Consider the following 57671-nt stretch of genomic DNA (forward strand, 5'->3'; position numbering starts at 1 on the left):
ACAACACAATGTTTTACATCATACGTACACAAATATTCAAGGGCATGACGAAGATATTGATGCTGGTAGAATTATAAGATTTTCAAAACACTCTAAATGGTTTAGATTTCATAAATACCAAAAATACTATGCCTTCTTTTTATACGGTTTATTAACCGCTAATTGGGCCATCACTACTGATTTTACTCAAACTTACAGATACCTTAAAAGAAAATTAGCCTACGGAAAATTACCTCATCCAGCTACACAATGGACTAAACTTATTATTGGAAAAATTGTATACTATTCACTATGGGTGGTACTTCCAATATCTTTAGGTTTCGCTTGGTGGGAAGTTTTAATAGGTTTTATTGTAATGCATTACACAGCAGGAATAATTTTAAGTGTTATATTTCAATTAGCGCATGTTATGCCCAATACTGAAATGCCTTTACCAGATGAAAAAGGAAATATAAAAAATACTTGGGCCATTCACCAATTATTTACAACGTCCAATTTTTCACCTAAAAGCTGGTTAGTTGAGTTTTATACAGGAGGTTTAAACAGGCAAGTAGAACACCATTTATTTTCAAATATTAGTCATATTCACTACAACAAAATAGCTAAAATAGTTAAAGAAACAGCTAAAGAATTTAGCTTACCTTACAATGAGTATAATACATTCTGGCAAGCTGTCGCAGAGCATTATAATCAATTAAAAATGTTAGGACAAAAACCTAGTTTAGCCTAAAATTATAAATACCGATCAAACCATATAAAAATGCAATTATTATCAGATAGAATTTTAAACATGTCTACGTCTGCCACACTAGCTATGGCAGCAAAAGCAAGAGAATTAAGGGCAGAAGGTAAAGACATTATTGGGTTAAGTCTTGGCGAGCCAGATTTTAATACGCCAGATTTTGTAAGAGAAGCTGCAATCCAAGCAGTAAATGATGGCTATAACTCTTACACACCTGTTGATGGTTATGGTGAGTTAAAAGACGCCATAATTACAAAATTTAAACGTGATAATAATTTAACGTACTCACCAAGTCAAATTGTAGTTTCTACTGGAGCTAAACAATGTTTAGCCAATATTGCTGGTGTGATGTTAAATGAAGGAGATGAAGTTATTTTACCTTGTCCATATTGGGTAAGCTATTCAGATATTGTAAAACTATACGACGGTGTTCCTGTGGAGGTTAAAACTTCTATTGATACTGATTTTAAAATGACTGCAGAGCAGCTTGAAGCAGCCATTACACCAAATACCAAAATGATATGGTTTAGTTCTCCATGTAACCCTAGTGGATCTGTTTACAGCAAATCTGAATTAAGAGCTTTAGCTGATGTTTTAGTAAAACACCCTAACATTTATGTTGTTTCTGATGAAATTTATGAGCACATAAATTATGGAGAAGGGCATGCAAGTATGGCTGAATTTGACGATATGTACAATAACACCATAACAGTAAATGGTGTTTCGAAAGCATTCGCAATGACTGGATGGAGAATTGGATATATTGGAGCTCCTGAAAAAATTGCCAGGGCCTGCAACAAAATGCAAGGACAAATGACAAGCGGTGCAAACTGTATAGCGCAACGTGCAGTAATTACTGCTTTAAATGAATCGCCATCCAGAGTACAATACATGATTGATGAGTTTAAGGTGCGTCGCGATTTAATTTTAGATTTAGTAAATGATATTGAAGGATTTAAAGCCAATACACCTGATGGTGCTTTTTATATATTTCCAGATGTTACTTTTTTCTTTGGAAAAACGCTAAAAGGGAAAAAGATAAATAATGCCACAGATTTTTCATTATATCTGCTTGAAGAGGCTTTGGTAGCTACCGTAACCGGTGAGGCGTTTGGAAACCCTAACTGTATTCGTATTTCATATGCTGCTTCACAAGAACAAATTATTGAAGCAATAAAAAGAATTAAAGCAGTTGTAAGTTAATTATATCAACATATAAAATTTTAAAAGTCGCTAAAAATAACTTAGCGGCTTTTTTTATTTATGAATCTTCTGTTTTTTTAGACAATTAATAATCTAAAATTATTTTTAGTTAAAAATCAAAAGAATTACAGTAAGAAATACCGAAAGTTTTATAGTTGTTTCGGCAACACAAGATGTTAAATAACTTCTACTTTTTATTCGTTGTTTAATACCGAAAATTGATTTTGAAGACGAAGATTTTAAACTATCTTTTACAACACTTTTGTACTCTGAATTTAAAAACCCCAAAGGTTCACAAATTAAGTCTTTGTTCTGTTTAGGCAATGGTTCTAAATCGTCAATTTTTAATGCTAATTCCATGATTGATTATTTTTAATGGTTATACAAAGAAGACGTTTATATGACAAAAATGTTACATACAACAAACTTATAACTCATTAAAAATCAAAGATAAAATACGCTAAACACCTATAAATATTAATAAATTTAAAAGAGAAAATATTTTATAAATTATCTATTTCTCCAGAAAAAAGGTGTTAATAAAATAAGCACAGTAAACAATTCTAAACGCCCAATAAGCATTAAAAAACTACACCACCATTTACCAATACTTGGTAAATTTGAATAATTATTTACTGGGCCAAAATCACCTAATGCAGGACCTACATTTCCTAAACTAGAGGCAGCTAGACCAATAGCAGATTTAAACTCTATTCCCATCATAGAAAAGCCTAAAGCTCCAATTATAAAGGATAACATATAAAGGATAAAAAAACCTAAAATATTAAAAACAATATCTCCCGAAATAGCTCTTTTGTTGTAACGAACTGGTAAAATAGCGCTTGGATGTAATGTTCTTTTAAACTCTAAAAAACCATTTTTTATTAAAATTAAATGACGTACTACTTTTACACCACCAGAAGTACTTCCAGCTGAACCTCCTAAAAACATCAAGCCAAAGAAGAATACGACCAAAAAAGGCGTCCACATCGTATAATCTGCTGTTACAAAACCTGTTGTAGTTACAATGGCTAAAACTTGAAATAATGCATGCCTGATAGCGCTTTCACCCTCACCCCAAACCATTGGATGTTCAATTGAAGATACAGAAACATCTGCTCGGAAATAAATAATTAATGCAGCTATAATTGTAAAAACTGCTATAAATTTAAAATAGAGCTTAAATTCTTCATCTTGAATAACTTTTTGAACCTTTCCTTTAAAAGCAAAATAACTCAATACAAAGTTAGTACCTGCAAGAAACATAAATAAAATGATGATATATTGAATCATTGGCTGCCCATTCCAGTAAGCTACGCTTGCATTTTTTGTAGAAAAACCACCTGTTGAAAGCGTACAAAGCGAATGATTAATAGCATCAAAAAAAGACATACCTGCAACGCTTAATAATAAAGTTTCAGCTGCTGTGTAACCAAAATATATGAGCCATAAGCGTTTGGCTGTGTCTGTAATTCTTGGGTGTAATTTATCTGCACTTGGCCCGGGTGCTTCTGCAGCAAATAACTGCATACCTCCTATACCTAAGAGTGGTAATATTGCTATAGCAAGAACAATAATACCCATGCCTCCAATCCAATGTGTCAAACTACGCCAAAACAAAATTCCTTTAGGCATGGATTCAATATCATTTAAAATAGAGGCTCCTGTAGTTGTAAAACCAGACATGGTCTCAAAAAAGGCGTTTGTAAAGCTTGGAATACTGCCGGTAAACACATATGGTAAAGCACCAGATAATGCCATAATTATCCAACCAAATGCAACTACAATATAACCATCGCGTTTGTTAATTTCTTTTTTATGGTTTCTTGTAAAAAGCATAGCTATTAAACCTATGACTAGGGTTGTAATACCTGCCAAAAAAATTTGAAGTGAAACATCATCTTTGTATAAATAACTTACAATTGACGACAACAACATAAAACCACCATTAAAGAGTAATAGCAACCCTAAAAAATGAAAGATTATTTTGTAATTGAGTTTCATTTTTAGTTTTTATCTGAAAAATTTTTCGACGCCTTTTATGGATTGAAGTAAACTGCAAACAACGACCCTATCGCCTTCTTGAATTTTAAAACTTCCCAAAGCAATCATTCCTATACCATTTCTTATCACACCTCCTATAATGGCAGATCTAGGGAAATCAATATCCCTAATAACTTTATTACAAATTACTGATGAAGGTTTAACCTCAAACTCTAAAAGTTCAGCATTCATGTTACTTAGTTTGGTCATGGCAACAACCTCTCCTTTTCTAATGTATCTAAAAATATTGTTGGCTGCTAAAAGCTTTTTATTTATGAGTGTTTCAATACCAACAGAATGAGAAAGCTCAAAATAATCCATGTTTTCAACAAGAGCAATCGATTTTTTTACACCTTTAGATTTTGCAACAAGACAAGACATGATATTGGTTTCAGAATTCTCTCCAACTGCAATAAAAGCATCCATATCGCTAATGTTTTCTTCCTCTAGAATATCTACATTTCTCCCATCACTTTGTATTACCAAAACATTAGGTAAATCGTCTGCAATATCAAAAGCGCGCTCTCTATTCTTTTCTAATAATTTTACATTGAAGCCTTTATCACTCAAATCGCGGGCAGATTTATAACCAATTTGGCTTCCACCTAAAATCATTACATTTTTTATCTCTTTATTAGCTTTCCCAGTGAGTCTACAAAGCTCTTCTGCACCACCTTCTGATGTTATAAAAACGACATTATCGCCTCTTTTAAATTCAGTATCGCCTCTTGGTATTATGGTGTATTGTGTTCCAAAACGTTGAATAGCTATTGGCACAAAGTGTATCTCTGGAAATATTTTAGCAGCCTCTTTTACTGTTTTTCCAACAAAAGATGCAGTACTAGATAGTGTTAAACCAACCATGGTTAATGCACCTTCTTCAAACTCATAAGTATCGTTAAATGATGATTGCTTGAGAGACAATTCTATTTCTGAAGCTGCAAGAGATTCAGGTGAAATTAACTCATCAATACCAAATTTTGTAAATCCAACCTCATCTTTGTGGTTTATAAATTCTGTATTGGTAATTCTTGCAATGGTTTGTTTAGAGCCTAATTGTTTAGCTAAAACGCAAACGGTAATATTTGTTGTTTCACTCGCTGTAACAGCAATAAATAAATCGCTTAACTCTACACGAGCCTCTTTAAGTATAGCAATAGATGTTGCATCACCTTTAATTACTTTAATATCTAAATGCGTATCGGCGTAGGCTAAACTTTCTTTATCAGTATCAATTAATGTAATTTCCTGAGATTCGTAGGAAAGTAGTTTTGCTAAATGAAATCCAACTTCACCAGCTCCAGCAATGATTATTTTCATCTTTTATAAATCATAAAAAGTATTGCAAATATACTATAAATAAATATCTGATATTAAAATTGAATCCATATAATATTTACAATTCTAATTATGTTATGCCTCTTTAAAAGTTTATCTTTGCTCAAAATTTTCAAGATTTGTCAAAAGTAAAGCCCTACAAAAACAGTGACTTAGGAAAAAAAGAACAGGTTACCCAAATGTTTGACACCATTTCAGGTGATTATGACGGTTTAAATCGTGTAATATCTTTTGGAATAGATATTAAATGGCGTAAAAAAGTTGTAAACATGGTAAAGGCAGCTAATCCAGATACAGTTTTAGATATCGCTACCGGAACAGGCGACCTAGCCATTAACCTTGCAGAAACCAACGCAACAAAAATTGTTGGTTTAGATATTAGCAGTGGTATGCTAGAAATAGGGAAAGAAAAAATTAAGAAAAAAGATTTAGATTCTAAAATTGAAATGATTTTAGGAGATAGCGAGAATATGCCCTTTGAAGACAATAGTTTTGACGCTATTACAGTTGCTTTTGGTGTGAGAAATTTTGAAACATTAGGAAACGGATTGAAAGAAATATTTAGAGTTTTAAAACCAAACGGTACTTTTATTATTCTAGAAACATCTGTTCCAAACAAAACACCATATAAACAAGGTTATAATTTTTATACAAAAAATATTTTACCTTTAATAGGAAAAGCCTTTTCTAAAGACAGAAGTGCTTATAAATATTTATGCGAATCTGCATCTGTTTTTCCTTACGGCGAAGCTTTAAACAATATTTTACGTGAAATTGGGTTTATTAATGTTGAAGATTTTCCACAAACTTTTGGTGTGGCAACAATTTATAAATCATCTAAGTAATAATATGAAACAAGTTTTTGCTGCAATAGCATTTTTACTTACAATCCATTCAACTAACGCCCAGTTGTTTAAAAAAGAAAAAGTGACTTATGATGCAAATCAAGGTCGTGGCTCTACCGATAACAACTTACTACGTTGGGGTTATTTTCTTGGATTTAATAGTTATGATTTTAATTTTGATTACAATGAAAACCTAAGGGACATTTACGTAAGAAGAAGTCCAGGGTTTAACGTTGGTTTAATTGGCAATTTACGTGTTAATAGTTTCATAGATTTACGTTTAGAACCTGGATTACTTATAACCACCAGAGAATTATTATATAGCCGCACTTATTTTGATGGTACCGAAAGAGACTCAGATTTAACACGAGAAGTAAAATCTACATACATACATATTCCGTTGCTAGTAAAAATTTCTACAAAGCGAATTAATAATTTTAAACCATTTATTGTAGGTGGTTTTTCTACAGCGCTTAATTTATCAAGTAACGAAACAAATCCTAACGATAATAAAAATGGACAGTTTAGAACCATTAGCAATCCAATTTTTTATGAGATAGGTTTTGGAATTGACTTTTATCTGTACAATTTTAAGTTTACGCCGTCAATTCGTGGTTTATTTGGTATTAATGATGAATTGGTTAGAGATACAGACCCAAATAGCCCTTGGACAAGTAATATTAGTAACATGAAAACTCGCGGGGTTTTTATCAATTTTACGTTTCAGTAAACTTACCGCTTAAACTCACTTAACAATATTGCAGCTGCAGTGGCTACATTTAAACTTTCAGTTTCTTGAATATTTCCAAATCTAGGAATAGAAATTTTTTCAGAAATTAAAGCTTCTACCTCTTTAGAGACACCGTTAGCTTCATTCCCCATAACCAAAATTCCCTCTTCTGGAAGCTGCTTTTTATAAACGTTTTCTCCTTCCATAAAAGCACCAAAAACTGGTAAATTAGTTTTTTCTAAAAAAGGAATTAAATTTAAATAAGTAATATTAACTCTAGTAATAGAGCCCATTGTTGCTTGCACTACCTTAGGATTAAAACAATCAACCGTTTCCTTACTACAAACCAAATCGGGTATTCCAAACCAATCGCAAAGTCTAATAATTGTTCCTAAATTACCGGGGTCTCTAATAGCATCTAAAACCAGAATTAAACCATTATTTTGTATGGATTTAAACTCGGGAATCTCAAAAATTGCTAATGCTTTATTTGGTGTAGCTAAAAAACTAATCCGCTTTAAGTCGGTTTCAGATATTAAAATTTCATCTTTGGCATCAAAATTGAATGATTCCGTCGTATATAACGCATGAAGTTTAAAATGAGATTGCAAAAGTTCTTTTATTGTTTTAATACCTTCAACAATAAATAAACCATCTTGCTGTCTATATTTTTTTTGCTTTAAACGCGTTATTAATTTTATTTGGTTTTTAGATAGCATGCAATCTATAATTTATATTTTCTTTTCAATTTATAAAGAAAATGAAAATAATTGTTAAGCCTAGTTAAGACCACAATTATTTAAATATTTTTTTAAAAGTAAAAAATGTATTTTTGAGGCCATGATAAGGCTTTTACTCTAATTACTTTTTAACTCAATTTAATAAATACCTATAACTCGAATAATTATAATTTCTTTTGCAGCAAACACTCTCAAAAATACTAATATTTATAATATTCACTAGATGTTTTACGTCTTGTGATGCTGTTAAAAGAGTTGCTGAAGACAAGAATCTATTAACTAAAAACACAGTATTAATTAACGAGAAAAAAGACAATACAGAGACTATAAACAGTTTACTCTACCAAGAACCCAATAGAAAAATATTAGGCGTACCACTACGATTACATATTTACAATATGGCACGCCCAAATAGAGATTCGCTTTTTGAAAATTGGCTAAACAAAAAACCAGAACGAAAAGAACGCTTAAAGAATATTTACTCTCAAAAGCAAGTTGACAAGTTTCAACAATCTGTATTAGGTTTTAATAATTGGTTAAAAACTACCGGTGAAGCTCCAGTTATAGTAAGTGAAGAGAAAACTAAAAAAACGGTTAAAAGATTACAAGACTATCATATAAACAACGGTTGGTTTAATGTTAAAACAACTTACAACATTAACAAAAAAGAAAACCAGCGTGCAGAAGTTGAGTACAAAGTTGAAACAGGAAAAGGTTTTATATTAGATTCTATATCTAGTAAAGTTGCCTCACCAACAATAGACACACTATACAAAAATATAAAAGAAAACTCTTTAATAGTATCTGGTGAACAATACGAAACAGCAAATTTTGAAAATGAACGAGATAGAATATCATCTGAACTTCGCAACTCGGGTATTTATCATTTTAATCAAGATTATGTTTCTTTTGAGATAGATACTATTGGAACAGATAAAAAGGTAAATGTTGGTATCCAAATTCAAGATAGAGCTATTCGAACTCCAGATTCTATTAGGCGAGAACCCTTCAAAGTTTACCACATAGATGAAGTAAATATTATCACAGACTATACATTTGAGAATAGAGGAAAACCTTTTCAAGATTCAATTCGTTATAACGGTTATAATCTTTATGCTTATGATAAAATTCGATATCGTCCAAAAGCAATAACAGATGCTATGTTTATTAACCCTGGAACTATTTTTAAAGATATAGATAGAACTAGAACCTATCGTTATATTAATGAATTACGCACGTTTAAGTACCCAAATATTGAGTATGTTGAAAATCCAGACTATACGCTAACAGATACTATTCGTTTAACTCCTCTAAAAAAATTCAGTTTAGGTTTAAGTGCAGATGTATCGCAAAGTAACATTCAAACCGTTGGATTATCTGTAAACCCCAGTTTATTGATTAGAAATATTTTTAAAGGCGCTGAAACTTTCCAAATATCTGGTATTGCAGCTATTGGCTCATCAGATGAAAGGAATGATGGTGATCCTTTTTTTGATATAAACGAAATTGGTATTGATTTAAAACTTACTATTCCAAGGTTGTTTTCTCCATTTTACACAGAAAATATCATCCCCAAATACATGTCGCCATCAACAAGAATTAGTTTATCAACCACAAGTCAAACCAATATTGGTTTAGACAAACAAACGCTTGTTGGTACTTTTAATTATAATTGGTATCCAAATACCAAAACAACTAATAAACTTGATTTATTTAATATTCAATATGTTAGAAATTTAAATGTAGATAATTATTTTGGTGTTTACCAGAACTCTTTCGACTTGTTGAATCAAACAGCTAAAGATGTTAATTTTACTGTTGATGATTTAAATCTTCCAAACCCAGATAACCCTGTTAATGAAGCCGATGAATTTATAGATTATGCTCTAGCAGAAAATACACCACCAGAGATATCAACAGAACAAAGGCAAACTATAAATGGTATAAACGAACGTAAAAACAGATTAACAGAAAACAACTTAATTCTATCTTCTAGCTTTAGTTTTGTTAAAGATCAGCGTACTAATATTTTTGATAATAATTTCTCAATCTTCCGCTTTAAATTAGAATTGGCAGGAAATTTATTAGCAACGGCCTCTAACCTTATTGGCCTTGAAAAGGATGAAGATGGTAGATATGAATTACTTAATGTTGCATTTTCTCAATACGTGAAAACTGAGTTTGATTACGTAAAACACTGGGATTTAGGTAGAAAAAATGTATTCGCCATGAGGAGTTTTCTGGGTATTGCAATCCCTTACGGAAATTCAACCAACATCCCTTTTGCGAAAAGTTTCTTTGCTGGTGGACCAAACGACAATAGAGCTTGGACAGCCTACAGCTTAGGCCCTGGGAGTTCAGAAACTACAAATGAATTTAACGAAGCCAACTTAAAGTTAGCCTTAAGTATAGAACAACGCTTTAATATTTTCGAAAACTTAAACGGTGCCGTTTTTATAGATGCAGGAAATATTTGGAATGTTTTGGATGATGTAGAAGACGACAGAGCAACATTTTCTAGTTTTAACTCTTTAAAAGACATCGCTATTGGTTCTGGAATGGGACTTAGATATGATTTTAGTTTTTTCGTATTTCGTTTTGATGTTGGTTTTAAAACTTATGACCCTTTTTACAGAGATGAAAACCGATGGTTTAATGATTACAACTTCAGAAACGCTGTTTATAATATTGGTATAAACTATCCTTTTTAATTATAAAATACAGTTTAGTATATAATCTAAGCATTTCAATAAGTTATCATTCTTGGTAATCAGTTAACATAATAATTATTGAAAAACTATAACGTTTTAGTGTCCCTTTACCATTTTCAAATTTAAAAATACCCTTAAATTATTTAAAAATTGATTACTTTTGATACTTACTAATTACTAATCATATTTAATTCAATAAAATGGGACACAATATAAAACCAGGAGTGGCTACAGGTGAGGAAGTACAAGCTATTTTCAACCATGCAAAAGCTAATAATTATGCTCTTCCTGCTGTAAATGTTATCGGTTCAGACACTATAAATGGAGTTTTAGAAACTGCAAGAGATTTAAACGCTCCTGTAATTATTCAATTTTCCAATGGAGGTGCTCAATTTAATGCTGGTAAAGGTTTAAGTAATGATGGTCAAAAAGCAGCAATCGCAGGTGCTATTGCAGGTGCAAAACATGTACATACATTATCAGAAGCTTATGGTGTTCCTGTAATTTTACATACAGACCACTGTGCAAAAAAACTGTTGCCTTGGATTGATGGTTTATTAGATGCAAGTGAAGTGCATTATAAAGAAACAGGAAAATCATTGTTCAGTTCTCATATGATTGATCTTTCTGAAGAACCAATTGAAGAAAATATTGAAATCTGTAAACAATACTTAGAAAGAATGTCTAAAATGGGCATGACTCTAGAAATTGAACTTGGTATTACAGGTGGTGAGGAAGATGGTGTTGATAATACAGATGTTGATGATTCTAAACTATACACACAACCGGAAGAAGTTGCTTATGCTTATGAAGAATTAAGTAAGGTAAGTCCACAATTTACAATTGCTGCGGCATTTGGTAACGTTCATGGTGTTTACAAGCCAGGAAACGTAAAATTAACTCCAAAAATTTTGAAGAATTCTCAAGAGTTTATTACAGAGAAATATGGTGTAGAACATAATCATATTGACTTTGTATTCCACGGAGGATCAGGCTCAACTGTCGAAGAAATTCGTGAAGGTATTAGCTATGGAGTTATTAAAATGAATATTGATACCGATTTACAATATGCTTTCATGAGTGGTATTAGAGATTATATGGGTGCTAAATCTGAATATTTAAAATCTCAAATTGGAAACCCTGATGGTGAAGATTCTCCAAACAAAAAATACTACGACCCAAGAGTTTGGTTACGTGAAGGAGAAAAAACTTTTGTAACACGTTTAAAAAAGGCTTTTGAAGATTTAAATAATGTAAATACTTTATAAGTTATTTAATACAAAATATAATAACTCAAAAAAGACTCTGTTAAAAACAGAGTCTTTTTTTATAACTATATAACTAAATTACAATCAGTTAGAATTTTAAAAACAACAAAATTGATATCATATTGCCTCTAGTTTAAAAAAAGAGTTAATTTTGCTTTTAGGCTTTTGTTATGCTTTTTTTGTTTTTAAGCTAAAAAAGCTTTTCAAATACGCAAATTCTTAACGCTAACAACTATTTTCATTTAAAATTGTTCGCAAAAATCTTAAATTAGTATGTCTTGGTTTAAAAGAAAAACAAAAGGTATAACTACCACCACTGAAGAGAAAAAAGACACCCCAAGAGGTCTTTGGTACAAGTCACCAACCGGAAAAATTGTTGATGCTGAAGAACTAGAAAAGAACTTTTATGTAAGTCCAGAAGACGGTTATCATGTTCGAATAGGAAGTAATGAATACTTCGAAATACTTTTTGATGACAATCAATTTGAAGAATTAGATGCCAATTTAGAATCTAAAGACCCTTTAAAATTTGAGGACACAAAAAAATATCCAGAACGTTTAAAAGCTGCTCAAAATAAAACGAAGCTAAAAGATGCCGTACGTTGTGCTGTTGGAAAATCTAAAGGCAACGACCTCGTTATAGCTTGTATGGATTTTGCTTTTATTGGTGGATCTATGGGAAGTGTTGTTGGTGAAAAAATAGCAAGAGCTGCAGATTATTCATTAAAAAACAATATTCCTTTCATGATTATTTCAAAATCTGGAGGTGCTCGTATGATGGAAGCAGCGTTATCATTAATGCAATTGGCTAAAACCTCTGTTAAATTAGCACAATTAGCTGATGAGGGCATACCTTATATTTCATTATGTACAGATCCAACAACTGGAGGGACTACTGCTTCATTTGCCATGTTAGGAGATATAAATATCGCCGAACCGGGTGCTTTGATTGGTTTTGCTGGCCCTAGAATAGTTAGAGATACTACTGGAAAAGAATTACCAGAAGGTTTTCAAACTTCAGAATTCCTTTTAGAACATGGGTTTTTAGATTTTATAACTCACAGAAAAGAATTAAAGAACAAAGTAAATCAATACATTGATTTGATTTTAAATCAACCTTTGAGAGCTTAAACTTCAAAAGAATAATTCTGATCTGTATTTATTTATTTAAGACAATCTTTCAAATCATTAAAAATTACTATATTTGCCGCTCGAAAGAAAGGCTTTCGTATACATAAAAATCATTTACAATAATATTAGCATGTATTTAACAAAAGAAGCAAAAGAAAAACTTTTTGCAAAACACGGTAAAGACGCAAAGAACACAGGTTCTGCTGAAGGACAAATCGCCTTATTTACTGAAAGAATTAATCACTTAACTGAACACTTAAAAAACAATCGTAAAGATTATAATACAGAGCGTTCTCTAGTGAAATTAGTAGGAAAGCGTCGTGCTTTACTAGATTACTTAACTAAGAAAGATATCTTAAGATATCGTGCTATAGTAAAAGAATTAGGATTAAGAAAATAATAAAAAGAGGCTTTCCGGCCTCTTTTTTGTTTTAATATAACTCTTGCGTAAGAGTTTAAACTACGTATTAGAAGAAGCTAGTTATAGTTTTTCATTGGTCAAGACATTTATTGTCGTACACAACAACTACACACAACAACACAACGACCATTGTTTAACATGATTCGAGCATCACTTTGCTTGAATTACAAGAAAAAATTTATGATTCCACAAGTTTTTAAAGAGGTTATTGACCTCGGTGACGGTAGAGAGATTTCTATTGAAACTGGAAAATTAGCAAAACAGGCGCATGGTTCTGTTGTTGTTCAATCAGGAAAATGTATGCTTTTGTGTACAGTTGTTTCCAACTACAAACAAGCAGATGTAGACTTTTTACCATTAACGGTAGATTATAGAGAAAAATTTGCTGCAGCTGGCAGATACCCAGGTGGTTTCTTTAAAAGAGAAGCTAGACCAAGTGATGGAGAAGTATTAACGATGCGTCTAGTAGACCGAGTTTTACGTCCGTTATTTCCAAAAGATTATCATTCTGAAACTCAGGTAATGATTCAGTTAATGTCTCATGATGATGATGTTATGCCAGATGCTATGGCAGGTTTAGCTGCTTCTGCTGCTATTCAATTATCTGATTTTCCATTTGAGTGCCCTATCTCTGAAGCAAGAGTTGGTCGTGTAAATGGTGAGTTTGTAATAAACCCAACTAGAGCGCAATTAGAAGAGTCTGATATCGATATGATGATTGGTGCTTCTGCTGATTCTGTTATGATGGTTGAAGGTGAAATGGATGAGATTTCTGAAGAAGAAATGACTGAAGCAATTAAGTTTGCACACGAAGCTATTAAAGTACAGTGTGCTGCTCAAGTAAAATTAGCTGAAGCTTTCGGTAAAAAAGAAGTACGTGAGTATGAGCCAGAAAGAGAAGATGCTGATTTAGCTAAAAAGATTCATGATATGGCATACGATAAAGTGTATGCTGTAGCACAGGCAGGTTCTGCAAAACATGAACGTAGTGCTGCTTTTGGTGAAATTAAAGAAGAAATTAAAGCGTCTTTCTCTGAAGAAGAGCAAGAAGATTTTGGTGGATTAATTTCAAAATACTACTCTAAAGCTGAGAAAGCGGCTGTTAGAGATTTAACTTTAAATGAAGGTTTACGTTTAGATGGACGTAAAACTGATGAAATTAGACCAATTTGGTGTGAGGTTGATTATTTACCATCAACACATGGTTCTTCAATCTTTACACGTGGGGAAACTCAAGCTTTAGCTACGGTTACTTTAGGTACAAGTAGAGAAGCCAACCAAATAGATATGCCATCTTACGAAGGTGAAGAACGTTTCTATTTACACTATAACTTCCCTCCTTTTTCAACAGGTGAAGCTAGACCTATTCGTGGAACATCTCGTCGTGAGGTAGGACACGGTAATTTAGCACAACGTGCCTTAAAAGGCATGGTTCCAGAAGATTGCCCATATACAGTACGTGTAGTTTCTGAAATTTTAGAATCTAACGGTTCGTCATCTATGGCAACAGTTTGTGCTGGTACTATGGCAATGATGGATGCTGGAGTTCAATTAAAGAAACCCGTTTCTGGTATTGCAATGGGACTAATTACAGATACTGAATCGGGTAAGTATGCTGTATTATCTGATATTCTAGGTGATGAAGATCACTTAGGAGACATGGATTTTAAAGTAACTGGTACTGCTGATGGTATTACCGCTTGCCAAATGGATATTAAGGTAAAAGGATTATCATACGAGATTCTTGTTAATGCTTTAAAACAAGCCCGTGATGGTCGTTTGCATATCTTAGGTAAAATTACTGAAACTATTGAAACACCTAATAGCGAGGTTAAAGATCATGCACCAACAATGGTATCAAGACGTATTCCTAACGAATTTATTGGCGCCTTAATTGGTCCTGGTGGAAAAGTAATTCAGGAGATGCAAAAAGAAACAGAAACTACAATTGTTATTAACGAAGACCCTGTTACTGAAGAAGGTATCGTTGAAATTTTAGGAGTTGGTAGCAAAGGTATTGATGCTGTTATGGCAAAAATAGATTCTTTATTATTTAAACCCGAAGTTGGTAGCGTTTACGAAGTTAAAGTGATTAAAATGCTTGATTTTGGTGCTGTTGTAGAATATGTTGATGCTCCAGGAAATGAGGTATTATTGCACGTTAGTGAATTAGCTTGGGAACGTACAGAAAATGTATCTGATGTTGTAAACATGGGTGATGTATTTGATGTGAAGTACTTTGGTATTGATTCTAGAACGCGTAAAGAGAAAGTATCTCGTAAAGCTATTTTACCAAAACCAGAAGGTTATGTAGCAAGACCACCAAGAGAAAATAATGATCGTGGTGGACGCGGACGTGATAACAGAGGTAGAGATAATCGCGGACGAGACAATCGTCGTGATGATAGAAAACCTAGAGGAGATAAGAAAGAAGATTAAACTCTTTTTTTACTTACAAAAAGCCTATCAATTATAATAATTGATAGGCTTTTTCTTTTACTGGTTATGTCTTTTTTAATAATTAAGGTATGAGACAAATTAACATTCCAAATAAATTATATTAAGGTTTTTATACTCATACTCCACTTTTCAATTTTACATTAAAATCGAAAAACTATTGTCTTAAAATATTAAATTCTCCTTCTTTAACTGAGTGTTGCCCTGTACCCTCTAATTCCCCAGTAAACTCAAACACCCCAACAACTCTTTCTTCATCTAGCTCTGTAATTGTTACATACCCATCAACAGCTGGAAAGGTAATTGCTGGTCCATCACCATTTTGGTCAAAAATATCAAAAGGATCTCCAAACGTCACAGAAGCATGTGATTCGTTATTGCTAAGATCATAAGTTCCAGTAACTGGAGGAAACAAAATTAAAAGACTTATTTCTATATCACCGTTATAAGTATATATCGAGATTTGATTATTAAACTCGTTATAAGCAGCTCCTGAAACTACGGGAAAAACCCTTAAAACTCCATCAATTTCAGCTTGCAAATCTCCAAAATTATTTTCTATTGAATTAGAAGCTTCGTCATCACTACAATTGGTGAAACCAAAAATAGCCATAACTATAACAATAAATAAAACTCGTGTTTTCATAATTATATCTTTTAAAATTGACTAAATATTATCTTTTACCTAGCTATTAACTTTAAATTGTTCAAACCAAAAAATAGAATCTTTAATTCCATTTTCAATGGGTTTAAAAACAATATCTAATTCTGTAACAGCTTTATTATTTGAATAGAAATTATTTATTGATATGGTTTTCATATTTTCTAATGAAAAATTAGTTTTAACCCCTAAACCCTTCAAAACACTGCCCATATACCCTATTAAAAGTAATATTTTTTTTGGTAGCTTAATAATTAAGAATTTATTTCTTGTTAATTTTCTTAGTAATTTAAAGAAGTCTAAAAAACTAATATTTTGATTTGCTAACAAATAAGATTCTCCATTTCTCCCCTTCTTGATAGCACTAATTATTCCTTTAGAAACATCAGTTGCACAAACAAAATTCTTACCTCCTGGCGGGCAAAAAACAATTTTGTTTTTTAATCCCATAAGTACAATTTTGCCTGAACTAGGTTTTGTATCAAAGGCTCCAATAATAAAGCTAGGGTTTACAATTGTAACTTCAATCTCATTTAGTTTTGTTAAAAGAAAATCATGAGCTTCTTTTTTACTTTTTATATAAAAAGATTTATTAAAAGGGTATTCTAGTATGCTGGTTTCATTTCCCAAAACACCTAAATCTGTTTGAGCAAATTCGCTAGCTGTACTAACATATATAATTTTTTTAACTCTATTTTTTATTGCTGCGTTAACAATATTCTTAACACACTCCACATTAACTTCATAATAGTCTTCATACTTTAAAAGGTTTTGGTCTGTTATAGCTGCAGCATGAATTACACAATCGCAATTAGTAGTAACTTTATCTAAATCTTCTAAACTTCTTATATCGCCTTCGATAAGCTTTAAGTTTGGATTTTCACCTCCAATAAATTTATCTTTATTTCTTAAAAAGCCTTTTACCACATAGTCTTCTTTCAATAAACTTACAATCGTATTTATTCCCAACAAACTACTTGCTCCTGTAACTACAATATTTTTCATTATTTTATTTATTTGTGCTAATCAACAAATTAAACTGCATTATTAGTAAGTCTGTTTTTTATCCCAGCAGGTAAAATAGAATCTAAAAACATAAATATTTTATTGATTTTCCCAGGAATAATAACTTCTTTACCTTTATTAAAATTATTTAAAGTTATTTTGGCTGCTTGCTCGGGATCTAGAATTGATTGTTTTGAAATACCTTTTAACCTCCTGTTTTGCAAACATAATTTTGTTGTTGTATTCATCCCGCCAGGACAAACAATGGATACTGATATACCATGTTGTTTTAATTCTTTTCTTAAGCTTTTAGAAAACGATAATAAATAAGCCTTTGTGCCACCATAAACTTGTTTTTTGGGTAAATGAAAAAAACTAGCCATACTGCTTACATTAAGGATTCCCGAAGGTGAATTTTCCTTAAAATCGTTCATAAATAATTTAGTTAGCAGTGTTGGCGTTACCACGTTCACGTTTATTTGAGATAGAAAATAATCCTTATTCATATCTTCAAATAATCCGTTACTAAGCATACCTGCATTATTAATTAAGTACTTAATTGATGCTCCTTTACTTTTTATCTCATTGTACAGTTTTATACAATTGGCCTCTGTACTTAAATCCATTTCGAAAAACATGACTTGGATGTTATAATGAGATATTAAAAAATCACTTAACTCTTCTAACCCTGAATTAGGGAGTGCTACTAAGACTAAATTCATAGATTTTTTAGCACACTCCAGAGTTAAAGATCTTCCAAAGCCTTGGCTTGCACCAGTTATTAATGTATACGCTTCCATGTTTAAGATTTTAAGTGTTTAATTGTTACTTCTAAACCTAGATTTAAAGGTGTAATTTGATATCCTAAATCTTTTTCGGCTTTTTGAGATGTTGCCAATCTATTTACAAATAGTGAGTCTAAAATCTTTGCAGTAATTCCAGATGGTAATCCTATTAACTTTTTAGTGCTATTGATGAATGAAAGACCTAATCTTAAAAAACTATAATTAATTTTCACAATCTTTATTTTGCTTTTGGTAATTCTTTTTATGGTTTTAAAAAGAGTTTCATAGGTAACGTTTTCTCCACCTACAATGTATTTCCCTATGCTATTTTCATTTTTCATAGCTAACACATGAGCATTTACAACATCTTCAATAAAAACATAATTAGTATTTATATGTAATTTAGATGGCACCATTAAAAAATCGTTTTTTGCTATTTTAGAAATAAGCGTATTTACACCACTTGAAAACGTTTTTAAACCTGGACCATAAACTCTTGAAACATTTAAAACTGTGCAGGGTAAACCCTTCTTTATATACTCGAACACCAATTCTTCTGAAATACTTTTAGTTAACTCATAGTCATTAGAATAGGACACCAACCTAGGTTGAGATTCAGCAATTGAAGTACTTTCAAATGATGGTCCATAAACAGCAAGAGTACTTGTGTATATTACTTTTTTAATATTATGAAATAGAGAAGCTTTCAAAATATTTTCTGTACCCAAAACATTTGTATTGTAAAAATTGTCTAGTTTTTTACATTTTAAATTGGTGTAAGCAGCCGTATGAAACACATAATCGCAGTCTTTAATTGCGGTTTCCACAGAATAATAATCACATATATTACCCTTAATGGTTTTAATATTATGATGATTTGGTACTTTTTCTGAATTTAAATCTCTTACAAGCGCAATAACTTTATAGTTTTCGTTTGCTAATTTTATTGCAAGTTGATGACCAACATAACCTGTTGCTCCTGTTAAAAATACTTTCATGACGTTATTTTGTTTTTTAAGGTTAAATAATAAAACACTGAAATTTCATAAACAGCCGATAAAGCCATATGAATTAAAAATGCATACCAAACACTGTTTGTGAAATAAGTGAAAAGACATAAAATGATTCCGAATGGGATGGCTCCCAAAATTTCTTTTTTAGAATCAAAAATGTGAATAAGTACATATAAAATAGTACTGTAAAATATAGCTAATGGTAAACTAGAAAAATCAAGAAACATAAATAATAAAACACCTCTGAAGAAGAACTCATAACACAATAAAAATGTAAATCTTATTATAAAATATGCCCAGGCATATGAAAAACTATAATGATTTATTTGAATACTATGAATACTTTTTTCCTTTTGAACGCCGAAATAAGAGACAAAAGCTGTTAGAAAAAATACTAACAAGAATAAAATTAAAAGATATAATCTTGGAACCTGAATAGTACATACAAGATACTTTAACTCTGGAATAGAGATGTAAGATAGAATTCCAAAAAGCACTATACCTAAGAGGTGTTTTAAATTTATAAGTCTTAAACCATTTGCCGATATTAGTGCTGTTTGCAAATTAGTGACTCCTAATTTTTTATAAACTAAACTCACTATAAAATATGTAGCAAAACTAACTCCAATAAACATCCATATAATTAATGATGTATTCATAATATTGTTGGAATTAAAGTGACACTAAACAGAGTACTTACAGCTTCAATTTTAATACATTTCCCGTCCTTATAATGGAAAACGTTATACTTCCCATTAGAGAAATCTACTTTGTATTTACTATTACCTAAAGACTTTATAAGAACTGTTTTCATAAGGTTATCACAAAAAATAGATGTTACTCCAATAGGCTCTTTAAAGTATAAGGTAATAAGGTTTTGCTTGACTAAATCAAGCTCTAAGTTTTGCAAGGTTTTGCTAGAATGGAGTTGATATTTACCATCTTTTAATACAATTTCGTGGTTAGTTTTTGGCTTTTTATTAAGTGTTCTAAAAACCGAAGAATAAACTAATTTTCCATTTCTGTATATAGATTTTTCTTTACCAGTTATATTAAATTTAAATAGAAATTTGGCTTTAATCTCACTCTCTAAAGTATATACTACAGAGTCCGCTAAAGCACTTTTATCTATTTTGATAACTCCAATAACTTTGTTATTTTTTAATATATTGTAGGTAAGTGCTTTTCGTTCTTCAATATTTGTGAAAGCAAAAAAAGATGTTATTGCGACTAAAAATAAAATTGATTTTAATTTAGCCGACAGTCTTTTTATTGCATTACTATTTTTTGAAGAATTAGATTTTCTTTTAAATTGTTTAATTAAGTATAAAATGAGTGCTGGTATCATGACTAATAGTTTTAGATTATTTTATCTAATCGTAAAATTATTAGTAGAAAAAGGTTCAGTTATCCTAGATACTCGCGATTGCTTAAAATAGGATATCCAACGATAATCTCGGACTAAAAAGGGTTGAAATAAATTAAAATTGATCTCTAAAACTGCTTGGTGTTTCTGAAGTAAACTTTTTAAAAGCAGAATAAAAGGTAGATTTTGAATTGAAGCCACACTCTAAGCCAATAGCTACAATTGTATAAGCACTAAAATCGTCATTTGATAAGAATTTTTTAGCCTGCTCTACACGCAATGCGTTTACAAAATCTGAAAAATTATAATCACTGTAAGTATTAATTAATTTGGAAAAATGACTCTTACTAATTCCCAATTCATTAGTAATAGTTTCCATACTAAGTAATGGATTTAAGTAAAGCTTATTTTCTATAATGTGATTCCTAATTTCATCAAATTCTTTTTGATGTTTTTTATTAAGAATATTTTCATTTTGGTTTATAGATTTACTTTCAGAATTAGAAGATATTAATACTTTATTGTCATCAATCGTGCTTCTTAATAAAATACGATCTTGAACAACATTATACTTATAAAATCCATGATAACAAATCCAATAAAGCAAAATAGAAGTACCTAATCGCAATGGAATATAAGCCATTTCATTTCCCGTAAAACTTTCTACTATTACTGCAAATAACCAAAAAAGTATAATTATAATTCCAAACCTAATAAACCATTTAATCCAATTTAAATCATCAAAATCTAGAATATATTCAATTAAACTGTGTTTAATAAAAATAATTATGCACGTATTAACAAACAAAAAAACACAATAACAAAGGTTACATACTTCTTCAATCTTAGTATATCTTTCTATTAAAGTATCATCTAGATTAGGCACTTCATAATAAACATAAGAAATGAGGCATAGTCTTATTATAATCTCTATAATAAAAATGAATAGAGTTAACTTAATAAAATCGTTTACTCTATCTTCTATTTTTAGAAAATGGGTTACGAAGGCATAAAACATTGGAAAAATTAAAACATACCAAGGTATTTCTAACTGCTGAATTAAGAATAAATCTGAAATGAAGCCATTATCTATTAGCCACCTTTGTAAATTGTTTAAGGAAATAAATAAAACAACTAAATTTAAAAAGATAATTGCTTTTCCAAACTTCTTTTTTACAAAAATGGTTACCAAATTAAAACCAAAGCCTTGAAGAACACCGGCTATTAATAAAAAGTTGATAATTTTTACCATTATTATTAGGGTTGGTTATCTAATAAAATGCTACAAATTGATAAAGGGAAAATGCTTGCTATTGAAAACGAATTTATGAAAAAAGTCTGAACTACCGGTTACTAATTTAAACAATTAGCTTATTATTAGATAATTACAAAATTTAATTATCGTGTATTAAGAATATAAAAAGATAGTATACTAAGAAGTATTAAATATTAAGAACTACACACTAATAATTTATATAATGCTTTATTCTTTTTATGTTTTTAAATACTGATCTCTTATGACTTTTTTTAATCACTACATAATAAATGTATTTATCAAGTAAATTAAACGAGAGTAAATTAGATGTTTCAAGATTGGATTTCATAATGCTTTGCTTTATTAGTTTGACTTGTTTTCAATATCTCATAGAAGTATTATTGTTTTTATAGAATTTATATTTAATAAAATTTTCTTCATTTTGCCTTTAAATTCTACTAGTCCAAAAAACCTTCCTGAATCGATGCCAATATTTTCAAGTTTTAAAACTTCATTATTGTATGTAATTAATTCCACCTTTTTCAATCTAGCTATGGCCTCTTTTAACTTGCTAGATTTCAATTTATAATCTTGTATTTTAGAAATACTAGGAAGAGACCAAAAAAGGATTATTTCAAACTTATTTTTTTCTTTAGAAGGTTTCATTATTTAATAATAACTAATTGATTACGATACAAACTTAACTTGTAATAATTGATATTGATTAGACGAAAATGTTGAGATTTCAATTTATTTTTATTAATTTTCACAAAATCCCCACCTTTCCTACGCATAATTTTTCAAAAAATGCAAACGATATTTATTAAATACTTAAAGGAAAAAGCGAAGGATAACACATCTTTTATTGATGAAATAGCTGATGTTTTAGATATTGGCTATGATGCTGCATATAGGCGGATTAATTTAAAAACCAACCTCACTTTAGAAGAGACAGTAAAACTAGCTAAGCATTTTAAAATATCACTTAATAAATTATTTGAAGTAGGTAGTGAAAGCACTATAGTTACTGAGCTTTCTCCTAGACCTGATGATGAAAAAGGATTAGAAGATTGGTTAAATTCTTCATATCAAAACTTGTACCCTTTAACAAAAATAAAAAATGCATCTATAATATATGCTGCTAAGGACATACCCGTATTCCATACACTTAAAGACACTATTCTTTCACGTTATAAAATGTATGTATGGTTAAAAGATAACAACGTAGAAATGACGAAAAACAAAACAACTTTTGAAGATTTTATTAAGACAGTACCAGAGTCATTACTACAAAGTGCTTTTAAAACAGCTGAGTTATATGAAAATATAAATATTTCAGAAATTTGGACTAATACAACCATAAATGGAACTTTGCAGCAAGTAATCTATTATTTTGAATCAGGCTTTGTCACCAAAGAATCTGCATTAAAAATTTGCGATGATATTGAAGGTGTAATAAAACATATTGAAGAACAAGCTATAATAGAAAGTCATGCTGATTCTAAAAACAAAGCTTTTTATAAACTCTATCTCAATGAAATACACTCTATGAGTAATACCATAATGGTGGTTACTCCGTTTCAAAAAGTGTTTTTTACACCATTTACAGTATTATCATATTTCAAAATAGAACATCAAGCTACTTGCGATTTGATGTACGAATATTATCAAAAATTTATGAATAATTCTAAATTACTAGCTAATACGGGAGAAAAAGACAGAACCCTATTTTTTAATAGAATGCATCATAAAATCAATAAGCTTCGAGATAAAATAAACGCAAACAACCCTTTTAGTTTTGAATAAATAAACATTAAGATATGTTGTAAGACATTAACCTTACCAACAAATTGTTAATCAAAATTTAAATGTGACTTTACTATGGTAATAGTGTCTTAATTATACAAACAAAAAATAATTAATTTTTTTGTAACATTTATTGTTAATTGAACGTATAACTATTGAACAACCTATTTATTCATAATTAAATTCAGGAAACATTAGATGAGACAACTTAAAATTACGAAGCAGGTAACTAATAGAGAAACCGCTTCGTTAGATAAATATCTACAGGAAATTGGTAAGGTTGATTTAATTACAGCCGATGAAGAAGTTGAATTAGCACAACGCATTAAAGCTGGCGATCAAATAGCTTTAGAAAAATTGACAAAAGCTAATTTACGTTTCGTTGTATCTGTTGCTAAACAATACCAAAACCAAGGACTTACGTTACCAGATTTAATTAACGAAGGAAACTTAGGCTTAATTAAAGCTGCTCAACGTTTTGATGAAACACGGGGTTTTAAATTTATATCGTATGCCGTTTGGTGGATTCGTCAATCCATTCTACAAGCATTAGCTGAACAATCACGTATTGTGCGTTTACCGCTAAATAAAATTGGTTCTATTAATAAAATCAATAAAACGTTTGCTTTTTTAGAGCAAAGTCATGAGCGTCCGCCTTCTGCTGAGGAAATTGCAAAAGAATTGGATATGACAATTAACGACGTAAAAGAGTCAATGAAAAACTCTGGACGTCACGTAAGTATGGATGCCCCTTTAGTTGAGGGTGAAGATTCTAACTTATACGATGTATTAAATTCTGGTGAGTCGCCAAATCCTGATAAAGAATTATTACACGAATCTTTACGTACTGAGATTGAACGTGCATTAGAAACATTAACACCTCGTGAAGCAGATGTTATTCGTTTGTATTTTGGTTTAGGAAACCAACATCCAATGACTTTAGAAGAAATTGGTGAAACTTTCGATTTAACTCGTGAGCGTGTTAGACAAATAAAAGAAAAAGCTATTCGTAGATTAAAACATACGTCTAGAAGTAAAATATTAAAAACTTATTTAGGATAGTAAATTTTTTACGACTAAATTACCACAACAAACAGTTACACATAACTGTTCGTTTTTTGATTGATGAAAGAACCCGCGGCTGATTACCGCGGGTTTATTTTTTTACATACTTTTGTAAAAACATTTTAACTGTTAATAATGAGTTCTAAATTAATTGCGCCATCAATGCTTGCTTCAGATTTTGGCAACCTTCAACGAGATACAGAAATGGTTAATAATAGTGATGCTGATTGGTTTCACATTGACGTTATGGACGGACATTTTGTGCCGAATATCTCTTATGGCATGCCAGTAATTCAAGCCATTAAAAAACACGCAACCAAACCTTTGGATGTACATTTAATGATTGAAAAACCAGAACGCTACATTGAAGAATTTGCAAAAGTTGGAGCAGATATTATTACGGTTCATTATGAATCTACAGTGCATTTACATAGAACTCTAAGACAAATAAAAGATGCTGGATGTAAGGCAGGTGTTGTGCTTAACTTAACCACACCAGTATCTGTTTTAGAAGATATTCTACCTGAGTGCTTTATGGTGTTATTGATGTCTATAAACCCTGGATTTGGTGGTCAAAAGTTTGAAGACATGACTTATAATCGGGTAAAAAAGCTCAGAAAAATGATAACCAGTCAAGGCTTAGATACTCATATAGAGATTGATGGCGGTGTTACAAATAAAAATATAAAACAATTAGTTGATGCTGGTGCAGATGTTTTTGTAGCTGGAAGCCATGTGTTTAAAAGTAGTAACCAACTTGAAACCATTAAAGAATTAAAGACTATCGCTAATTCTTAAAATTGATCAACAAAATAGTTTAGTAAATCTGTTGTAGTAATTATGCCTTTTAAAATACCATTATCAACTACTGGCAATGCATGAAAATCACTTTCTGCTAGTCTTCTAGTGGCCTCTTTTATAGTTGTTTCACTAGATATAGTTACTACATTTTTCACCATAACTTGTTCGATAGTAAACATATTATAAACTACTGCGTCTACATCACTTTCATCTTCAGTTACATCTGCGTAGCTAATTTTGAGTAAATCCGAATAACTTAACATTCCAATAACCGCTTTACCACTTACTACTGGAATATGTTTTATTTTATGTTTATTAAATAATGTTTCTGCGTATTGCAAATCATCTGATTTTTTTAATCCAATTATATTTTTTGTCATTATAGCTGACACTGGTGTTCGCTGTTTCATAATGCATAATTTAAAGATAGAAAACCTTAATTATTTGGCAATGAACTAGTGTTTTCTAAATAATTAAAATTAGAATTGTTTTAGTAAGTAATTAATGAGATCGGTTGTAGTAACTATGCCTACTAACCTATTATCAACAACCACCGGTAATGCATGAAATTCTTTTGTTGCCAGAATTTCAGCTATTTCCTTTATAGAATTCGATGGCGATACCGTTACTATACTTTTATTCATTACTTGCTTAATTGTAAACATGTTATAAACTAAAGTGCCAGCATCATCCTCAATAACAGAATCTGTATAATCAGCAAAACTTAATCTGAGTAAATCTGTATAACTAAGCATACCAACAATGGTATCACCAGAAACTACAGGAATATGCCTAATGCGATGTCTTTTAAAAAGTTGTTCTGCTTTTTCTAGAGAATCTTTCTTTTTTAATGTGATGACATTCTCTGTCATTATCATCGAAATTGGTGCTTTTCGTATCATGATATTCGGTTTTTAGTTTAGTGTTCTCTAAAATTATTAAACTAAACTCAAAAAAATCATGATAAAAGTCATACGAAGCGATTAATACCCAGCTATATTAAAATTAAGCATTTGTTTTACTTTAGCATAAACCTCCGGGAATTTAGATTTAAAGACTGTTGGAGTCTCAATAAAATTTTCAATTATAACTGCTAAAAACTCAAATTGATTAGTATATGCATAATTTCTAAAATATTCCGAATCTATAATTGTTTCCCTTAAACTCTCATTAGAGTGCAGTAGTGTGGTTAATTCTTTAAAAGAATCACTAAAAATTGTTGAACTAACATCACGTTCTTTCATACTGTTTAAATGTATTGCATGTGTTAGTTCATGAATACCTAAATTAAGATTATCGTTATGAATGGCATAACCTGCTTTAAAATCTTCCCAAGAAATCACCATAGCTTTAAGCTTGGGATTAAACTCACCTTTATGATAAGCCTCATTCATATTTGAATAAAATTTTTTAGGATAAATAACTATTTTTGAGATGAGACTAATGTAAAAATCTCTAAAACCGAATGTTAACATAATTGCAGTAGCAGATATTAACACCTTCATTTCGTCTGTTATTACCAAGCCATCTCTTCCAATAAAATCTTTGTCCTGCATAAAAGACGAAACTCGATGTTCAAAATAAATCTTCTCCTTTTTATTCAGCTTTTTAAAGAAAGAAAATTGAGAATGTAATATGTGTTTTTGTGTTTTATTTAATTTTCGTAAACGCAAATAAAAATGATTGTACATGGGTTTCCTGTACCTTAATACATAACCCATTTCAACTAACCGAAAAGCATAGTAGAATATAAGAAAGCCTAATGCAGTAAATAAGACACCTAAAATTATTTGGCTAGCTAGAACAGGTTTTTCTAAAAGAAAAAATATTGACATCTTTAAATAACGCTTCTTTTAAGTTTTAATTATTTTAAACCAAATTTAAAAAAAGCAATAAACCATTACAATAAAAGAGGGTTTAACTAAATATATTGTTAGACATTATTAAAAATTTATCGTTATTAATTCAAAAATATAGTAGGTATAACCGTATTTACGTGCATATCCGTTCGTTAGCAACAATAAGAAAAAATCGTTTTACATATAATAACACTCAAGATTTTAATGAGTTACCATAACAACTAACACAAAACTGAAAGTAATACTATTGAATCCACTCAAATGAAAAAGATTGACTACAAATTCGCATAGTATTATATAACTAAAACGGCTAATCACTGAGCATAAGCTATTGCAATTGGCGACACAATAACAATCGACCGTATAATGGCAGATGTCTTTATTTAATTAAGTTCCAGAAGGAAACCTTACGACAAAAGACTTTGATTAGGCAATCAGCTGAAGCATCAAATATAAAAAAGTTGAAGTATACAATGTACCAATAAGGCTTTTTGAGAATACTGCTGTAACTCAAGGAAACAAAACTCTGGATAAACTATCTGATTCTAAGAGTACTAAAAGCATTTGGACTGACACCAAGGTTTATAAAAACGAAGAATATCAAATTGTAACGGCTCTAGACTTAAAATATCAAAAAAAACTTTTGCCAAAAATGGTTATAATTCGTTGTTAGAAATTAACTTCTATTAAAATTGTATTTTTCAACGGCTGATTTAGTGTTTGAAAATGTTTTAATTTTCTGCACGTAACCAAATCATAGCGGAGAACGTTGTGACTAATTTAAACATATTCTTATTATAAACTTTTATAAAAACATCATATGAACCTAATTTTATTGTTTCTTTAATAGTTAATAGTTTGTTATTTCTTTTTATGATTTTTATAGAATTATTTCAACTTGAACCTTGGACAGATTCTAGATTTGTGACTATGGCAGTAGGTTATATTTGAATAAGTCTAAGCCATGGCACACGAAACCAAGCATATCTGCGTTTATTATGGATTAGGCTTAATTATTACATAGCAGGCATCGCCATTTATTGTGAAGAAACGAACTAAAATTGATAAAATGAAAACTATTCTTTTAAAATTACCTGAATATTACTTCATTGTTTTGGCAATTTTAGGTGGATATTCACCACCATTAAACATAAACCCAATTTTTATCGGAATAGCGGCGATATTAATTCTTCAAATAATTTTTAAAAATAAAATTTCAGGACTAATATTCGGAATTCTTTTCTTTCTAATCAATCTTTATTTTCTTGGAGCAATATTTTCAGAATTTAGTGAATTCATCGAATTTAATTATAAAGCAAAACAGTTAATTTTTGTTGGTTTAGGAATTTGGATTATGAATTTGTTTTTTGTGTCTATTATGATTTATAAATATTTAAATAGATTCTCTGGAGGAAACTTGGAATTCAAGAGGGAATGAACTTTTATATTTCTTAAACGAAATTAGATAACAGAATCTGAAAAAAAGAATTTATCATTATTACTCTTGAAAACAACAAAATAGAAACAGCTTACATAGCTAATTACGGGTGAATTCCTAATTAGGATTCATTGCAATTTACTATCTTTCGGTTAAAGCGGAAAATCATAGCTGATTTTCAATAACGAACCATACAAAATAGGTATTAAACGTGTCTCTGAAAAACGAAACAATATTAATATAATTCTTTGTAAATACGCATCAGTATTAACAATGATATCATCAGTAATTTTTGATTTTAAATAGTGAGATGTTTCTAAAACAATCACCTAATTAAACTAAAGTGCCCCTTGTAAACCCTGGTGCTTTCAGTATCATCAACTAAACTTACCACATACCAATAATCATCTGCAGCCACTAGTTGCCCATTAAAGGTCCCGTTCCAACCTTCAGTAGAAGGGCTTAATTGTTTTATAAGCTTTCCATACCTATCATAAATATAAACCGTTGTGTTTTGTTGATATCTATTACTTAAACCCTTAATATTCCATGTATCATTAGCGCCATCTCCATTTGGAGTAAAAAACTTTGGGATCCCCATAACAAACACTTGAAGACTAACCGTACCACAACCATTTTTATCACGAACATATAATATATGTTCTCCTGCAGTAACATTACTAAATACTGTATTATCTTGATAGAGCCCAAACTCGTTATCCAAAGCAAATTCGTAATCTCCTACACCTATATTGACCATGCTTATAGTGATACTATTATTGTTTGACAAATCAACTACGTTTACATCTTCAATAGTAATATTAGAAATTCCTGAAGTTCTTAATTCAATAAAAACTTGTTCAGATTGACAATTTTCTTCTGAGGTTGCCACAGCACTATAAATCCCTTCTGAAGTAACATCAACGGTATTTGAATTTCCTATTATATTTCCGTTTGGGTCACTCCATTCATAACTTAAGTTATTAAGACTAGCATTTGAAGCTGAAAGAGTTACAGGAGCTCCATTTAAACAAAAAATATTGCTTTGCTCTATTTCAAATTCTGGCCTTGGATGAACCGTTAAAACTAAATGGGGGCCTATACCAAAGCAGTTACCATTATCATTGCTTTCTACCCTAACATACAAAGTTTCCGAAAAAGGAGTTTGGTTTTGATAGTTTGATGTATTAGTAATTTCATTCTCTTCTAATTGGGCATCTGTTTCAGTGTAATAATAATGAACACTAAGATTTTGACCAGTAGGAAATTGATTTATAAAGTTTGCCGAAACAGTTGTTAAATCAAACTCTGTTATTCCATCAATAGTGGTGTCTGCATCACATAATTCTAATTCAGAAATATACCCTGATGGAAATGATGTTGTTGAGGTTTCCAAATTAATAGTCACTAAGTCATAACATTCAGTATCAATAAACTCAACCCTCGCGTATATGGTATTTGCTATTTGATTATTAAAAAATGATGCCTCGATAGTATCTCGTCTTAATTCAGCATCTGCTAGTCTAAGATAAAAAGTAATATTAAGTTCATCTAAATCCTCATCAGTAATAATTGGTGTAATTTCATTTAAATTAAAATCAGTAAATCCATCAAGATTTCCGTCTTCGTCGCAGTTTTTGAATGTTATCAATGGTTCTACATTTGGAACTTGATTTACTATTATTGGAAACTCAAAGCGCTCTCCTTCCAAACAACCATTATCAGAAACTAAGGCGAAGTAACTTCTAGTAGTCTGAATTACTGGTGTTGCGAAAGTGTTTCCAACAAATACTGGGGTAGTGTCATTTAAGTTTTCAAACCATAATATTTCACCTGATGACGGTATTGCTTCTAAACTAACACTTTGTGAACCACAAATTGTTGTGGTATCGACTGGGCTTAAAATACTCGGAAAACTAATTTTAGTACTCGCAGAAATATTTACCGCTGGATCTCCTGGCATGCCCCCATATTCAACAATATAACCCTGAGGATAAAAATCGCTATTAGGATCTGGGTCACCCGCCAAAGGTAAATCGTTCCAAGAACCAGGATTACCAATATTAGGTGATGTGACATGAGCATAATTCTCTTCACCACTAACGCTACTACAACAATCATTGGGTTCATTTGTGTTCCAGTTTGCAAAGTTTGGCGTAGTACCATTTATACCTCCATTCCAAAAAACGATACCTGCTTCAGGGCCTGTTACCCATTGCCATACACCTTCCGTTGCTACATCATTTGCTCCAATCCAGCCTGTACCAGCAGCTTGTTCTCCAGTTATTTGCGCTTCTTCTGCGGAAGTAATTGTAGCTAGATACCCTTGTAAACCAAAATATGTTCTAGAGGCAGCGGCAGCTCTTGCTTCAGACCAAGTGATACCTATTTCTGGTATGTACTCGTAAAAATGACCTGTAGCGGGTAAAAAATTCGCATCGCCTATGGTGAAAGAGAAAATCTTATCCGCTTGTTCAGTGTTTACAGTTGCACTGTAAACCACATCTCTAACGGCTGCAATTACATCGACGTATAACATACTAGCGCTAGTAGTAGCACTAAAAAAAGAAAGTTTGCCTTGAACGGAATCCCAACTACTTGTAATATTAGGGTGGTTTCCTGTTAACATTAGAACATCTTCATCCAAAGTATAACCTTCGGAAATTTGAATAAAAAATGCTTCAATTCCTGTATCATCAGGGTCTGTAATATCAAAATCTGTGGCTATTCGTATCGGGTTTCCAAAACAATAACTCTGGTCTCCGCTTGCAGTAATTTCTGGAGGCACATTAGTTTGAGTACAGTTTTGCGTACTTAGGTCTATTATTTTGGTTTCAATACAGCCATCTGAAAAATAGGTGATACCATTATAAATACCTGTATTTTGAGAGGACACGTTATTGATAAACGGATTTTGATCGGTACTGGTAAACCCATTGGGCCCAGACCAACTATAACTTTGCCCTTCCACTGTACTTAACTGTACCATTTCGCCCTCACAAACCAAAAGCTCATTAAATGTAGGAGCGGTATTAACGGGGGTATCTATAGCTCCAATATCTATGTTAACTATCCAATAATCCAAATCTCCTATATTATCTTCGGTTTTCTCACCAGATATATTGGCAACACTATCACCTGCAAGAACATAGCTGCCATCATCCAATTGTAACATTGCATTAATAGAATCCGAACCATAACCACCAATTGTTTTATCAAACTCAAAATTACCATTTTTATCTATTTTTACAATCCAAAAATCTGACACACAGCACCTTACAAAATCATTTTCTACTCTCGTACTTTCTGTTTTATACCCAGAAATATTAGAACTTGAAATACCGCCCAATAGAAAGCCTCCGTCTTCGGTTTCAATAATATCACTAAACCAATCAAAATTATCACCACCAATAGTTTTATCCCATAAAATGTTGCCCTCTTTGTCAATTTTAACTATCCAAGCATCTGAGGAGTTGCAGATAGCATTTTCCGTTTTATCGCCCGATATGTAAGAGTCAGAAGCTCCAGTTATCAAAAAATTACCATCTGATGTTGCAATAATATCTATAGGATCATCACTTACCTCACCGCCAATATTACGTTGCCATATGATATTGCCTAGGTTATCTATTTTAATCACCCAAAAATCTTCTTGTCCCTCGTTTTCTGACGTTTTATCATTAGAAATACCCGAATTGGAACTTGCTATTATGACGAAGCCATTATCGCTGGTTTTAACTGCAGAAATCCCACTATCATAATTATTACCAACAATAGATCTTTGCCATTGTTCATTTCCTGAGGCGTCAATTTTTATTATTAGAATATCGGTACCACTAGCACCTTCTGAAACAACCGAACCCACCATTAAATACCCTCCATCATGTGTCTCTATCATATCTGCTACTATATCACTTTGGGCACTACCATGGGTTTTGTCCCACACTACATCACCAAATGCATCTAATTTTACTAACCATATATCTGCCGCATATCTAGGAGCTATTTCTCCCAAAGGATTAGCTGTTCGTTCTCCCGACACAAAGTTGGATGTAACAATACTAGTTCCTACTAATAAATATCCACCATCTGTAGTATGTTTAATAGCACTAAATGTATCAGCATAAGCCCCCCCAACAGTTTTTTGCCATATGATAGCACCAGTATTTTTATTGATTTTCATGACCCAGTAATCTTGGTATGCACGTGGCTCGTCAAGGAATAAGGGTGGATCTGCTATAAATCTATTTTCCTCTGTTTTATCTCCTGAGATACCGGAAGTTGATGTACCTCCTATAATAAAGTGCCCATCAAATGTTTTTTCTATTGCTCGTAATCTGTCAGATGACTCCCCACCAATAGTGTTTTGCCAGTTTATAGTTTGGGCATTTACACCTATGGCAACTAAGAATATACTTATTATATGTAAGTTCTTGTTCATATTTTTTTTGAGATATTAAAGATAATGAAAAACTTTAGCTTAAGTAAATAAGGATAAGCATGTTAACTTTTGTTATTCTCTTTAATCCATTTGCTCAAATATTGGCTGATTTAAACATAATAGTGTATTGGTGTTGAGCCAGTATCATTCTTTTATCAGTGTTTTTTAAACACTGATGTTTTTAGATAATTGATTGAAAGAACTCATGCTAAAACTCTTTGTTTTTGTATTCTTTAAGAATTTCAGAATACATTATTTTGTGATATTTCTGGTGATTTTATTGTGTTGAACTCTATTGTGTTATCCGAAGTATAAGCACCAAACATATAATTCTAGATTATGCTACTTTTCTTAATACTATTTAAGCGATTTATCTTGTGAATAAATTGATATTATAATTTAGTAAGTACAGAAAATTCCTCATGGGCATAAAATATTTGGGCAAGCTAAGAAAGTTAAAACCAGTTAAACGTTAATTTTATCTATCCTCATGTATAAATACCATAAAAAAGTTATTAAAATAAAACAAAATCCCTGTTAATCAATTGATTAACAGGGATTAAAGTGACCGCGAAGGGATTCGAACCCCCAACCCTCAGAGCCGAAATCTGATATTCTATCCAGTTGAACTACGCAGCCGTTTTATAAGTATTTAGCTTAAGCCAATTTTTGTCTTACAATACTAGAAATAGTTTTCCCATCCGCTTGTCCTGCCAACTCTTTGCTTACCATTCCCATAACTTTACCCATGTCCTTCATACCTTCAGCACCAATTTGTTCTATGGTTGCTACAACCACTTTTTCAATCTCTTCTTCTGTTAAAGCTTCTGGTAAAAATTGAGCAATAACTTCTGCTTCAGCTAATTCTGGAGCAGCTAAATCTTCACGCCCTTGTTCTAAATATATTGCGGCACTATCTTTACGTTGTTTTACCTGTTTCTGAAGTATTTTAAGCTCTTGCTCCTCTGTTAACTCTGTTTTTGCGCCACTTTCTGTTTGCGCTAACAAAATAGCAGATTTAACAGCCCTTAAAGCAGTTAAAGCAGTTTGGTTTTTTGATTTCATTGCTTCCTTTAGCGCAGACATTACTTCTTGTTGTAAACCCATTTTTTTAGTTATTAGAGTACGAAGATAAAAAGAATATAAAGATTCTCTCCTGCAAGGGAATAACAAATTTTGATTAAATAAAAAAATCCGAAAAGTCTGAGGGAAACTCTTCGGATTCATAACTACTAAGTAAGTCTAGTAAATTGTTTAATCTACATTATCGTGTAAAAACGAATTATTGCTTCTTAATTTTATGTCATCATTATCATCTAAACCTATGCTTGTTCGAGATATATCTGTTTCAGATGAATGTTTAGCTTCTTCTAAATTAACGCCTTGTCTTTTATAAGCAGGCACCTTTTCGATATCATCAATTTTGGCATTATTGAACTTATAGTTGAAATCCTTCATTTTTCTTCTACGTTCTTCAGCTCGTTCTTTTAATAACTCTGAAATAGGACTATTCATCGGGTCTACTTCTTCTGTTAATGGTTCTTCTTCAACTTCTTTCTGAATAGTTTTCTTTTCAAAAACAATTTCTTGCTCAACTTCTTCAATAACTTCGTTAGACTGTGATTTTTTATTTAAAGACGATTCAACTTCTATATAATCATCCAAAGCGTAACGCACATCTCCTTCTTCATTTGTTTCGTTAACCGTAACCAACTCAACATAATCATTAACTTGAATTTTATTTACTTCATCATTTAAACTATGGGTAACAATATCTTTATCCTCTTCTTCAATTACTTCTTTTGGCGATAACGGCAAATCAAAAGTTAAGGTTATTTGCTGTTCTTCATCCTCAACATCCTCAGAATTGCTTTTGACATCATCAGACATTCTTGTAACTGGCTTTATAATAAAATCTTCGTCTTCTTCAATACTTGCACAAACTTCTTCTGATACTACATCAATATTTCTTATTAGATCTGAAGTTGGAATTAAGTTTATATCTTTTGGTTGAGATGATATTTTTTGTTTCTCAATCATGTTTTTTTCAAAAGCACTAAGCTCATCTTCATCATCAACTTCTAAAGTGTGCTTAACAATTTTTGGCTCTTCTTTTTTCTCTAATTCTATAACTGGCGCAATAATTACAGGCTCACGCTCTTGAGCATCTAAATCTTGCTCCTCACTTAACGAGTGAACAACTTTTTTCGTTTCTGTGTTTGATATTTCGTCTTGTTGCTCAATATTAAATCCAGTTGCAATGATGGTTACTGCAATTGATTCCTCAAGAGTTTCATCTTCACCAACACCCATGATGATATTTGCACCATGTCCAGCTTCGTTTTGTATATGATCGTTAATTTCTCCAATTTCATCAATTGTAATTTCATGAGAGCCGGAAACAATTAACAGTAGTACATTTTTTGCACCAGTGATTTTATTATCGTTTAATAATGGTGAATCTAAAGCTTTACGAATAGCATCTTGAGCACGGTTTTGACCTGATGCTAAAGCTGACCCCATTATAGCTGTTCCACTATTACTTAATACTGTTTTAGCGTCTCGTAAATCTATATTTTGTGTGTAGTGATGTGTAATAACTTCAGCAATACCACGAGCAGCGGTAGATAAGACCTCATCAGCTTTAGAAAACCCTGCCTTGAAACCTAAATTTCCATAAACCTCACGAAGTTTATTATTATTTATTACAATTAAAGAATCAACTACATCTCTTAATTTTTCGATTCCTTTTTGAGATTGTTCAATTCTCATTTTACCTTCAAAAGCAAATGGCATGGTTACAATCCCTACCGTTAAGATATCTTTATCTTTAGCCATTTTAGCAATTATAGGTGCAGCTCCTGTACCTGTACCACCACCCATTCCAGCAGTTATAAAAACCATTTTAGTATTAGTGTCTAACATTTGTGAAATGTCATCAAAACTTTCAACAGCAGATTGCTCGCCAATATCTGGGTTTGCTCCAGCACCTAGTCCTTCAGTTAAGTTAAGCCCTAATTGAATTTTGTTTGGAACACCACTGTTATGAAGTGCTTGTGCATCTGTATTACAAACATAAAAATCTACGCCCTTAATACCTTGTTGAAACATGTGATTGATAGCATTGCTACCGCCACCGCCAACACCAATAACTTTAATGACATTTGACTGATTTTTAGGTAAATCAAATGCAATGCTTTCGAATTCTTTTTTGCTGCTCATAAATTCTGTTTTACTGGGGTTTTTTATACTTTATATTTTTTAATTCAATGAATTTTAATTACTCTGCGTTATCTAGAAAATCTTTAACACGTTCGGTTAACTTGTCTAAAAAAGAACGTCTTTCTTTAATTGGCTTTTCTTTTATTTCTTCTTCAATTGATGACTCTTGTTCGTCGATAACCTGTTCTTCTTCCTCTATTTTTGTTCGTTCTTGTCTTTTTAAACCGTCTAACACAAGTCCTACAGCTGTTGCATATAAGGGGCTAGTAACATCTTCATCGCTATCTCCGGCTAAATGCTCATTAGGATATCCTATTCTGGTATCCATACCCGTTATATATTCCACTAACTGCTTTAAATGTTTTAATTGACTTCCTCCACCTGTTAAAACAATACCTGCAATTAGTTTTTTCTTTTGCTCTTCGTGACCATAATTTTTTATCTCTACATAAACCTGCTCAACAATTTCAACAACTCGCGCATGAATAATTTTTGATAGATTTTTTAGGGTAATTTCTTTTGGTTCTCTACCGCGTAACCCAGGAATAGAAACAATCTCATTATCCTTATTTTCTCCTGGCCATGCAGAACCAAACTTTATTTTAAGTAATTCAGCTTGTTTTTCTATAATCGAGCAACCTTCTTTTATATCTTCAGTTATCACGTTACCTCCAAAAGGAATAACTGCTGTATGACGTATAATACCGTCTCTAAAAATGGCCAAATCTGTTGTCCCTCCACCTATATCAATCAATGCTACACCAGCCTCTTTTTCTTCCTGACTTAACACAGCATTCGCAGAAGCCAGTGGCTCAAGCGTAATACCTTCTAAATTTAAACCTGCACTTTGTACACAACGCCCAATATTTCTAATAGAGGAAACCTGACCAACTACTACATGAAAATTAGCTTCTAAACGGCCACCATACATACCAATTGGCTCTTTTATTTCAGCTTGCCCATCAACTTTATATTCTTGAGGCAGTACATGAATAATTTCTTCACCAGGAAGCATTACTAATTTATGAACTTGATTAATTAACCTGTCAATATCCTCTTCATCAATAACATTCTCAGAATTTGCTCTGGTTATATAATCACTATGTTGTAAACTTCTTATGTGTTGTCCTGCAATACCAACTGTAACACCTTCAATTTTAGAATCTGCTGCAACTTCTGCCTCTTGCACAGCTTGTTGAATTGACTGAATAGTTTGTGTAATATTATTAACCACACCTCTATGTACTCCCAAACTTTTAGATTTACCAATACCTAAAATTTCGAGTTTGCCGTATTCATTTTTACGACCAATCATAGCCACAATTTTTGTGGTACCTATATCTAATCCTACTGCTATGTTATGCTCCATTGGTTTACTTTTTGGTACATACTACTTGGTTGTCAAATTGCAAATTAACTTTGCTATAATTATCCAGTGTTTTCTCTTTTAAACTTTTTTTATAAAACGCTTTTAGGTTATTAATTTTTTTATCTAAAAACTTGACATCACCTAACTTTACCAAAAAATTACACTGCCTAAGTTTTAAATAAATCGCTTTATTTAAGCCTTGATAAATCTCGATAACATTTATTTTCAAAAAGTCATCTTCTCTAATTTTCTTAGCAACGGTATAAACGTTTTTTAAATTATTTTTTTCTACATAACCAGTAACCAGTGGTACTCTAGCGGAATAATTGTTTGATAACGGCATGTAAAAACCTTCGTCATCAATGTAATAAGACGCATTTGTACTTACTCTTGCAATAGGTGTTTTTTGCTCAATTTCAGCATTAAGTGTACCATTTACAGTAACATACACTTCTGCAGTTTTTATCATTGGATTAGATTTGAGGGCTTTCTCTAATTTATTCAAATCTAAAGTTTCTTTAGGCACGTTTTTAACGCTTCCATAATTTTGTATTAACAATTTACTAACAGTTTCATTTGTTATAAAAAGATTATTTTCTCCAGTGAATTTTACGTTAGGATTAGATACACTTCTATTCATATTTCTACTAGATGCAAAAGCAAATAGAAACACAACTAAGCCTAACAAAACAATCATTTTTATGTAATCCCAATTAACTCGCAATACTTAATTCTTTTTTTATGTGTTTCACTTCTTCTCCAATATCACCGGCACCAATAGTTAAAATAACATTGGCGGATGTTTTATGTATCTCCAACAACAATTCGTCTTTACTAACTAATCGTTTGTTTTTATTATTCACTTTATTAAGGAGCCATTCTGAAGTAACTCCATCAATTGGCAACTCTCTTGCTGGATAAATATCTAGCAACAATAATTCATCAAATTGCGCTAAACTAATAGCAAAATCATCTGCAAAATCTTTTGTTCTGCTATACAAATGAGGTTGAAAAATGGCTAATACTTTTTTGTTAGGATACATTTCTCTAACCGCTTGATATACTGCATTTATTTCTTCTGGATGATGTGCATAATCATCAATGAAAACTAAATTTTGGGTTTTAATATGGTAGGTAAATCGTCTTTTTACTCCTTTATAAGATGCTAAAGCTTTGGCGAGCTGCCGGTGAGGGCAACCATATTGAACAGCCATCGCCAAGGCTATTAATGCATTCGACAAATTATGTCTACCAGGTAGGTTAAATTGTAAATTTTCCAGCACTGTTTTCGGTGTTTTAACATCAAAAATATATGTGCCGTTTTCTATTTTTATATTATGAATTGAATAATCTGAATCATCTTCAATACCGTATGTAATACCCGTTAACGGCAATCCATTTTTTACAAATAATTTACCATTAGGTTTTATTTTTTTTGAGAAATCTTTAAAGGACTTTTCTAATTCTGATGCATCTCCGTAAATATCTAAATGGTCTGCGTCCATAGATGTTATGCACGCCAAATCTGGAGATAATGTTAAAAACGATCGGTCAAACTCGTCTGCCTCTACAACAGAAACATCAGTACCATTTAATATTAAATTAGAATTATAATTCTCACTTATTCCACCTAAAAAAGCAGTAACAGGAACATTACATTCATTCATTAAATGTCCCAAAATACTTGTTGTAGTTGTTTTACCATGTGTACCAGCAACTGCCAAACAAAAGGTGTTCTCAGTTATTAAACCTAATACTTGCGAACGCTTTAATACATAAAACCCCTTACTTAAAAAGAAGTTTAATTCTGAATGCGTATTAGGAACAGCCGGTGTGTAAACCACTAATGTATTATTAGAATTTAAAAACTTAGAATCGATATTTTTTATAGAATCTTCAAAATGAACTTCAATACCTAAGTCTATCAAACCATTTGTAATATTAGTTTGCGTTTTATCGTAACCAACAACATGTTTTTTATTTACATAAAAATAACGCGCCAATGCACTCATGCCAATACCACCGATACCAATAAAATAGACGTTATGTATATTATTTAAATTCATTTACTTTCAAGAAGTTTTTCAACCTCGTCTACTATTTCTTTTGTTGCATTTACTAATGCTAATTTTTTAATGTTTTCACCTAATTCTTTTTGCTTTTCCTGAGATGCTAATAATTGCGATAGTTTGTTTTCAAAATCTGCATCTAAATCTTCTTCTTTAATTAAAAGCGCTGCATCTTTGTCTACAATTGCCATGGCGTTCTTTGTTTGATGGTCTTCTGCTACATTTGGTGAAGGAATAAATATCACAGGTTTTCCAACAATACAAAGCTCTGAAACCGAACTTGCTCCAGCTCTAGAAATTACAATATCTGCTGCGGCATATGCTAAATCCATATTATTTAAAAACTCATAAACCTGTACATTATTGGTATTGTTATAAATTTTATATTGTTGATAATATAACTTACCGCATTGCCAAATAATTTGAACATTCTGAGTGTCAAAAAAGTCTAATTCTTTCTCAATCAATTCATTTATTCTTCTTGCACCTAAACTTCCTCCTAAAACTAAAAGTGTGTATTTCCCATGTTTTAAATCAAATGCGTCTTTTGCTTCAACTGTTTTATTATCTATATTTAATAACCCTTGACGAACCGGATTACCTGTTTTAATAATTTTATCTTTTGGGAAAAACCGTTCTAAACCATCGTATGCAACACAAATCTTTTTTGCTTTTTTTGCCAATAGTTTATTTGTAATACCGGGATATGAATTTTGCTCTTGAATAATGCAAGGAATGTTACTTGATGCCGCTACCTGCAATAAAGGTCCGCTTGCAAACCCGCCCGTACCTATTGCAATATCTGGCTTAAATGATTTTACTATTTTTCTAGCATTAAGCAAACTACTTAGCAACTTAAATGGAAACATTAAGTTTTTAAAAGTTAGTTTTCTTTGAATTCCTGAAATCCAGAGTCCTTTTATATTATATCCAGCTTGAGGCACTTTTTCCATTTCCATCCTATCTTTAGCGCCAACGAATAAAAACTCAGCATCTGGAAAACGAGACTTTAGCTCATTTGCAATAGCAATGGCAGGATAAATGTGTCCTCCTGTCCCACCTCCTGATAATATGATTTTATATTTACTCATTAAATTGCTTCAGATAAAATTTCTAAAGGATTATCCTCGTTTATCTCTTGTTCTTTTATTTCTTCTCGTTTAGCACTTACGCTTAAAATAATACCAATGGCTAAACATGTCATCCAAATAGATGTACCACCGCTACTTATTAATGGCAAAGTTTGTCCCGTTACAGGAAATAACTCTACTGCTACTGCCATATTTATTAAAGCTTGAAATACTATTGGTAAGCCAACACCTAATACTAAAAGTTTACCAAAAATGGCATCTGATTTTTGTGCCACTATAACTATTCTAAAAAGCAGCCACATGTATAAAATCATAATAGAAAAACCTCCAATTAACCCATATTCTTCAATAATAATGGCGAAAATGAAATCGGATGATGACTGTGGCAGTGCATGTTTTTGAATACTTTTCCCGGGACCAACACCTGTTACTCCCCCTGAGGCAATAGCAACTTTTGCTTTTTCAATTTGATAATCTGCTTGGGTATCCTCGTCATTAGAATAGTTTTTAATTCTATTTTCCCAAGTTGTTACTTTAACATTTAATGGCCCAGTAGTTAGCTTAGCAACCATTACAAAAAACACTAAACATATGATGCCTGTTCCAATAATTACAGCTAAGTACCGAATAGGATAACCACCCATAAAAACCAACATCATAACCATTGAAAACATAATAGCTGCTGTTGAAAAATTTGACGGTAATATTAAAGCTAGTACTAAAAATACAGGTCCCCAAAGTGGTAAAATTGACCCTTTAAATGTAACGACCTTATCTTTTATTTTAGACATATATCTAGCTACATAAACCATTAGTACTACAAATGCTAATGTTGAAGTTTGAAAAGACATACCAACAATTGGAATTTTTATCCATCTGCTTGCACTTGCACCTCCCATAACCGTTCCTTGCAACATTGTAACTACTAATAAAACCAAAACTATGGGTATCATAACTAACGATAAACCCTTAAAATATCTATATGGTATTTTATGAACACCATACATTATAGCAAACCCTAAAAATAAATGCATAAAGTGTTTTACAAAAGCAATAAATGTATTGCCATCATATTTACTATATGCCAAATCACTAGCAGCACTATATACAGGAAGGAAAGACAATATTGCCAACAACGCAACAATAGCCCAGATTAATCTATCTCCTTTTATGTTTTTAAATAATGCTTGCACTGTTATATGTTATAGATTTCTAACTGCATTTTTAAATTGACGTCCTCTATCCTCATAATTTTCAAATAAATCGAAACTCGCACATGCTGGCGATAGCAGTACATTATCTCCCGATTCTGCAACCTTATAAGCTATCTTTACAGCTTCACTCATAAATTGAGTTTCTATTATAATGTCAACCATGTTTCCAAAAGCATTCATTAGTTTTTCATTATCAACACCTAAACAAATGATAGCTTTTACTTTTTCATTTACAAAAGGAAACAATTCTTCATAATTATTGCCCTTGTCTACCCCACCAACAATCCAAACAGTTGGCGCATCCATACTTTCTAAAGCGAAGTAAGTTGCATTTACATTAGTGGCTTTAGAATCATTTATGTATTGCACCTTATTTATTTTTAATACTTGCTCAAGTCGATGCTCTACGCCTTGAAAGTTTTCTAAACTTTCTCTTATAGTTTGTTTTCTAATTTTTAACAAATGTGCAACGGTTGAGGCCGCCATTGCATTTTTAATGTTGTGTTTACCTTCGAGGGTTAAGTTGTTTGCTGGCATAATTATTTGGTTGTTATCTATTGTTATTTTAATATCTTTTTTGTCTAAATACGCACCGTTTTCAATAGACTTCACTAACGAAAATGGCAATAATGTGGATTGAACTGGATTGTTTTTTAAATGATTAACTATAACTTCATCATCAGCATCATAAATCAAATAATCGCTTTTGGTTTGATTCATTGCGATTCTGAATTTTGACTCTATATAGTTTTCAAATTTGTAATCATATCTATCTAAATGATCTGGAGTGATGTTAAGCAAAACAGCAATTTTTGGTTTAAAATCAATAATATCATCTAACTGAAAACTACTAATCTCTAACACGTAATTTTCAAAATTGCTTTCTAAAACCTGTTTTGCAAAACTGTCTCCAATATTTCCAGCTAATCCTACATTTAACTGTTGTTTTAAAATATGATGTGTTAACGTTGCCGTTGTAGTTTTTCCATTACTTCCTGTAATACCCACAATGGTTGCCTCTGTAAACTTTGATGCAAATTCAATTTCAGAAACTACAGGTATTCCTTTTTCACGAATCTGCTTTACCAAATCCACTTTATCAGGAATACCAGGGCTTTTCATTACGATATCAGAATTCAGAACCTTAGATTTTGTATGAACCTCATCCTCCCATTCAATCTCATTATGTATAAGAACTTGTTTGTACTTTTCTTTAATTTTTCCTTTATCGGAAACAAAAACATCATATCCCTTGGCTTTTCCTAAAAGCGCTGTTCCTACACCACTTTCTCCTCCTCCTAATATGACTAATCTTTGTTTTGTCATTCCTTTTTTATTGAGATGCTTCAACTACGCTAAGCATGACAAGTATTATCTGATTTTAAGTGTTACGATTGAAAGAATGGCCAACAAAATGCCAATAATCCAAAAACGTGTAACTATCTTACTTTCATGATATCCAGATTTTTGATAATGATGATGAAGCGGCGACATTTTAAAAATGCGGCGACCTTCTCCATATTTTTTTCTAGTATATTTAAACCAACTTACTTGCATCATTACTGATAAATTTTCAGCCAAAAAGATGCCGCATAACACCGGAATTAACCACTCTTTTCTAACTGCTATTGCAATAACTGCTATAATCCCTCCAATAGTTAAGCTACCAGTATCGCCCATAAAAACTTGTGCCGGATAGGTATTGTACCATAAGAATCCAATAAGCGCACCTACAAAAGCTGCTATATAAATTGTAATTTCCTCAACCCTTGGGATGTACATAATATTGAGATATTCAGAGAAAATAATATTACCAGATACCCAAGCAAAAATACCTAGGGTTAATGCGATAATGGCTGAAGTCCCCGCTGCTAATCCATCAATTCCATCAGTTAAATTTGCTCCGTTTGAAACAGCTGTTATAATAAAAATGGCTACTAGAATAAAAACAACCCAAGCATACTTTTCTAAATCTGGACTTATCCAAGTAATTGCTTTTGCATAATCTATTTCGTTTCCTTTTACAAATGGAATTGTAGTTTTAGTCGATTTCTTCTCATCTTGAAACAACTTTGAAGGCTCTATATTTGGGTTTTCTGCAAGAAGTTCTTGTTGTACTTCAATAGGTAACTTTTCCTTCATAGTTACATCTGGACTAAAAAACAATGTTAATCCAACTATTAAACCCAAACCTACTTGCCCTAAAACTTTAAAACGACCTTTTAACCCTTCTTTATCATTTTTAAATTTTTTAATATAATCGTCTATAAAGCCAATGGCACCCATCCATACCGTAGTAATAATTAGGAGAATGATGTATATGTTTTCTAATTTTGCTAGCAGTAAAACTGGAATTAATGTGGCAAGAATTATAATAATCCCACCCATAGTTGGTGTTCCTGCTTTTTCTTTTTGTCCCTCTAAACCTAAATCTCTAATGGTTTCACCAACTTGTTGTTTTAGTAAAAAACCTATAATTCTTTTTCCGAAAATAGTAGAGAAAAGAAGCGCTAAAATCATAGCTAAAGCTGCACGAAAAGTTAAAAACCCAAAGAGTGATGCTCCTGGAAACTGAAACTGTTTTTCTAAATATTCAAATAGGTAATACAACATTATTTTTGCAGTTGTTTTAAAAATTCTTGTACTATTTTATAATCATCAAAATCAAAGCGTTCGCCTTTAATTTCCTGATAAGTTTCGTGACCTTTTCCAGCTATTAATATGATATCGTTTGGCTGAGCCATCTGGCAAGCCGCTTTTATCGCTTGTTTTCTGTCAGAAATTGTTAGTGCTTTTTTGAAATTTTGCGGTTCTACTCCAGCTTCAATTTCTTTTAAAATGATGTCTGGATTTTCACTTCTGGGATTGTCGTTAGTAAAAATAACCTTGGTACTTAGTGCTGTTGCAATATGTCCCATTTTAGGCCGCTTAGTTCTATCTCTATCACCACCACAACCAACAACGGTTATGAGTTCTTCATTTTTGGTGCGAATACTATTTATAGTCTCCAATACATTTTTTAATGCATCCGGTGTATGCGCATAATCAACAATGGCAGTTATTTTATCATCAGATATTAAATATTCAAAACGACCACTTACACTTTCTAATTCACTAATCAGTCTAAGTATTTCTACCTTTTCTAGACCCAATAATTCTGCAGTTGCATAAATTGCTAAAACATTATAGGCATTGAAGTTCCCTATTAATCTTGTCCAAACTTCGCTTTCATTAATTTTAAGAAGTAAACCTCCTAATTGATTTTCTAAAATTTGAGATTTATAATCTGAATAATTTTTTAAAGCATAAGTATATTTTTTAGCCTTTGTATTTTGAAGCATTATTAAACCGTTCTTATCATCAATATTTGATAATGCGAATGATTTTGATGGCAATAAATCAAAAAATGATTTTTTCACATCACGATACTCAGCAAAGGTTTTATGATAATCCAAATGATCATGAGAGAGGTTGGTGAAAATTCCACCTTCAAAATATAATCCTTCTGTTCTGTTTTGATGAATACCGTGCGAGCTTACCTCCATAAAACAAAACTCGACGCCAACATCATTCATTTCATTTAAATACTTATTAATTGTTAACGAATCTGGCGTTGTATGGGTTGCTTTATATTCCGTATTATCTACTATTATTTTTACCGTTGAAAGCAAACCAACTTTATACCCTGCATTTTTAAAAAGCTGATACAACAAACTTGCTACGGTTGTTTTTCCATTTGTACCCGTAACACCTACAAGTTTTAAATTTTCTGATGGAACACCATAAAAATTAGAAGCCATAATTGCTAAGGCTTTACTAGAATTATCAACTTCAACATAAGTAACTCCATCTATCAAATCCTCAGGAATAACTTCGCAAACAACTACAGTTGCACCGTTACTAGTTGCTTTGTTAATATATTCGTGGCCATCTACCACACTTCCTTTAATAGCCACAAAAACATCATTTTTCACAATGTTTCGAGAATCAAAATCAATTGTGTTAATATTCACACTTGTACTACCAACTACAGCGTTTAGAGTTACTTTATATAATATGTCTTTTAATGCTATCAAGATGCTTTTAAAATGACGGTTTGATTATGTTTTAATTTTGTGCTTTTATTTACCGATTGCTCTTTAACAATGCCTCTTCCATTCAATTTTACTTTTACTTCCACATCCATATTTTCCAAAAGTGCCAAAGCATCCATAGCAGGCATTCCAACCAAATTCGGCATAATGGTTTTATACGTTTTAGCAGTTTCGTAGTACCCATCGTATTCCTTTTGCACTAAACTTGTTTTAACCTCCAAAGATTCTAATTCATCAATTAATGGCGTATCTGTAAATATTTTTTGAGCAATTCTTTTAAATACTGGTCCTGTTACATCAGCCCCATAATACCCTTTTTCAATACTAGGTTTGTGAATAACTACAATACAGGAATATTTTGGGTTCTCAGCTGGAAAATAACCTGCAAACGAGGAGATGTACCTCTTATTTTCTTGCCAATCTTCCATCCAATATTCTGTTTGTGCTGTACCGGTTTTTCCTGCCATTGAAAAATCTGGAGAATATAATCTTGAACCCGTTCCACGTTCAACAACATTTTTAAGAATTTCTTGAATTTCCCCTAATGTCTTGTCAGAACAAATCTTTTTATTTGTTACTGTCTTTTCAAAAACCTCTATCTCTTTATCAAACTCTTTTACCGCTTTAATAAATCTTGGTTTTAGCATTTCGCCATCGTTAGCAATAGCATTATAAAAAGCTAGTGTTTGTAACGGTGTTAAACTTAGGTTGTAACCGTATGCCATTGATGGCAATGCATTTTTACTCCATTTTTTATCTCCCGGTTCAGGAATATCAGGAATTCCTTCTCCTTTAATAGATACCCCTAAAGGCTCATTCAAATTCCATTTTTTTAATCGATTTAAAAAGCGTTTAGGATTCTCAGAATAGTTTTCATCAATAATAGTAGCTAAACCTATATTAGATGATACTTCTAAAGCTCGTGCAGCAGATATTTTACCATAACCACCATGATGCGAATCGTAAATGCTACGACCATAGAAACGCTTCATTCCCTTTTTGGTATCAACAATAGTAGCCGTATCTACAACCTTATCTTCTAAAGCGGCCATTAAAGCCATAACTTTAAAAGTTGACCCAGGCTCATGCGATTCCCAAACGGCATAATTACGTTTTTCGTAATAATTTCCTTTACTGGTCTTTGCCAAGTTTGAAATAGCTTTAACTTCACCTGTTTTAACATCCATAACCACAACACAGCCATGTTCTGCTTCGTAATACTCTAACTGACCGAGCAATGAATGATGCGCAATATCTTGAATATTTACATCTAAAGTTGTGTAAACATCGTAACCATCTTTTGGCTCTACTTGATTATAATCTGTTAGTGGTTTCCACTTATTCTTTCCTATTTTTTGCTTTAGTCTTTTACCATCAGTTCCTCTTAAGTACTTTTCACCAAAAGCACCATCAATTCCAGCTCTAGTTACATTTCCATCATCATCAAAGCGCTCATAACCAATGGAACGCTGTGCAATACTACCCATTGGAAACTCTCGTTTTGTTTGCTGATTAACTATCAGACCGCCGGGAATAGCGCCTAATTTTAAAAGTGGAAAACTTCTAAATCGAGTATAATCTGTATAATTTATATTTCTAGCTAATAATAAATACTGATTTTTATTGGCACGCGCTTTTCTTATGGATTTCTCATAATAACTTGAGGACTTACCAGAATAATTTGAAAGCGAATCGCAAAGTGGTTTTATAAATTCTTCAAATTTACTAGTTGGTGATATTACCGCATCTATAGCAATATTATACTTTGGAATTGATGTGGCTAGCAGGCTACCATCATCCGCATAAACATTACCTCTATTTGCTGGAATGGTTACATTTTTCACATCACGTTTTTCAACCAACGCTCTGTATTTATCACCTTGTAGAAACTGAATACTAAACAGTTTGAATAGCACAGCAAGACCAAAGACGAACATACATCCTGCTATAAAATACAATCGGTTTAATATGCCTTTTTCGTTTACTGCCAAGGTCTTCTCAATTTTGTGATTTTACTTTTATTTTTTTTGCTGGTACTAACGAAGGAGTCAACCCTTTTTCTTTCATCTTGTTTATTACAGTCGATTCCATTTTAACCCTCATAAGCTTGGAACGACCATCTACAAATGCCGATCGCATTTCCTTTACTTCATTACTTAGTCTTGCAATTTCATGTACTTTTTTATCTGCACTATGCGAACTAGCAATCATTATAATTGCTAGAACAGAAATAAAAATGATGAAACGCCAATTTTTAAACGAATCATCACTAACCAAAAAAGTACCTTTTAATATTTTATATATGTTTTTTTTCACTTAAAGTTTTTCAGCTATTCTAAGTTTTGCACTTCGTGCTCTATTATTTATTTTAATTTCTTCTGCAGTGGGCACAATTAAACCATTTACTTTTTTCAGAGGAACTTCAAAATTCCCAAATACATCACGCTCTGGTTCGCCTTCAAACATTCCATTTCTTATAAAACGTTTTACTAAACGATCTTCTAGAGAATGATAGGATATAAAACTCAGCCTTCCCTTTTCTTTTAACAACTCTGGTGTTTGCTCTAAAAACTCTTTTAACACTTCAATTTCCTGATTCACTTCAATGCGTATGGCTTGATATATTTGAGCTAACACTTTATTCTCATATCTTGGCGGCAAAAATTTCCTCAAAACTTTTTTTAATTGTTCGCTTGTAACAATAGGTTCGGTTTTTCTATGCTCTACAATTAATCTAGACATTGCTGGCGCAGATCTTAACTCACCATATTGCAAAAACACTTGTTTTAACTGCTCCTCTTCATACTCATTAACCACATGAAAAGCAGACAACTTATTCTGTTGATTCATGCGCATATCTAAATCTGCTTCAAATCGTGTTGAAAACCCACGTTTAGCAACATCAAATTGATGTGAAGACACACCAAAATCTGCTAAAATACCATCAACTTTTTTTACACCATGAAATCGTAAAAAACGTTTTACGAATCTGAAATTTTCATTTATTAATGTAAATCGGTCATCATCAATAGTATTTTCAAGAGCGTCTAAATCTTGATCGAAAGCAAATAACTTTCCTTTGTCTCCAAGTCGTTTTAGTATTTCTTTACTGTGTCCGCCACCACCAAAAGTCACGTCTACGTAAACACCATCTTCTTTAATATTTAAACCATCAACCGTTTCAGTTAATAGTACAGGGTTATGATATTCCATGGCCATCGTCATCTTGTCCCATAACTTCTTCAGCTAAATCTGCAAAATCTATTGCAGCATCATCAATAGCTTGTTCATACAAATCTTTATCCCAAATTTCAATAATATTAATAGCCGAAGCCACCACAATATTTTTAGAAATGTTGGCAAAAACTGTTAAATCTTTTGGCACGAGTAAACGCCCATTAATATCTACTTCTACAATTTTAGCTCCAGCAGTAAATCTTCTTATGAAGTCGTTGTTCTTTTTTTTGAATTTATTTAGCGCATTCATTTTCTTCATTAATGCCTGCCACTCCGTCATAGGATACAACTCTAAACACTTTTGAAACACAGATCTACGCAACACAAAACCCTCTTGTAGTATAGGCGCCAACTGCTTTTTAATTGCAGCAGGCATCATAAGTCTGCCTTTAGCATCAACTTTACATTCGTATGTCCCTGTTAATAAATCCAACGTGATTAATTGAAATTTTAGTGTTTAAGTTTCAAATATATCGAAAAATATACCACATTTTACCACTTTATACCACTTTGTTGATAAATTTTCGACCAAATGAATTTTAGAAACGTTATTTGCACCATTAAAACCCACATAACAACTCATTATTAATGTGTTATACAGAAACAGCAGAAAACTGAAGTGTTATTAACATCTTGATTAAAAGTTATTTTATTTGAGAAATAATTAAAATGATTGAAATATGAATGATTTAACTATATTTGTTTTTAACGAAATGACTATTGATTAATGACGCATCGTTTAAAAAAGGAAAAAAACTATAGCTATATTGAAGCAGGTGAAGGCACACCAATAATAGTACTTCATGGTTTAATGGGAGGCTTAAGCAACTTTGATGCTGTTATAGATTTTTTTAGCAAAAAAGGATATAAAGTTATTATCCCTGAGCTTCCTATTTATACAATGTCTTTAATAAAAACTAACGTTAAAAATTTTGCTAAGTACCTACACGATTTTATAGATTTTAAAGGGTTTGACGAGGTTATTTTATTAGGAAACTCACTTGGTGGGCACATTGGTTTGTACCATACAAAATTATATCCCAAAAAAGTAAAAGCATTAATTATAACCGGAAGCTCTGGTTTATATGAAAGTGCTATGGGTGGCGGCTACACTAAACGTGGTGATTATGAGGTAATTAAGAAAAAAGCTCAAGAAGTTTTTTACGATCCTGCAGTTGCAACAAAAGAAATTGTTGACGAAGTTTACGAAACTGTAAATGATAGAAATAAACTTATAAAAACTTTAGCTATAGCCAAAAGTGCTATAAGGCATAATATGGCTAAAGATTTACCAAATATGCAAATACCAACTTGTATTATTTGGGGCAAAAACGATACCGTTACACCTCCAGATGTTGCTAAAGAATTTGATGAACTTTTACCAGATTCTGAACTATTTTGGATTGATAAATGTGGGCATGCAGCTATGATGGAACATCCAGAAGAGTTTAACACCATTCTAAATAATTGGCTGCAAAAACGTGGGTTTTAATTTAGTTATTTAAAGCTTAAATCGTTTTAAATTTCAATTAAAAACATTTACTTTTTCAAGGGAATTATAAAACATGAAAATAAAGTCTGCAGAATTTGTTGTAAGTAACTCTGATGTTGCAAAATGCCCAAAAACTAAGCTTCCAGAATATGCGTTTATAGGCAGAAGTAATGTTGGAAAGTCTTCGCTTATTAATATGTTAACCAGCAGAAAGAGTTTAGCCAAAACTTCTGGCAGACCCGGAAAAACCCAACTTATTAATCATTTTTTAATTAACAAGAATTGGCACTTGGTAGATTTACCTGGCTATGGTTACGCTCGTGTTTCTAAAAGTTCTAAAAAGGTATTTCAAAAATTTATAACGCAGTATTTTGGTCTTAGAGAGCAATTAGTTACTGCTTTTGTTTTAGTTGATATTAGGCATAAACCACAACCTATAGATCTAGAATTTATGCAATGGCTTGGAGAAAATGGTATCCCGTTCTCTATAATTTTCACCAAAGCAGATAAGTTAAAACCCAAAGCCATTGACAAACACGTTAATGACTATAAAAATATACTTTTAGAAACTTGGGAAGAGATGCCTAATTACTTTATAACCTCATCTTCAAAAGACATTGGTAAGGATGATGTTTTAAATTATATTGGTGAATTAAATGAGAACATGGAGTTAGACTCTCAATGAATGACCCCGCAGCAAGCTGACGAGGTATCTCAATTACTCAAACAGCCTCAATTGACTTGAATGAATCTGTTTATATTCTTTTTGTTTTCCTTGATTTTTTAAATAGTTCTTTATAACTTCTTCATTCGCATATTGACCAACTGTATTTACATAATATCCCTTTGACCAAAACTGACCTCCCCACAACTGTTCTTTTACTTCTGGGTGAAGACGAAAACTTCTCTTGCCAATATACTCTTGACTGTTTGTACTATCTTTTTTGGAGAATACATTGGAATACTCTGAACTAAAAAATGAACGTGGTTGGCATCCAAACCTATTTCTACAAAATAAATATCATACCGGTTCTCTATCTCTGAACAGACCAAAACTATACTAGAGTTAACTTGCTCAGTCAAAATTGAACGCCTATATTTTATTGGACAAACTATATGATAAAACAACAAACTTTTATTATGGCGCTTGTGAATGTGTTCACTCATAAATCCAATATACACTTTTTTAAAGTGTTTTGAAAAACTCTCCGTTTTTCAAACTCTTCAGCTAAACCCCGCAGCAAGCTGACGAGGAATTCTTTAGATTAAATCTATATTCATAATTTAAATTTTATCGTTTATAAAAAAGTTTCAGACACAAGGACTTTAACCTTTCGCAAAGACGGTTTTTTAATCCATACTGTTTAAGACATGAACTCTGAGAACCTGCAAACCAAGGTAGTTATCGAAGTTGGTTCAGAAAAGGACAACAGTTAGCCACTAAATGTTTTTGTTTAGTCCTTGCAGATTTTCATGCAGTCCCTAACAAAACTTTCATCAAAACGGACAACGAATTTCCTATAATTAGCTAGGGTGTTTTTATAGTAATTCCCACGCAAGTAAAACCCAGTTTTTTGCACACAAAAACCCTCTGTCTTTTCCTTGCTTCCTTTTCCACGATATGTTACATAATTGGCATTATAAGTCCGCTTCGCACAGTTTTTAAGGTGTTATTTTTTGTTGTTTAAATACTGTCGTTATAATGTAAATTATGTAAAATACTCCCATTCGCCCAGCTTCCAACGCTCACTTTTGAACTTGGATTGATGTTTTTAGATTTGATTTAAAAGATTGTGAAGACTGAACGCCCTTCGGTTGTCGCATTCCAATAAAAAAGCATCGCCAACGCTCAAAAATCCTTTCCATACTTTTCTTATTGGAACGCTTTGCAGATAATCACGAACCATCGAGGTGGCTCGGACGTTGGCGGATTTGTTTCCGAAGGTGGCGTTTTAAAAAGACGAAGATTTAAAGGTGCTGGGTTTCGAGCGTTGGGCAATCTTCGGCTTTTTAAAATGATAGGCAAAGTGCCGATTGAACGTCACGCAAGAGTAAGTTTTTTTTGTTTCAAGTTCGGATGTTCCTTGTTCAGTTCGGATTTGAGCGTGGGAAGAGCGGACATTTTACATAATAGCAGTTATAACTACACCCGCAACAATAAAACTCGCCGAAGGCAACCAAAAAGGAAGTATTATAACTGCTATTATGTAACTTGGCTTGGGGTGGTTTTTGGCTTTTTAGCGATGGATACAGCTCTTTGCTTTTTTAAGATTACAAGTTTCTTTAAACAACTAAATTTTCTTAAAAAAGTAATGTGCTGTGTGAGCGCAATGGCAGACAAAAAGCACATTTAGCGGTGGCGAGGGTTGGCGTTTTATTTCTTGATTCTTCTTCGTACTATTTCAGGATTTCTACTTGTGTGCAGAACTCCAAAAACAACAATCCGTTTTTATTCTTCTTCCACTAAATAAAAAATTGCATAAGGAAAACGAGTTACCAAAGATTGCCGTAACTCTTTATATTTTCGTTGATAATGTTCTGGATATTCGCCAATATAATCGATTTCTTTATTGACTTCTGTTTTAAATTCTTGGGCTAATGTTTCACTTTTTTCGTGATACCATTTTTTCGCCTTTTGTAAATCTGTATGTACAATTGGCAGTAACTTAATCTTATAGCTCATTACCAATCGTTCTTTATGTCTTTCCAATCCAAAACATCTTTGGGATTGTTTTTGTAGCTTTCTAAACGATTGTCCAATTCCTTTTTGTGTTCCGTAGAAATTTCTTGGTGTTCTTCTTTTTCACGCTTTAAAACACGCTCTAAAGTATCGATAATGCTTTCTCTGTCAATACTGAACAGTTCCTGTATAAAATGATATTTTCGTGCTTCTAAATCCATAATTTCTATATTTCGAGTATAACAAATGTACAATTTTTGTTCCATATTTTAAGTTATGATATTGGGTGGAAGTTATTTACTATTTCGTGCAAGTTTTCTAAATCGTCCTGTAAATAGCGTTCGGTTGAACTTATGTAACGATGTCCAGCCAGATATTGAACCTTTCTTAAGTTGTATTGTCCTAACCAATTTGTAATTACACTTGCTCTAATCTGCTTTATATTTTCCGCTTTTTGATTGTACTTTTTCAGCTTTTTAAAGATGTGATAAACGATTGAGTTAAAACGTGCGTTCGTTGGAAAAAGCTGTTCACTATGGTTTTGAAATTTGTTCTGGATTGTTGGCCGAACTTCGTTCGCATATTCCATAAACTCCATTATTTGCCAAGGTTTTAATTCCAGTTCTCTTGCGTTACTTCTTTTGGCACTTGGAACATATATTTTGCCTTTTGAGAGTTGCAGATGTTCTATTTTTAAGTTGCCTAAATCCGTTGTATTTAAACCTTGATAAACAATTAATCCTAAAATTACTTTCGCCCTTTTTAAAGTGTACTTGTGATATTCTTCTTGGTATTTATCAGTTTCAAAACTATAATATAAATCCTCTAATTCGTCAGCTTCCAAAAGATTATAATTGATTGTTCCTTTTACGCCTTTTATCGTTGTCTTTTCTATTGGATTATCAACTCTACAAGCTTCGTCAATCAAATAATTAAAGTAGATTCTTACGGTTCTTAATCTGTGGTTGATTGTCTTTTTTGTTGTTCCTTTTCGAGTGAGATATTTAATGTATTTCAAGCAATTTTTATAATCGATTTCGGTTGCTGTTGTACTGTTTCGGTTGCACCATTTTATAAAGCTTTGTATTTCTGTGGTGTAAACCTTGATTGTGGTTTCGCTGTAATTCTGTTGCTCTAAAAATTCGTTATAGGATTTCATTTTCAAGTGTTTTAAGTAAGTGTGTGTAGATTTGAGTACTTTCTAAACTGCTATGACCTAAAAAGGTTTTGATGCTTTCCAATGGCACTTCTTTTTGTAACAGATGCGTTGCGATTGAGTGCCTTAAAATGTGAAGTGTAATATTCTTTTCCGTTATGTTTTTATTGTTGGTAGCTTCTACGATTGCTTTCAATCGATTTGCAAAACTCATTCCCTGCATTCGTGTTCCGTTCTTGTTGATAAACAAAGCTTCGCTTAAATTGGATTGGTAAAATTCTGGTCGAGCTTCAAAAATGTAATCTTCCAATATTTCTGCATTCTTTCGGTTGATTGGTACAAACCTTTCTTTGTAGTTTTTCCCTTTTCTAACAAACACCCTTTCCTTATCAAAATAGATGTCGCTAATTTCAAGATGTACCGCTTCGTTTCTTCTTAATCCACAACTATATAATACTGTTAAAATGGCTTTATTTCTTAACTTAAATCTACTTTCTGTATGACTAAATTCTGTTGCTTCAAAAAGTTCCTTTATTTCGTCTTGGGTCAATATATTTATTTTTTCCTCTATTGGATTGGTCTCGGATTTCAGATGAACATTGAAGTCTTTGTAATTGTGATTCTGTAAATATTTCTTGAACTTTTTTAAAGCCTATTGGTGTTTGTTCAGATAGCTTTTACTTAATCCTCCACTTGTCCGTTCGTTGGCTCTTTCTTTGAGTTCGTTGTAATAATCCTTTATCGTTTTTGGTGTAATATCTGTTAACTTTTTGATGTTCTGATTTTCCACGTAGTAAAAGAACTCTTGCAGATGGATTGGTTATTGATAGACTGTACTTTCTGCATAACCCAAGATGTCTTACCATTCTTTATAATTGGCAACGAACATTTTAAAAACTTCATTTTTTAGCTTTAATTTTTTCATCGGTTGACCTTTTTTGGGATTTAATGGAACTTGCTTCTAACTTGCTGTTCTTGTTTCGGTTATCTGTTCCATTTTGGTAGTGGAACGCTTTGGAACATTGGAACGGTTGATTTTAGTAATACATTCCTCTAATGATTTTGATATTGTTTCTTCCAACTCCTTGTATTCATTAGGATTGGTTACTTCGTAACGGTTTAGATTTTCGCCTTTCCTCTTTACTTTTTTTATGTAATAATTATCAATTAATTACTGATGATATCGCCATTGTGTAGTTTTCTTAACCTTTAATTTTCTTCTAATTTCTAATGCTGTAAATGTGGTTTCATTTTCTGTTATTAGATACTTTTTTAAGCTTTCTAAATAATTTCGTGTTGCTCCATTTATAGTATCAGATTTTCGTAATAACACTTCTATAATAAGTTCGTTGGCTTCCTGTATATCTTCGATTGTAGTTTCTATAAATTCTTCGCCTGTGTCTTTATCATACTGCTTTTCTCGTTGGTATTGTTTGTAAAATGTAATGGCTTCAATGAACTTTAAATAATGGCTGTTGGTTCTTCTCGGTTTAAAAACGGATTTGGGTAATTGTAAATATTCTGCAAACGGATTGACAACCTTAATTGGCTTTAATAATCGTTGTACATTTTTTAGTAATTCTTTGGCTTTGTATTCTTGTTCTTCATTTACTTTTCCTGCACTTATCAAGCGTTGGTAATCCATTATTTTTTGGTCTTGTTCTGTTGATTCATCGATGTATAAAAGGAAGCTTCTATTTGAGTTATCCTCGTAAATACTTTCTTGTGTGGTACAACCTGCTTTAGTCTTTACTGAATTTTTTATCCCTTTATATTGATTATACTCGTTTTCAGAAATCAATCCGTTCGTGCCTTCTTTTAAATCCATTATAGGCTTAAAACTATCATGTAATCCTTCCCAAGAACTATCTTCTGCTACATAGTTTTCAAACTCCTCAATTATATTTTCAATACTTTCAACATTTGCAAAATGCCTATGTTTCAACTCGTTTGGTGGCTTGAAATTTGAACCCCACATTGTAGAGATTATTTCATTCAATTTCAGTAACCGTTTATCCCCTTTTAAAGAAAAAACTTCTGAATCGACAGGCCAATATAAGTCAATTGAATCATGAATTGTATCCATTCTATCAACTCTACCAAAACGTTGTTCAACTATAAGAATAACACTCGGAAGATCAAGTAAAGTTACTGATGATGCTCATCGCATAAAAGAATTAGATTGCTGTAAGACCTCCTTTCATCATTATTCATAGATTGACGAAATCTTGAGCCACCTTTTTTAGCTGCTTCTATATGACAAATTTTAGCTACTACTGTATGACCATCCTCTGCTATTAGTTCTTTATAGCAATCAGGTTTAGCACATTGATTTCCAGATAGTGCAAACAGTCTTTTAATATCTGAAACCTTATAATCTCTAGGACCTATATTTGTTTGTTGTTTTGAACTCAAAGTATCTTGGTATTACCTTAAAAAATATTGTTTAATTTGATTCTATTTTCCTTCTATGCGAGCATAATTATTTTGGTACTAATATCTAAAAGCCCCTTCCATCAATTCTACCTCACTTCTTTTTATTCCTACTTTTTCGGCAATATGTTTCCAATTTTTGACAACCGTCAATACTTCGGAAAGTATAGTTTCCATTTCACTTTCGCTTAAGCGAAAATATTCGCCAACACTTTTAGCTAAATCAAAGTTTAAAGCATTATCATCCATATCAATATTTAGCGATAAACCATCTTTTTCTATGGATGGATTCAAATCATAGGCAGGCGATAAAATCCAACCCTTATCCGTAAAAATAAATCCGTGATTTCGCAAATGGTCATCAGTATTAGAAATTGCTATGTTAAATACGATACGACGCCATAGCTGATGCAAATTGGCTTCTACATTTGCTCCATAATTTTCTATAAACTCTACAATTTCAAGATAACTTGATGCAGATTCCTTTATG

52 protein-coding genes, 1 tRNA gene and 1 pseudogene (2 of these 54 running past the window's edge) are annotated in these 57671 nt (G+C 31.8%); 15 read left to right on the forward strand and 39 right to left on the reverse strand.

Going from position 1 to position 57671, the window contains the following annotated elements; all coding sequences use genetic code 11:
- Both ABD939_RS05240 and ABD939_RS05245 read left to right on the forward strand, forming a co-directional pair.
- Positions 1-730 carry the 3' portion of a fatty acid desaturase family protein gene (locus ABD939_RS05240; protein WP_345165344.1) on the forward strand. Its footprint begins 365 nt before the window's first position, so 730 of the gene's 1095 nt are visible here — the last part of the coding sequence; its start codon lies beyond the left edge, outside the window; it ends in the stop codon at positions 728-730.
- Positions 731-760: 30 nt separating this feature from the next.
- Positions 761-1945: a pyridoxal phosphate-dependent aminotransferase gene (locus tag ABD939_RS05245; RefSeq protein ID WP_345165345.1), complete on the forward strand. Its 1185-nt coding sequence runs from the start codon at positions 761-763 to the stop codon at positions 1943-1945.
- Between the two features lie 105 nt (positions 1946-2050).
- Here the strand turns inward: ABD939_RS05245 and ABD939_RS05250 are convergent, their stop codons facing one another.
- The 3 genes from ABD939_RS05250 to trkA form a co-directional block, all read right to left on the reverse strand.
- On the reverse strand, positions 2051-2305 hold the full coding sequence (locus ABD939_RS05250) for a hypothetical protein (protein WP_345165348.1): 255 nt from the start codon (positions 2303-2305) through the stop codon (positions 2051-2053).
- Between the two features lie 150 nt (positions 2306-2455).
- A complete protein-coding gene (locus ABD939_RS05255; protein ID WP_345165351.1) occupies positions 2456-3949 on the reverse strand; it encodes a TrkH family potassium uptake protein in 1494 nt (497 codons plus the stop codon).
- A gap of 9 nt (positions 3950-3958) precedes the next feature.
- Entirely contained in the window at positions 3959-5308 is a 1350-nt protein-coding gene (trkA, locus tag ABD939_RS05260) for a Trk system potassium transporter TrkA (RefSeq protein ID WP_345165354.1), read from the reverse strand.
- Between the two features lie 137 nt (positions 5309-5445).
- On the opposite strand from trkA, the gene ubiE reads away from it, so the two are divergent.
- Together ubiE and porT are read left to right on the forward strand one after the other, a co-directional pair.
- Complete coding sequence (ubiE, locus tag ABD939_RS05265) at positions 5446-6171, forward strand: bifunctional demethylmenaquinone methyltransferase/2-methoxy-6-polyprenyl-1,4-benzoquinol methylase UbiE (RefSeq protein ID WP_345165356.1); 726 nt, start codon at positions 5446-5448, stop codon at positions 6169-6171.
- Positions 6172-6175: 4 nt separating this feature from the next.
- Positions 6176-6901 (forward strand): type IX secretion/gliding motility protein PorT/SprT, encoded by a 726-nt coding sequence (porT, locus tag ABD939_RS05270; protein WP_345165357.1) that lies wholly within the window; start codon positions 6176-6178, stop codon positions 6899-6901.
- Between the two features lie 2 nt (positions 6902-6903).
- Here the strand turns inward: porT and ABD939_RS05275 are convergent, their stop codons facing one another.
- Positions 6904-7620 (reverse strand): TrmH family RNA methyltransferase, encoded by a 717-nt coding sequence (locus ABD939_RS05275; RefSeq protein ID WP_345165359.1) that lies wholly within the window; start codon positions 7618-7620, stop codon positions 6904-6906.
- A gap of 197 nt (positions 7621-7817) precedes the next feature.
- Here ABD939_RS05275 and tamL point away from each other — a divergent pair, with 197 nt between their 5' ends.
- The 5 genes from tamL to ABD939_RS05300 all read left to right on the forward strand — a co-directional run bounded on the left by tamL (position 7818) and on the right by ABD939_RS05300 (position 15611).
- Positions 7818-10352: a translocation and assembly module lipoprotein TamL gene (gene tamL / locus ABD939_RS05280; RefSeq protein ID WP_345165360.1), complete on the forward strand. Its 2535-nt coding sequence runs from the start codon at positions 7818-7820 to the stop codon at positions 10350-10352.
- Positions 10353-10552: 200 nt separating this feature from the next.
- Positions 10553-11620, forward strand: coding sequence for a class II fructose-bisphosphate aldolase (gene fbaA, locus ABD939_RS05285; RefSeq protein WP_345165361.1), 1068 nt, complete (start codon positions 10553-10555; stop codon positions 11618-11620).
- Positions 11621-11893: 273 nt separating this feature from the next.
- Entirely contained in the window at positions 11894-12751 is an 858-nt protein-coding gene (gene accD / locus ABD939_RS05290) for an acetyl-CoA carboxylase, carboxyltransferase subunit beta (RefSeq protein ID WP_345165362.1), read from the forward strand.
- 130 nt (positions 12752-12881) lie between these two features.
- Positions 12882-13151 (forward strand): 30S ribosomal protein S15, encoded by a 270-nt coding sequence (rpsO, locus tag ABD939_RS05295; protein ID WP_345167335.1) that lies wholly within the window; start codon positions 12882-12884, stop codon positions 13149-13151.
- Positions 13152-13352: 201 nt separating this feature from the next.
- Entirely contained in the window at positions 13353-15611 is a 2259-nt protein-coding gene (locus tag ABD939_RS05300) for a polyribonucleotide nucleotidyltransferase (RefSeq protein WP_345165363.1), read from the forward strand.
- Between the two features lie 175 nt (positions 15612-15786).
- Here the strand turns inward: ABD939_RS05300 and ABD939_RS05305 are convergent, their stop codons facing one another.
- The 8 genes from ABD939_RS05305 to ABD939_RS05340 all read right to left on the reverse strand — a co-directional run bounded on the left by ABD939_RS05305 (position 15787) and on the right by ABD939_RS05340 (position 22380).
- The gene (locus ABD939_RS05305) at positions 15787-16275 is read right to left on the reverse strand and encodes a hypothetical protein (RefSeq protein WP_345165364.1); all 489 of its coding nucleotides are present in this window, start codon (positions 16273-16275) and stop codon (positions 15787-15789) included.
- A 39-nt stretch (positions 16276-16314) separates the two neighbouring features.
- Positions 16315-17295 (reverse strand): NAD-dependent epimerase/dehydratase family protein, encoded by a 981-nt coding sequence (locus tag ABD939_RS05310; RefSeq protein WP_345165366.1) that lies wholly within the window; start codon positions 17293-17295, stop codon positions 16315-16317.
- 29 nt (positions 17296-17324) lie between these two features.
- Positions 17325-18095, reverse strand: coding sequence for an SDR family NAD(P)-dependent oxidoreductase (locus tag ABD939_RS05315; RefSeq protein WP_345165367.1), 771 nt, complete (start codon positions 18093-18095; stop codon positions 17325-17327).
- Between the two features lie 2 nt (positions 18096-18097).
- Positions 18098-19078 (reverse strand): NAD-dependent epimerase/dehydratase family protein, encoded by a 981-nt coding sequence (locus ABD939_RS05320; protein WP_345165368.1) that lies wholly within the window; start codon positions 19076-19078, stop codon positions 18098-18100.
- Positions 19075-19752: a CPBP family intramembrane glutamic endopeptidase gene (locus ABD939_RS05325; protein ID WP_345165369.1), complete on the reverse strand. Its 678-nt coding sequence runs from the start codon at positions 19750-19752 to the stop codon at positions 19075-19077. The genes ABD939_RS05320 and ABD939_RS05325 overlap by 4 nt, the downstream gene beginning before the upstream one ends.
- On the reverse strand, positions 19749-20441 hold the full coding sequence (locus ABD939_RS05330; protein WP_345165370.1) for a DUF6134 family protein: 693 nt from the start codon (positions 20439-20441) through the stop codon (positions 19749-19751). Before ABD939_RS05330 ends, ABD939_RS05325 begins: the two co-directional genes overlap by 4 nt.
- A 133-nt stretch (positions 20442-20574) precedes the next feature.
- On the reverse strand, positions 20575-21711 hold the full coding sequence (locus ABD939_RS05335) for a helix-turn-helix domain-containing protein (RefSeq protein WP_345165371.1): 1137 nt from the start codon (positions 21709-21711) through the stop codon (positions 20575-20577).
- A gap of 390 nt (positions 21712-22101) precedes the next feature.
- Positions 22102-22380 carry a hypothetical protein gene (locus ABD939_RS05340; protein WP_345165373.1) on the reverse strand — a complete coding sequence of 93 codons (279 nt, stop codon included), beginning with the start codon at positions 22378-22380 and terminating at the stop codon, positions 22102-22104.
- Positions 22381-22521: 141 nt separating this feature from the next.
- Between ABD939_RS05340 and ABD939_RS05345 the strand changes: the two genes are divergently transcribed.
- From ABD939_RS05345 to rpe, 3 genes are all read left to right on the forward strand, one after another.
- Positions 22522-23520 carry a hypothetical protein gene (locus tag ABD939_RS05345; protein WP_345165375.1) on the forward strand — a complete coding sequence of 333 codons (999 nt, stop codon included), beginning with the start codon at positions 22522-22524 and terminating at the stop codon, positions 23518-23520.
- A 198-nt stretch (positions 23521-23718) separates the two neighbouring features.
- Positions 23719-24582, forward strand: coding sequence for a sigma-70 family RNA polymerase sigma factor (locus ABD939_RS05350; RefSeq protein ID WP_019387909.1), 864 nt, complete (start codon positions 23719-23721; stop codon positions 24580-24582).
- A 138-nt stretch (positions 24583-24720) separates the two neighbouring features.
- Complete coding sequence (gene rpe / locus ABD939_RS05355) at positions 24721-25383, forward strand: ribulose-phosphate 3-epimerase (RefSeq protein ID WP_345165378.1); 663 nt, start codon at positions 24721-24723, stop codon at positions 25381-25383.
- Here the strand turns inward: rpe and ABD939_RS05360 are convergent.
- The 3 genes from ABD939_RS05360 to ABD939_RS05370 form a co-directional block, all read right to left on the reverse strand.
- Positions 25380-25796 (reverse strand): CBS domain-containing protein, encoded by a 417-nt coding sequence (locus tag ABD939_RS05360; protein WP_345165381.1) that lies wholly within the window; start codon positions 25794-25796, stop codon positions 25380-25382. The genes rpe and ABD939_RS05360 overlap by 4 nt on opposite strands.
- Positions 25797-25865: 69 nt before the next feature.
- Positions 25866-26288, reverse strand: coding sequence for a CBS domain-containing protein (locus ABD939_RS05365; RefSeq protein ID WP_345165383.1), 423 nt, complete (start codon positions 26286-26288; stop codon positions 25866-25868).
- A gap of 81 nt (positions 26289-26369) precedes the next feature.
- On the reverse strand, positions 26370-27221 hold the full coding sequence (locus ABD939_RS05370; protein WP_345165385.1) for a zinc-dependent peptidase: 852 nt from the start codon (positions 27219-27221) through the stop codon (positions 26370-26372).
- 1093 nt (positions 27222-28314) lie between these two features.
- On the opposite strand from ABD939_RS05370, the gene ABD939_RS05375 reads away from it, so the two are divergent.
- Positions 28315-28683 carry a hypothetical protein gene (locus ABD939_RS05375; RefSeq protein ID WP_345165387.1) on the forward strand — a complete coding sequence of 123 codons (369 nt, stop codon included), beginning with the start codon at positions 28315-28317 and terminating at the stop codon, positions 28681-28683.
- 325 nt (positions 28684-29008) lie between these two features.
- Here the strand turns inward: ABD939_RS05375 and ABD939_RS05380 are convergent, their stop codons facing one another.
- The 16 genes from ABD939_RS05380 to mraZ form a co-directional block, all read right to left on the reverse strand.
- Positions 29009-33124, reverse strand: coding sequence for a T9SS type B sorting domain-containing protein (locus tag ABD939_RS05380; protein ID WP_345165389.1), 4116 nt, complete (start codon positions 33122-33124; stop codon positions 29009-29011).
- A gap of 565 nt (positions 33125-33689) precedes the next feature.
- Positions 33690-33763: transfer RNA gene (locus tag ABD939_RS05385), tRNA-Arg, on the reverse strand.
- Between the two features lie 18 nt (positions 33764-33781).
- Complete coding sequence (locus ABD939_RS05390; RefSeq protein WP_345165392.1) at positions 33782-34231, reverse strand: GatB/YqeY domain-containing protein; 450 nt, start codon at positions 34229-34231, stop codon at positions 33782-33784.
- Between the two features lie 147 nt (positions 34232-34378).
- Positions 34379-36346, reverse strand: coding sequence for a cell division protein FtsZ (ftsZ, locus tag ABD939_RS05395; RefSeq protein ID WP_345165393.1), 1968 nt, complete (start codon positions 36344-36346; stop codon positions 34379-34381).
- Positions 36347-36404: 58 nt separating this feature from the next.
- Entirely contained in the window at positions 36405-37715 is a 1311-nt protein-coding gene (ftsA, locus tag ABD939_RS05400; RefSeq protein WP_345165395.1) for a cell division protein FtsA, read from the reverse strand.
- A 4-nt stretch (positions 37716-37719) separates the two neighbouring features.
- Positions 37720-38412, reverse strand: coding sequence for a cell division protein FtsQ/DivIB (locus ABD939_RS05405; protein WP_345165398.1), 693 nt, complete (start codon positions 38410-38412; stop codon positions 37720-37722).
- A 16-nt stretch (positions 38413-38428) separates the two neighbouring features.
- Entirely contained in the window at positions 38429-39781 is a 1353-nt protein-coding gene (gene murC / locus ABD939_RS05410; RefSeq protein WP_345165401.1) for a UDP-N-acetylmuramate--L-alanine ligase, read from the reverse strand.
- Positions 39778-40875, reverse strand: coding sequence for an undecaprenyldiphospho-muramoylpentapeptide beta-N-acetylglucosaminyltransferase (gene murG, locus ABD939_RS05415; protein ID WP_345165403.1), 1098 nt, complete (start codon positions 40873-40875; stop codon positions 39778-39780). The genes murC and murG overlap by 4 nt, the downstream gene beginning before the upstream one ends.
- A complete protein-coding gene (locus ABD939_RS05420; RefSeq protein WP_345165405.1) occupies positions 40875-42068 on the reverse strand; it encodes an FtsW/RodA/SpoVE family cell cycle protein in 1194 nt (397 codons plus the stop codon). Before ABD939_RS05420 ends, murG begins: the two co-directional genes overlap by 1 nt.
- Positions 42069-42077: 9 nt before the next feature.
- Positions 42078-43415 carry a UDP-N-acetylmuramoyl-L-alanine--D-glutamate ligase gene (gene murD, locus ABD939_RS05425; RefSeq protein ID WP_345165407.1) on the reverse strand — a complete coding sequence of 446 codons (1338 nt, stop codon included), beginning with the start codon at positions 43413-43415 and terminating at the stop codon, positions 42078-42080.
- 45 nt (positions 43416-43460) lie between these two features.
- Positions 43461-44702: a phospho-N-acetylmuramoyl-pentapeptide-transferase gene (mraY, locus tag ABD939_RS05430; RefSeq protein WP_345165408.1), complete on the reverse strand. Its 1242-nt coding sequence runs from the start codon at positions 44700-44702 to the stop codon at positions 43461-43463.
- Positions 44702-46165: a UDP-N-acetylmuramoyl-L-alanyl-D-glutamate--2,6-diaminopimelate ligase gene (locus ABD939_RS05435; RefSeq protein WP_345165411.1), complete on the reverse strand. Its 1464-nt coding sequence runs from the start codon at positions 46163-46165 to the stop codon at positions 44702-44704. The genes mraY and ABD939_RS05435 overlap by 1 nt, the downstream gene beginning before the upstream one ends.
- Positions 46162-48120, reverse strand: a complete 1959-nt coding sequence (locus tag ABD939_RS05440) for a penicillin-binding protein (RefSeq protein ID WP_345167338.1) — start codon at positions 48118-48120, stop codon at positions 46162-46164. The genes ABD939_RS05435 and ABD939_RS05440 overlap by 4 nt, the downstream gene beginning before the upstream one ends.
- 61 nt (positions 48121-48181) lie before the next feature.
- Positions 48182-48499 carry an FtsL-like putative cell division protein gene (locus tag ABD939_RS05445; protein ID WP_345165414.1) on the reverse strand — a complete coding sequence of 106 codons (318 nt, stop codon included), beginning with the start codon at positions 48497-48499 and terminating at the stop codon, positions 48182-48184.
- Positions 48500-49396, reverse strand: a complete 897-nt coding sequence (rsmH, locus tag ABD939_RS05450) for a 16S rRNA (cytosine(1402)-N(4))-methyltransferase RsmH (RefSeq protein ID WP_345165415.1) — start codon at positions 49394-49396, stop codon at positions 48500-48502.
- Positions 49383-49853: a division/cell wall cluster transcriptional repressor MraZ gene (gene mraZ, locus ABD939_RS05455; RefSeq protein ID WP_345165418.1), complete on the reverse strand. Its 471-nt coding sequence runs from the start codon at positions 49851-49853 to the stop codon at positions 49383-49385. The genes rsmH and mraZ overlap by 14 nt, the downstream gene beginning before the upstream one ends.
- Positions 49854-50147: 294 nt before the next feature.
- Between mraZ and ABD939_RS05460 the strand changes: the two genes are divergently transcribed.
- Positions 50148-50912 carry an alpha/beta fold hydrolase gene (locus ABD939_RS05460; RefSeq protein ID WP_345165421.1) on the forward strand — a complete coding sequence of 255 codons (765 nt, stop codon included), beginning with the start codon at positions 50148-50150 and terminating at the stop codon, positions 50910-50912.
- A gap of 73 nt (positions 50913-50985) precedes the next feature.
- On the forward strand, positions 50986-51597 hold the full coding sequence (yihA, locus tag ABD939_RS05465) for a ribosome biogenesis GTP-binding protein YihA/YsxC (protein WP_345165423.1): 612 nt from the start codon (positions 50986-50988) through the stop codon (positions 51595-51597).
- Positions 51598-51630: 33 nt separating this feature from the next.
- Here yihA and tnpA read toward each other — a convergent pair.
- The 8 genes and pseudogenes from tnpA to ABD939_RS05505 all read right to left on the reverse strand — a co-directional run.
- Positions 51631-52079: pseudogene (tnpA, locus tag ABD939_RS05470) on the reverse strand (IS200/IS605 family transposase).
- Positions 52080-53361: 1282 nt separating this feature from the next.
- Positions 53362-53595 carry a type II toxin-antitoxin system RelE/ParE family toxin gene (locus tag ABD939_RS05475; RefSeq protein ID WP_345165425.1) on the reverse strand — a complete coding sequence of 78 codons (234 nt, stop codon included), beginning with the start codon at positions 53593-53595 and terminating at the stop codon, positions 53362-53364.
- Complete coding sequence (locus tag ABD939_RS05480; RefSeq protein WP_345165426.1) at positions 53595-53858, reverse strand: addiction module protein; 264 nt, start codon at positions 53856-53858, stop codon at positions 53595-53597. Before ABD939_RS05480 ends, ABD939_RS05475 begins: the two co-directional genes overlap by 1 nt.
- Before the next feature lie 8 nt (positions 53859-53866).
- The gene (locus ABD939_RS05485; RefSeq protein ID WP_345165429.1) at positions 53867-54751 is read right to left on the reverse strand and encodes a tyrosine-type recombinase/integrase; all 885 of its coding nucleotides are present in this window, start codon (positions 54749-54751) and stop codon (positions 53867-53869) included.
- Entirely contained in the window at positions 54738-55298 is a 561-nt protein-coding gene (locus ABD939_RS05490; RefSeq protein ID WP_345165431.1) for a tyrosine-type recombinase/integrase, read from the reverse strand. Before ABD939_RS05490 ends, ABD939_RS05485 begins: the two co-directional genes overlap by 14 nt.
- A 621-nt stretch (positions 55299-55919) precedes the next feature.
- Positions 55920-56834: a hypothetical protein gene (locus tag ABD939_RS05495; RefSeq protein WP_345165433.1), complete on the reverse strand. Its 915-nt coding sequence runs from the start codon at positions 56832-56834 to the stop codon at positions 55920-55922.
- Between the two features lie 62 nt (positions 56835-56896).
- Entirely contained in the window at positions 56897-57163 is a 267-nt protein-coding gene (locus tag ABD939_RS05500) for a hypothetical protein (RefSeq protein ID WP_345165436.1), read from the reverse strand.
- 78 nt (positions 57164-57241) lie between these two features.
- A protein-coding gene (locus tag ABD939_RS05505; RefSeq protein ID WP_345165439.1) for a type II toxin-antitoxin system HipA family toxin crosses the window boundary here: on the reverse strand, positions 57242-57671 show its final stretch. Its footprint extends 821 nt past the window's final position; the window shows 430 of its 1251 coding nt (coding positions 822-1251); the start codon falls outside the window, past its right edge; its stop codon occupies positions 57242-57244.

It is taken from the genome of Algibacter aquimarinus (genome assembly GCF_039543265.1).
Classification (GTDB): Bacteria; Bacteroidota; Bacteroidia; order Flavobacteriales; family Flavobacteriaceae; genus Algibacter_B; species Algibacter_B aquimarinus.

Bases quoted from the DNA above. Each gene is read 5' to 3' on its own strand.
- ABD939_RS05275 (WP_345165359.1), bottom strand. From the start codon at position 7,620: ATGCTATCTAAAAACCAAATAAAATTAATAACGCGTTTAAAGCAAAAA.
- ABD939_RS05325 (WP_345165369.1), bottom strand. From the start codon at position 19,752: ATGAATACATCATTAATTATATGGATGTTTATTGGAGTTAGTTTTGCT.
- ABD939_RS05375 (WP_345165387.1), top strand. From the start codon at position 28,315: ATGAAAACTATTCTTTTAAAATTACCTGAATATTACTTCATTGTTTTG.
- rpe (WP_345165378.1), top strand. From the start codon at position 24,721: ATGAGTTCTAAATTAATTGCGCCATCAATGCTTGCTTCAGATTTTGGC.
- porT (WP_345165357.1), top strand. From the start codon at position 6,176: ATGAAACAAGTTTTTGCTGCAATAGCATTTTTACTTACAATCCATTCA.
- ABD939_RS05300 (WP_345165363.1), top strand. From the start codon at position 13,353: ATGATTCCACAAGTTTTTAAAGAGGTTATTGACCTCGGTGACGGTAGA.
- ABD939_RS05475 (WP_345165425.1), bottom strand. From the start codon at position 53,595: ATGAGCTATAAGATTAAGTTACTGCCAATTGTACATACAGATTTACAA.
- fbaA (WP_345165361.1), top strand. From the start codon at position 10,553: ATGGGACACAATATAAAACCAGGAGTGGCTACAGGTGAGGAAGTACAA.
- ABD939_RS05340 (WP_345165373.1), bottom strand. From the start codon at position 22,380: ATGAAACCTTCTAAAGAAAAAAATAAGTTTGAAATAATCCTTTTTTGG.
- ABD939_RS05485 (WP_345165429.1), bottom strand. From the start codon at position 54,751: ATGAAATCCTATAACGAATTTTTAGAGCAACAGAATTACAGCGAAACC.
- ABD939_RS05405 (WP_345165398.1), bottom strand. From the start codon at position 38,412: ATGATTGTTTTGTTAGGCTTAGTTGTGTTTCTATTTGCTTTTGCATCT.
- ABD939_RS05495 (WP_345165433.1), bottom strand. From the start codon at position 56,834: ATGGATACAATTCATGATTCAATTGACTTATATTGGCCTGTCGATTCA.
- ABD939_RS05330 (WP_345165370.1), bottom strand. From the start codon at position 20,441: ATGATACCAGCACTCATTTTATACTTAATTAAACAATTTAAAAGAAAA.
- ftsA (WP_345165395.1), bottom strand. From the start codon at position 37,715: ATGGAGCATAACATAGCAGTAGGATTAGATATAGGTACCACAAAAATT.
- murD (WP_345165407.1), bottom strand. From the start codon at position 43,415: ATGACAAAACAAAGATTAGTCATATTAGGAGGAGGAGAAAGTGGTGTA.
- ABD939_RS05360 (WP_345165381.1), bottom strand. From the start codon at position 25,796: ATGAAACAGCGAACACCAGTGTCAGCTATAATGACAAAAAATATAATT.
- ABD939_RS05350 (WP_019387909.1), top strand. From the start codon at position 23,719: ATGAGACAACTTAAAATTACGAAGCAGGTAACTAATAGAGAAACCGCT.
- ABD939_RS05440 (WP_345167338.1), bottom strand. From the start codon at position 48,120: ATGTTCGTCTTTGGTCTTGCTGTGCTATTCAAACTGTTTAGTATTCAG.
- murC (WP_345165401.1), bottom strand. From the start codon at position 39,781: ATGAATTTAAATAATATACATAACGTCTATTTTATTGGTATCGGTGGT.
- ABD939_RS05305 (WP_345165364.1), bottom strand. From the start codon at position 16,275: ATGAAAACACGAGTTTTATTTATTGTTATAGTTATGGCTATTTTTGGT.
- ABD939_RS05335 (WP_345165371.1), bottom strand. From the start codon at position 21,711: ATGGTAAAAATTATCAACTTTTTATTAATAGCCGGTGTTCTTCAAGGC.
- mraY (WP_345165408.1), bottom strand. From the start codon at position 44,702: ATGTTGTATTACCTATTTGAATATTTAGAAAAACAGTTTCAGTTTCCA.
- rpsO (WP_345167335.1), top strand. From the start codon at position 12,882: ATGTATTTAACAAAAGAAGCAAAAGAAAAACTTTTTGCAAAACACGGT.
- ABD939_RS05365 (WP_345165383.1), bottom strand. From the start codon at position 26,288: ATGATACGAAAAGCACCAATTTCGATGATAATGACAGAGAATGTCATC.
- murG (WP_345165403.1), bottom strand. From the start codon at position 40,875: ATGAGTAAATATAAAATCATATTATCAGGAGGTGGGACAGGAGGACAC.
- ABD939_RS05320 (WP_345165368.1), bottom strand. From the start codon at position 19,078: ATGAAAGTATTTTTAACAGGAGCAACAGGTTATGTTGGTCATCAACTT.
- ABD939_RS05250 (WP_345165348.1), bottom strand. From the start codon at position 2,305: ATGGAATTAGCATTAAAAATTGACGATTTAGAACCATTGCCTAAACAG.
- ftsZ (WP_345165393.1), bottom strand. From the start codon at position 36,346: ATGAGCAGCAAAAAAGAATTCGAAAGCATTGCATTTGATTTACCTAAA.
- ABD939_RS05255 (WP_345165351.1), bottom strand. From the start codon at position 3,949: ATGAAACTCAATTACAAAATAATCTTTCATTTTTTAGGGTTGCTATTA.
- ABD939_RS05310 (WP_345165366.1), bottom strand. From the start codon at position 17,295: ATGAAAAATATTGTAGTTACAGGAGCAAGTAGTTTGTTGGGAATAAAT.
- rsmH (WP_345165415.1), bottom strand. From the start codon at position 49,396: ATGGAATATCATAACCCTGTACTATTAACTGAAACGGTTGATGGTTTA.
- yihA (WP_345165423.1), top strand. From the start codon at position 50,986: ATGAAAATAAAGTCTGCAGAATTTGTTGTAAGTAACTCTGATGTTGCA.
- ABD939_RS05390 (WP_345165392.1), bottom strand. From the start codon at position 34,231: ATGGGTTTACAACAAGAAGTAATGTCTGCGCTAAAGGAAGCAATGAAA.
- trkA (WP_345165354.1), bottom strand. From the start codon at position 5,308: ATGAAAATAATCATTGCTGGAGCTGGTGAAGTTGGATTTCATTTAGCA.
- ABD939_RS05315 (WP_345165367.1), bottom strand. From the start codon at position 18,095: ATGGAAGCGTATACATTAATAACTGGTGCAAGCCAAGGCTTTGGAAGA.
- ABD939_RS05245 (WP_345165345.1), top strand. From the start codon at position 761: ATGCAATTATTATCAGATAGAATTTTAAACATGTCTACGTCTGCCACA.
- ABD939_RS05345 (WP_345165375.1), top strand. From the start codon at position 22,522: ATGCAAACGATATTTATTAAATACTTAAAGGAAAAAGCGAAGGATAAC.
- ABD939_RS05370 (WP_345165385.1), bottom strand. From the start codon at position 27,221: ATGTCAATATTTTTTCTTTTAGAAAAACCTGTTCTAGCTAGCCAAATA.
- accD (WP_345165362.1), top strand. From the start codon at position 11,894: ATGTCTTGGTTTAAAAGAAAAACAAAAGGTATAACTACCACCACTGAA.
- ABD939_RS05380 (WP_345165389.1), bottom strand. From the start codon at position 33,124: ATGAACAAGAACTTACATATAATAAGTATATTCTTAGTTGCCATAGGT.
- ABD939_RS05460 (WP_345165421.1), top strand. From the start codon at position 50,148: ATGACGCATCGTTTAAAAAAGGAAAAAAACTATAGCTATATTGAAGCA.
- ABD939_RS05480 (WP_345165426.1), bottom strand. From the start codon at position 53,858: ATGGAACAAAAATTGTACATTTGTTATACTCGAAATATAGAAATTATG.